Annotated in this window: 49 protein-coding genes, 1 tRNA gene and 1 rRNA gene (1 of these 51 cut by a window edge); 28 read left to right on the top strand and 23 right to left on the bottom strand. The window is 73.3% G+C overall.

What is annotated here, in order from left to right; all coding sequences use genetic code 11:
- Positions 1-1,289, top strand: partial view of an AMP-binding protein gene (locus tag ABTY61_RS26010; protein ID WP_350507485.1) — the 3' portion only. 253 nt of this gene lie to the left of the window's left edge; the window shows 1,289 of its 1,542 coding nt (coding positions 254-1,542); the start codon falls outside the window, past its left edge; the stop codon is at positions 1,287-1,289.
- Positions 1,290-1,544: 255 nt separating this feature from the next.
- Here the strand turns inward: ABTY61_RS26010 and ABTY61_RS26005 are convergent, their stop codons facing one another.
- From ABTY61_RS26005 to ABTY61_RS25985, 5 genes are all read right to left on the bottom strand, one after another.
- Entirely contained in the window at positions 1,545-2,420 is an 876-nt protein-coding gene (locus ABTY61_RS26005; protein WP_350507484.1) for an LppU/SCO3897 family protein, read from the bottom strand.
- 6 nt (positions 2,421-2,426) lie between these two features.
- Complete coding sequence (locus ABTY61_RS26000) at positions 2,427-2,846, bottom strand: hypothetical protein (protein WP_350507483.1); 420 nt, start codon at positions 2,844-2,846, stop codon at positions 2,427-2,429.
- 97 nt (positions 2,847-2,943) lie between these two features.
- Complete coding sequence (locus ABTY61_RS25995) at positions 2,944-3,756, bottom strand: alpha/beta fold hydrolase (RefSeq protein WP_350507482.1); 813 nt, start codon at positions 3,754-3,756, stop codon at positions 2,944-2,946.
- Positions 3,757-3,916: 160 nt separating this feature from the next.
- Positions 3,917-4,402 carry an SRPBCC family protein gene (locus ABTY61_RS25990; RefSeq protein ID WP_350507481.1) on the bottom strand — a complete coding sequence of 162 codons (486 nt, stop codon included), beginning with the start codon at positions 4,400-4,402 and terminating at the stop codon, positions 3,917-3,919.
- A gap of 144 nt (positions 4,403-4,546) precedes the next feature.
- Positions 4,547-5,200 carry a TetR/AcrR family transcriptional regulator gene (locus ABTY61_RS25985; RefSeq protein WP_350507480.1) on the bottom strand — a complete coding sequence of 218 codons (654 nt, stop codon included), beginning with the start codon at positions 5,198-5,200 and terminating at the stop codon, positions 4,547-4,549.
- Positions 5,201-5,259: 59 nt separating this feature from the next.
- On the opposite strand from ABTY61_RS25985, the gene ABTY61_RS25980 reads away from it, so the two are divergent.
- Positions 5,260-6,729, top strand: coding sequence for an aldehyde dehydrogenase family protein (locus ABTY61_RS25980; RefSeq protein WP_350507479.1), 1,470 nt, complete (start codon positions 5,260-5,262; stop codon positions 6,727-6,729).
- A gap of 312 nt (positions 6,730-7,041) precedes the next feature.
- Positions 7,042-7,317 (top strand): hypothetical protein, encoded by a 276-nt coding sequence (locus tag ABTY61_RS25975; protein WP_350507478.1) that lies wholly within the window; start codon positions 7,042-7,044, stop codon positions 7,315-7,317.
- On the opposite strand, the gene ABTY61_RS25970 is transcribed toward ABTY61_RS25975, so the two are convergent.
- Together ABTY61_RS25970 and ABTY61_RS25965 are read right to left on the bottom strand one after the other, a co-directional pair.
- Entirely contained in the window at positions 7,314-7,835 is a 522-nt protein-coding gene (locus ABTY61_RS25970; protein WP_350507477.1) for a hypothetical protein, read from the bottom strand. The genes ABTY61_RS25975 and ABTY61_RS25970 overlap by 4 nt on opposite strands.
- Positions 7,836-7,845: 10 nt before the next feature.
- Positions 7,846-8,697 carry an SDR family oxidoreductase gene (locus tag ABTY61_RS25965; RefSeq protein ID WP_350507476.1) on the bottom strand — a complete coding sequence of 284 codons (852 nt, stop codon included), beginning with the start codon at positions 8,695-8,697 and terminating at the stop codon, positions 7,846-7,848.
- Between the two features lie 104 nt (positions 8,698-8,801).
- On the opposite strand from ABTY61_RS25965, the gene ABTY61_RS25960 reads away from it, so the two are divergent.
- Positions 8,802-9,725 carry a sigma-70 family RNA polymerase sigma factor gene (locus ABTY61_RS25960; protein WP_350507475.1) on the top strand — a complete coding sequence of 308 codons (924 nt, stop codon included), beginning with the start codon at positions 8,802-8,804 and terminating at the stop codon, positions 9,723-9,725.
- Positions 9,726-9,833: 108 nt separating this feature from the next.
- Here the strand turns inward: ABTY61_RS25960 and ABTY61_RS25955 are convergent, their stop codons facing one another.
- Entirely contained in the window at positions 9,834-10,409 is a 576-nt protein-coding gene (locus ABTY61_RS25955; RefSeq protein WP_350507474.1) for a nucleosidase, read from the bottom strand.
- Between the two features lie 531 nt (positions 10,410-10,940).
- Here ABTY61_RS25955 and ABTY61_RS25950 point away from each other — a divergent pair.
- From ABTY61_RS25950 to ABTY61_RS25905, 10 genes are all read left to right on the top strand, one after another.
- Positions 10,941-12,254 carry a GlnX family signal transduction membrane protein gene (locus tag ABTY61_RS25950; protein WP_350507473.1) on the top strand — a complete coding sequence of 438 codons (1,314 nt, stop codon included), beginning with the start codon at positions 10,941-10,943 and terminating at the stop codon, positions 12,252-12,254.
- Between the two features lie 14 nt (positions 12,255-12,268).
- Complete coding sequence (locus tag ABTY61_RS25945; RefSeq protein ID WP_350507472.1) at positions 12,269-13,243, top strand: glutamate ABC transporter substrate-binding protein; 975 nt, start codon at positions 12,269-12,271, stop codon at positions 13,241-13,243.
- Positions 13,244-13,537: 294 nt separating this feature from the next.
- Positions 13,538-14,917 (top strand): hypothetical protein, encoded by a 1,380-nt coding sequence (locus ABTY61_RS25940; protein WP_350507471.1) that lies wholly within the window; start codon positions 13,538-13,540, stop codon positions 14,915-14,917.
- A 5-nt stretch (positions 14,918-14,922) separates the two neighbouring features.
- On the top strand, positions 14,923-17,448 hold the full coding sequence (locus tag ABTY61_RS25935) for a serine/threonine-protein kinase (RefSeq protein ID WP_350507470.1): 2,526 nt from the start codon (positions 14,923-14,925) through the stop codon (positions 17,446-17,448).
- 3 nt (positions 17,449-17,451) lie between these two features.
- Complete coding sequence (locus tag ABTY61_RS25930; RefSeq protein WP_350507469.1) at positions 17,452-18,825, top strand: protein phosphatase 2C domain-containing protein; 1,374 nt, start codon at positions 17,452-17,454, stop codon at positions 18,823-18,825.
- Positions 18,826-18,921: 96 nt separating this feature from the next.
- Positions 18,922-20,277: a vWA domain-containing protein gene (locus ABTY61_RS25925; RefSeq protein ID WP_350507468.1), complete on the top strand. Its 1,356-nt coding sequence runs from the start codon at positions 18,922-18,924 to the stop codon at positions 20,275-20,277.
- Positions 20,278-20,361: 84 nt separating this feature from the next.
- Entirely contained in the window at positions 20,362-21,543 is a 1,182-nt protein-coding gene (locus tag ABTY61_RS25920) for an FHA domain-containing protein (RefSeq protein WP_350507467.1), read from the top strand.
- A 156-nt stretch (positions 21,544-21,699) separates the two neighbouring features.
- Complete coding sequence (locus ABTY61_RS25915) at positions 21,700-22,617, top strand: ABC transporter ATP-binding protein (protein WP_350507466.1); 918 nt, start codon at positions 21,700-21,702, stop codon at positions 22,615-22,617.
- Positions 22,614-23,756, top strand: coding sequence for an ABC transporter permease (locus ABTY61_RS25910; protein ID WP_350507465.1), 1,143 nt, complete (start codon positions 22,614-22,616; stop codon positions 23,754-23,756). Before ABTY61_RS25915 ends, ABTY61_RS25910 begins: the two co-directional genes overlap by 4 nt.
- A 181-nt stretch (positions 23,757-23,937) precedes the next feature.
- A complete protein-coding gene (locus ABTY61_RS25905; RefSeq protein WP_350507464.1) occupies positions 23,938-24,339 on the top strand; it encodes a globin in 402 nt (133 codons plus the stop codon).
- Positions 24,340-24,381: 42 nt separating this feature from the next.
- Here ABTY61_RS25905 and ABTY61_RS25900 read toward each other — a convergent pair whose 3' ends face one another.
- From ABTY61_RS25900 to ABTY61_RS25880, 5 genes are all read right to left on the bottom strand, one after another.
- The gene (locus ABTY61_RS25900) at positions 24,382-25,074 is read right to left on the bottom strand and encodes a DUF8010 domain-containing protein (protein WP_350507463.1); all 693 of its coding nucleotides are present in this window, start codon (positions 25,072-25,074) and stop codon (positions 24,382-24,384) included.
- A 41-nt stretch (positions 25,075-25,115) separates the two neighbouring features.
- On the bottom strand, positions 25,116-25,559 hold the full coding sequence (locus ABTY61_RS25895) for an acyl-CoA thioesterase (RefSeq protein ID WP_350507462.1): 444 nt from the start codon (positions 25,557-25,559) through the stop codon (positions 25,116-25,118).
- 110 nt (positions 25,560-25,669) lie between these two features.
- On the bottom strand, positions 25,670-27,334 hold the full coding sequence (ettA, locus tag ABTY61_RS25890) for an energy-dependent translational throttle protein EttA (protein WP_031077191.1): 1,665 nt from the start codon (positions 27,332-27,334) through the stop codon (positions 25,670-25,672).
- 228 nt (positions 27,335-27,562) lie between these two features.
- Positions 27,563-28,990, bottom strand: a complete 1,428-nt coding sequence (locus tag ABTY61_RS25885) for a Cys-Gln thioester bond-forming surface protein (RefSeq protein ID WP_350507461.1) — start codon at positions 28,988-28,990, stop codon at positions 27,563-27,565.
- A 353-nt stretch (positions 28,991-29,343) separates the two neighbouring features.
- Positions 29,344-29,928 (bottom strand): single-stranded DNA-binding protein, encoded by a 585-nt coding sequence (locus ABTY61_RS25880; protein WP_350507460.1) that lies wholly within the window; start codon positions 29,926-29,928, stop codon positions 29,344-29,346.
- Between the two features lie 644 nt (positions 29,929-30,572).
- On the opposite strand from ABTY61_RS25880, the gene ABTY61_RS25875 reads away from it, so the two are divergent.
- Positions 30,573-30,648: transfer RNA gene (locus ABTY61_RS25875), tRNA-Arg, on the top strand.
- A 271-nt stretch (positions 30,649-30,919) separates the two neighbouring features.
- Here ABTY61_RS25875 and ABTY61_RS25870 read toward each other — a convergent pair.
- Entirely contained in the window at positions 30,920-31,531 is a 612-nt protein-coding gene (locus ABTY61_RS25870; protein WP_350507459.1) for a TetR/AcrR family transcriptional regulator, read from the bottom strand.
- Positions 31,532-31,608: 77 nt separating this feature from the next.
- Here ABTY61_RS25870 and ABTY61_RS25865 point away from each other — a divergent pair, with 77 nt between their 5' ends.
- Positions 31,609-32,160 (top strand): GNAT family N-acetyltransferase, encoded by a 552-nt coding sequence (locus ABTY61_RS25865; RefSeq protein WP_350507458.1) that lies wholly within the window; start codon positions 31,609-31,611, stop codon positions 32,158-32,160.
- A gap of 156 nt (positions 32,161-32,316) precedes the next feature.
- On the opposite strand, the gene ABTY61_RS25860 is transcribed toward ABTY61_RS25865, so the two are convergent.
- A complete protein-coding gene (locus ABTY61_RS25860) occupies positions 32,317-33,807 on the bottom strand; it encodes an MFS transporter (protein ID WP_350507457.1) in 1,491 nt (496 codons plus the stop codon).
- A 283-nt stretch (positions 33,808-34,090) separates the two neighbouring features.
- Here ABTY61_RS25860 and ABTY61_RS25855 point away from each other — a divergent pair, with 283 nt between their 5' ends.
- The 3 genes from ABTY61_RS25855 to ABTY61_RS25845 all read left to right on the top strand — a co-directional run bounded on the left by ABTY61_RS25855 (position 34,091) and on the right by ABTY61_RS25845 (position 36,348).
- Positions 34,091-34,780: a TetR family transcriptional regulator gene (locus ABTY61_RS25855; protein WP_350507456.1), complete on the top strand. Its 690-nt coding sequence runs from the start codon at positions 34,091-34,093 to the stop codon at positions 34,778-34,780.
- Between the two features lie 34 nt (positions 34,781-34,814).
- A complete protein-coding gene (locus ABTY61_RS25850; protein ID WP_350507455.1) occupies positions 34,815-35,624 on the top strand; it encodes an enoyl-CoA hydratase/isomerase family protein in 810 nt (269 codons plus the stop codon).
- Between the two features lie 121 nt (positions 35,625-35,745).
- Positions 35,746-36,348: a phosphatase PAP2 family protein gene (locus ABTY61_RS25845; RefSeq protein WP_350507454.1), complete on the top strand. Its 603-nt coding sequence runs from the start codon at positions 35,746-35,748 to the stop codon at positions 36,346-36,348.
- 16 nt (positions 36,349-36,364) lie between these two features.
- Here the strand turns inward: ABTY61_RS25845 and ABTY61_RS25840 are convergent, their stop codons facing one another.
- A complete protein-coding gene (locus ABTY61_RS25840) occupies positions 36,365-37,591 on the bottom strand; it encodes an acyl-CoA dehydrogenase family protein (protein ID WP_350507453.1) in 1,227 nt (408 codons plus the stop codon).
- 153 nt (positions 37,592-37,744) lie between these two features.
- Here ABTY61_RS25840 and ABTY61_RS25835 point away from each other — a divergent pair, with 153 nt between their 5' ends.
- Both ABTY61_RS25835 and ABTY61_RS25830 read left to right on the top strand, forming a co-directional pair.
- Positions 37,745-38,380, top strand: coding sequence for a TetR/AcrR family transcriptional regulator (locus tag ABTY61_RS25835; protein WP_350507452.1), 636 nt, complete (start codon positions 37,745-37,747; stop codon positions 38,378-38,380).
- A gap of 130 nt (positions 38,381-38,510) precedes the next feature.
- Positions 38,511-40,031, top strand: coding sequence for a glycoside hydrolase family 5 protein (locus tag ABTY61_RS25830; protein WP_350507451.1), 1,521 nt, complete (start codon positions 38,511-38,513; stop codon positions 40,029-40,031).
- Here ABTY61_RS25830 and ABTY61_RS25825 read toward each other — a convergent pair whose 3' ends face one another.
- The gene (locus tag ABTY61_RS25825) at positions 40,032-42,056 is read right to left on the bottom strand and encodes a M3 family metallopeptidase (protein ID WP_350507450.1); all 2,025 of its coding nucleotides are present in this window, start codon (positions 42,054-42,056) and stop codon (positions 40,032-40,034) included.
- Positions 42,057-42,262: 206 nt separating this feature from the next.
- Here ABTY61_RS25825 and ABTY61_RS25820 point away from each other — a divergent pair, with 206 nt between their 5' ends.
- Positions 42,263-43,975 (top strand): bifunctional 3'-5' exonuclease/DNA polymerase, encoded by a 1,713-nt coding sequence (locus tag ABTY61_RS25820; RefSeq protein ID WP_350507449.1) that lies wholly within the window; start codon positions 42,263-42,265, stop codon positions 43,973-43,975.
- Positions 43,976-43,981: 6 nt separating this feature from the next.
- Here ABTY61_RS25820 and dhaM read toward each other — a convergent pair whose 3' ends face one another.
- Entirely contained in the window at positions 43,982-44,374 is a 393-nt protein-coding gene (dhaM, locus tag ABTY61_RS25815) for a dihydroxyacetone kinase phosphoryl donor subunit DhaM (RefSeq protein ID WP_350507448.1), read from the bottom strand.
- A gap of 147 nt (positions 44,375-44,521) precedes the next feature.
- Between dhaM and dhaK the strand changes: the two genes are divergently transcribed.
- Positions 44,522-45,517 (top strand): dihydroxyacetone kinase subunit DhaK, encoded by a 996-nt coding sequence (dhaK, locus tag ABTY61_RS25810; protein ID WP_350507447.1) that lies wholly within the window; start codon positions 44,522-44,524, stop codon positions 45,515-45,517.
- A gap of 11 nt (positions 45,518-45,528) precedes the next feature.
- Positions 45,529-46,155, top strand: coding sequence for a dihydroxyacetone kinase subunit DhaL (gene dhaL / locus ABTY61_RS25805; RefSeq protein WP_350507446.1), 627 nt, complete (start codon positions 45,529-45,531; stop codon positions 46,153-46,155).
- Positions 46,156-46,498: 343 nt separating this feature from the next.
- Here dhaL and ABTY61_RS25800 read toward each other — a convergent pair whose 3' ends face one another.
- Positions 46,499-47,668, bottom strand: coding sequence for a PP2C family protein-serine/threonine phosphatase (locus ABTY61_RS25800; protein WP_350507445.1), 1,170 nt, complete (start codon positions 47,666-47,668; stop codon positions 46,499-46,501).
- Positions 47,669-48,028: 360 nt separating this feature from the next.
- On the opposite strand from ABTY61_RS25800, the gene ABTY61_RS25795 reads away from it, so the two are divergent.
- Positions 48,029-48,247 carry a heavy-metal-associated domain-containing protein gene (locus ABTY61_RS25795; RefSeq protein ID WP_350507444.1) on the top strand — a complete coding sequence of 73 codons (219 nt, stop codon included), beginning with the start codon at positions 48,029-48,031 and terminating at the stop codon, positions 48,245-48,247.
- 78 nt (positions 48,248-48,325) lie between these two features.
- Positions 48,326-50,605 (top strand): heavy metal translocating P-type ATPase, encoded by a 2,280-nt coding sequence (locus ABTY61_RS25790; RefSeq protein ID WP_350507443.1) that lies wholly within the window; start codon positions 48,326-48,328, stop codon positions 50,603-50,605.
- A 72-nt stretch (positions 50,606-50,677) separates the two neighbouring features.
- On the opposite strand, the gene ABTY61_RS25785 is transcribed toward ABTY61_RS25790, so the two are convergent.
- The 3 genes from ABTY61_RS25785 to recD2 all read right to left on the bottom strand — a co-directional run bounded on the left by ABTY61_RS25785 (position 50,678) and on the right by recD2 (position 55,690).
- A complete protein-coding gene (locus ABTY61_RS25785) occupies positions 50,678-51,397 on the bottom strand; it encodes an SDR family NAD(P)-dependent oxidoreductase (RefSeq protein ID WP_350507442.1) in 720 nt (239 codons plus the stop codon).
- 543 nt (positions 51,398-51,940) lie between these two features.
- A complete protein-coding gene (locus tag ABTY61_RS25780; protein WP_350507441.1) occupies positions 51,941-53,230 on the bottom strand; it encodes a citrate synthase in 1,290 nt (429 codons plus the stop codon).
- Between the two features lie 225 nt (positions 53,231-53,455).
- Entirely contained in the window at positions 53,456-55,690 is a 2,235-nt protein-coding gene (recD2, locus tag ABTY61_RS25775) for an SF1B family DNA helicase RecD2 (RefSeq protein WP_350507440.1), read from the bottom strand.
- A 181-nt stretch (positions 55,691-55,871) separates the two neighbouring features.
- Between recD2 and ABTY61_RS25770 the strand changes: the two genes are divergently transcribed.
- Positions 55,872-56,663, top strand: coding sequence for a VOC family protein (locus ABTY61_RS25770; RefSeq protein WP_350507439.1), 792 nt, complete (start codon positions 55,872-55,874; stop codon positions 56,661-56,663).
- A 144-nt stretch (positions 56,664-56,807) separates the two neighbouring features.
- Positions 56,808-57,269, top strand: a complete 462-nt coding sequence (locus ABTY61_RS25765) for a GNAT family N-acetyltransferase (protein ID WP_350507438.1) — start codon at positions 56,808-56,810, stop codon at positions 57,267-57,269.
- A gap of 65 nt (positions 57,270-57,334) precedes the next feature.
- Here the strand turns inward: ABTY61_RS25765 and rrf are convergent.
- A 5S ribosomal RNA gene (gene rrf, locus ABTY61_RS25760) occupies positions 57,335-57,418 on the bottom strand; the annotation flags it as partial.

The raw sequence follows: 57,418 nt of genomic DNA, 5'->3' as shown, positions 1-57,418 counted from the left end.
TGGTCAACCTGTACGACGGGATGAGCGCCCCGGTGCTGGCCGAGATCACGGCCAGCGTGGACACCACCGTGCTGCTCGTGGACGCCGAACGGTTCGCGGGCGCCGTCGAGTTGCTGCCGCTGATCGACGTCCCGGCCGTCCTCACCCTGGGCCCCGACGGCGCGACCGGCATCGGCGAGGACGTGATCGCCGCCTCCGCCGCCCGCCCCGCCGAGGAACCCGACGTCCGGATCGGCCCCGACGACGACATCGGCATCCGCCACACCGGCGGCACCACCGGCATCCCCAAGGGCATCCTCAGCCTGCACGGCCCCTACCGCGACATGTTCGACGTCTCCTTCGCGGGCAGCCCCGACGAGGAACCGCCCCGACTGCTCGCCGCCACCTCGCTCGCCCACCTGGCCGGCGTGCTCTCCGACGTGACGCTCCACCGCGGCGGCACCGTCGTCCTCCAGCGCGGCTTCGAGCCCGGCGAGGTGCTCGCCGCCATCGAGCGCGAACGCATCACCGACATCTGGACGCTGCCCCCGCTGATCCACCAGCTGCTCGACCACCCGGCCCTCGGTCACACCGACCTGTCCAGCCTGCGCCGGCTCGACTACGGCGGCTGCGCCGCCTCCCCGACCCGGATCCGCGAGGCCGTCAAGGCGTTCGGGCCCGTCCTGGTCAGCCTCTACGGCATGTCGGAGGCCCAGAAGATCGCCTACCTCACCCCCGCGGAGCACGCGCGGTTCGGTGACGACGGCCCGCTCCCGGTCGGCCGGCCCTTCCCCGACGTGGAGGTGGAGATCCGCGCCGCCGACGGCACCGTGCTGCCCGCCGGCGAGCAGGGCGAGGTGCACGTCCGCTCGGCCACGCTGATGGCCGGCTACTGGAAGCAGCCCGAGCTCACCGCCCAGGTGCTGCGCGACGGCTGGCTCGACACCGGCGACATCGGCTACTTCGACGCCGACGGCTACCTCTACCTCGCCGACCGCCTCAAGGACCTCATCATCGTGGTCGGCGGCCACGTCTACCCCACCGAGGTCGAGGACCTCCTGCTCACCCACCCGGCCATCGCCCAGTGCGCCGTCTACGGCGTCCGCGACGACCAGCAGGCCGAACACGTCCACGCCGCCGTCGTCCCCGCCCCCGGCCACCAGCCCCGACTGGAGGACGTCCGCGCCTTCGTCACCGCCAACAAGGGCCGCATCTACGCCCCCGAGGCCCTCCACCTGGTCGACGCCATCCCGCTGACCTCCGTCGGCAAACCCGACAAGAAGCGCCTGCGCGAGGCCCTCGCGCACTGACCCCGCCCGGGGCGTTCCCCGGCCCGGAACGCCCCGGACCGGCAGGCCCGGCTCCCCCGCACGACGGGCCGCTCACCGAACCCCCACCGAACCCCGCCCGGATCCCCACCCGTTTTCACCCCAAGGCGGGGTTTGGCTCAATGAACCACCACCCCGCTGCCGAGAAGCCAACGGGGGGTGGCGGCGCTGAGGGCTGCCACCCCTCTCCAACCCCCGCGGGGCCCGGGAGAACTCGCCCAGCGCACGTCATACGGTCTACACGACCAATGCGCACACCTTGGCGCTACCGTCCAGGACCGGCCACTCGGCGGTGTACCGGCCCTTGTACGACGGGCAGGTGTCCCGGACGGTGATGACGGCCGTGACGGCCATGATCACGTTGGCGCTCTTCGGCACCCGCCCGGAGCCGCAGTCCCACACCACGCTCAGCCAGCCGTTGTAGCTGCGGTAGTCGCTGGTGGCGGCGACGAAGCACTGGCCGTAGCGGAACTGCCGCTCCAGGCAGAGCACCGTCACCGAGTTGTCGCGGTTGGTGTGGCCGTACGAGTCGCGGCCCATGCCCGTCGGACAGCTCGCCGCGGCGGTGGCGACCGCGGCGACCCGGTTGAAGGCACTGCCGCCCCGGCAGTCCACCGCGACCGGCGAGGTACGACTCCACTGGCCGAGCCCGGTGTTGTAGACATCGAGGCAGTCGCCGCTGCGGATGGCGGCGAAGGCCACGTCCACCGGGTCGGGCGGGGGCGGCGGCGGGGTGTACCTCGGCGTGGGCGAGGGGGTCGGCGTCACCGGCGGCACCGGCGGATCGGGCACCCGACTGCGGGTCGTCGGCGCGGGCGGCTCGGGCAGCGGGTCGACGTGCTTCGGCGGGTTCCAGGGCGCCACCGGGGACACCGAGGCCGACGGGCTCGAATCCACCAGGCCCGCCGTCACGTGCTGCAACGGCTTCCAGAGCGCCAACACCAGCAGCCCCAGCACCAGCGCCGCCCCGACCAACGGGAAGGTGATGTGGAAGTGCTGGTCCCGGCCCGCCTGGTTGACCCGCCCGTGACCGCTCGCCGTGGCGTTGATGTTGACGTTGTGCGGCCCGTTCCCCGGCCGGTTCGGGCCCGACGCCGGCCCCTGGGGGCTCACCCGCCGTCACCGCTCGGTGATGTGGATGTCCCCGACGGCCTGGTTGATCCGGGCCCGACCGGAGGCCTTGGCATTCATGGTGACCGACTGCTGGGGCGCGACGGGCGCCGACGCACCGGTCAACTCCTCGACCAGTGCGCGCAGTTGCACGGCGGCACCGGGATCGGCGGCGAGCAGCCGGCGCAGCCGGGCCCCCCACAGGTCGACCACCTCCTGCTCGGCCCGCTCGTCCCCCGCGCGGCGCGCCTCGGCCACGTCCTCGCGCGCCTCGCCCAGCTCGGCGAGCACCGTCTCGGCCCGCTCGGGGTGCCGGCGCCGCCACAACTCCCCGACCGCGGAGCGGATCCGCTCCCAGGCGCTGGTGGTCAACTGCTGGACGACGGCCGCCGCCGCGACGCCCGCGAGTGAGGTCAGTTCCGGGTCCATTGGTCTCCCCCGACGAATATGGACGCTCTGCCTGTCAGGCAGCGTTATACCCCGCCCGGGCGCCGGGCACCACGCGGACCGACCCATTCCGCACCCGTCAGAGCTTCACGAGGAACTCCCGCACGGTGGCGGCGAGTTCACCGGCAGCACTGATCGGCAGCAGGTGGTCGCCGACCAGCTCGACGGCGGCCGCCCCGGGGCGACGGGAGACGGCCTCGGCCGCCTGCCCGGCCGGTATCACGCCCTCGGTGCCGCGCACCAGCAAGGCGGGGCAGCCGGTGGCCGTCCAGTCGGCCCAGTGGTCGCCGTGGACCAGCTCCTCGGAGTCGTACATGTCCTTGGGGTGGAAGGGCAGCCGCCAGCTGCCGTCCGGGTTCTCCCGCAGCCGGTCGGCGAAGTACGGCGCGGCCGGGCCGAGTTCGGCCACCAGCCCGTCCCGGCTCGGGGCGTCGTACGGCAGGCCGAGCAGGAAGGCCAGCGGGTGCGGGCCCTCCAGGCCGAGCACCAGCGGGCCCTCGACGTTGACGATCGCCTCGACCCGCTCGGGGTGGCGGGCCGCGAACTGGTAGGCGTTGATCGCCCCGAGCGAGTGGCCGAGCAGCACCGCCCGCTCCAGGCCCAGATGGTCGAGCAGCGCCTCGATGTCGGCGAGATAGCCCTCCCGCGAGTAGTCCGCGGCCCGCTCCGACTCACCCTGGCCGCGCTGGTCGGGCGCGATCACCCGCCAGTCGGGGCCGAGTTCGGCCGCGAGCCCGGTCCACACCGCGCCCTCCGAGAGGTGGCCGTGCAGGGCGAGCAGCGGGCGGCCCGTACCCCCGAAGTCCAGGTAGGACAGGCGGCGGCCGTCGATGACCAGCTCACCGCGAACGACATCGACGCGGGCGGCCTCGGCGTGGACGGCGTCGTTCATTTTCGGTTCCCCCTTGTGAAGCGGTTGATGAGATCACCATACTCATGACTCATACGTACGTGCAAGACATTCGTCCAATACATTCGTACGAGACGACCGTCCAAGAAGCCCGCCGGGGAGCCACCCGCCCGACCGCGCGCCGCACGACCGGCACCGACCGTCAGGCCGCGCCGAAGTGCCGCTTGGTGTCCGCGACCAGCGTCCGCAGGAAGCGCGCGTTCGGCAGGTCCGTCAGCGCCGCCGGGCGGGCCAGCAGCGGGTTGGGCTCGTAGGCGAAGGTCCAGGTGAAGCGGGTCCCGGTCGGGGTGGGCTCGACCAGGTAGTCCTCGCCGAAGCGCCGGAACAGCGGCAGGCTCGCCCCGGTGACGCAGAACGAGTGCCGGGTGCCCTCCTCCCAGCGCACGAACTCCTCCCGCAGGCGCAGCAGCCGCATCGCCGTGATCTCACGGGTGGTGCCGACGCCGTGCGGCGGCCGCGAGGTGTAGCGGCCGCCGGCCAGGCCACGGCACCAGGACAGCGGCGCGTCACCGGCGAGCCCGCGCCACACCGCCGCCGGCGCCACCGGCAGGTCCAGCACGTACGCCCGGCGGTGCGGGGCGGTGTCGAAGAAGGACGGGTCGAAGCGGTCGAGCGTGAACCAGGGCATCGGGGGCTCCACTTCTCAAAGGGGCGGGTCGCTCGCTCGGTACGTTCTTCTCGCGGGGTCGCCCGGTTCTTCTCGCGGGGTCGCCGAATGCGTCCAGGCGGGCGGTGCGTTCAGGCGGGCGGTGCGTTCAGGCAGGCGGTGCGTTCAGGCGGACGGCCCGACCGCCCCGCCCACCGCCCGCAGGGCGAAGGGCAGCAGCCGGTCGGCGGTCTCCCGGGCGGTGGCCTCGTCGACGTCCTCGGGCGGCTGCGGCGTGAGCAGGAAGTGGGTCATCACCGGGCCCACCACCACCTCGCCGAGCAGCTCCGCGCCGTCGACCGGCGGGATCTCGCCCCGCTCCACGGCCCGCCGGACGACCTCCGCGACCCGCCCGTACACCGGCCGGAGGAAGGCCGTCACCAGCGCCCCGGCCAGGGCGGTGTTGTGGGCGGCCTCACCGATCAGGGCGCGGATCAGCCGGCCGGGCTCGCCGGTCATGCCGGCCGCCTTGTCGCGCAGGACGACCCGCAGGTCCCCCTCCAGCCCGCCGGTGTCCGGCTGCTCGTACGAGCTCTCGCCGTGCAGCGCGGCGGCGGCGATCACCAGGTCCTCCTTGGACGACCAGCGGCGGTAGAGGGTCGCCGTCGACACTCCGGCCCGGGCGGCCACGGCGGCGGTGGTCAGCCCGCCGTAGCCGCTCTCCGCGAGGACGGCCAGCGTGGCGTCCAGCAGGGCGCGATCCCGGGCGGCGTCGCGGGGGCGGCCCCGGCGCGGCGGGGCGGCGTCGGCCGGGTGGGCGGGGGTGGCGCTGGGGGTCATGCCCGAAGTCTATCGAGAACCGGAAACGAAATCGTTTCGTTTCGTTTATGCTCGGCCGCATGAGCCTCTCCGCCGAAGCCACGCCCACAGCCGCGCCCGCCTCCGCCGAAGCCATCACCGCCTCCGGCCCCGCCTCCTCCGCCGGAAGCGCCGGAGCCGAGGGCCCCGCCGCGACCGTCGCCCGCCTGCACGCCGCCTTCGCCACCGGCCGCACCAAGCCCCTGGCCTGGCGCAAGGCCCAACTCCGCGCCCTGCGCCGCCTGTTGGTCGACCAGGAGGCCGTCTTCGCCGCCGCCCTCCAGGCCGACCTCGGCAAGAGCGCCGCCGAGGCGTACACCACCGAGATCGGCTTCACGGTCAACGAGATCGACCACACCCTGCGCCACCTCGACCGCTGGCTGCGCCCGCGCCGCATCCCCGTCCCGCTCGCCCTGCAGCCCGCCCGGGCCCGTACCGTCCGTGAGCCGCTGGGCACCGTGCTGATCATCAGCCCGTGGAACTACCCGCTGCAGCTCACCCTGGCCCCGCTGGTCGGCGCGCTCGCCGCGGGCAACTGCGCGGTGGTCAAGCCCAGCGAACTCACCCCCGCCACCTCCGCCGCCATCGCCCACTGGCTGCCCCGCACCCTCGACCGGCAGGCCGTCGCCGTCGTCGAGGGCGGCGTGCCGGAGACCACCGCCCTGCTGGAGCAGCGCTTCGACCACGTCTTCTACACCGGCAACAGCACCGTCGCCCGCGTCGTCATGACCGCCGCGGCCCGCCATCTCACCCCCGTCACCCTGGAGTTGGGCGGCAAGAGCCCCGTCGTCGTCGAACCCGGCACCGACCTCGCCACCGCCGCCCGCCGGATCGCCTGGGGCAAGTTCATGAACGCCGGCCAGACCTGCGTCGCCCCCGACTACGTCCTCGCCATCGGCGACACCGCGGCCACCCTGGAAGCCGAACTGACCGCCGCGATCCGCGAGATGTACGGCACCGACCCGGCGCTGAGCCCCGACTACGGCCGCATCGTCGACGAACGCCACTTCGACCGGCTGACCGCCCTGCTCGCCGACGGCCGCCTCGTCACCGGCGGCGACCACCACCGCGCCGACCGCTACCTCGCCCCCACCGTCCTCGCCGACGTCGACCCGGACGCCCCGGTGATGCGCGAGGAGATCTTCGGCCCCGTCCTGCCGATCATCCGCGTCCCCGACCTGGACGCCGCCATCGCCTTCATCACCGCCCGCGACAAGCCCCTCGCCCTCTACGCCTTCACCGCCTCCGACACCACCAAGCGCCGCCTCACCACCGAGACCTCCTCCGGCGCCCTCGCCTTCGGCGTCCCCAACGCCCACATCGCCGTCCCCGGCCTGCCCTTCGGCGGCGTCGGCGAGAGCGGCCTCGGCCGGTACCACGGCACCCACTCCATCGACACCTTCAGCCACACCAAGTCCGTCCTCGACAAGCCCCTCCTCGCCGACCCCCTCCGCCCCGCCTACCCGCCCTTCACCCCCCTCAAGTCCCGCCTCCTCCGCCGCCTCCTCTGACCACACCACCCCGGAAACACCTCAAGGACGACCGCGGATCGACTCAGCCCGTCTGAGTACCCGTACGGATGCGGAGCGCCCAGGCCGCCCATAGCGTTCTGCAAGCCAGAGCGCACGCATCCGACTTGGGGGAGAACCACGACATGGGCGTCATCACGATCCGACCGGCCGACCGGCACCCTTCCGCGGGCAACTCGGGCGACGACCGCGACACCGGCTGGTCCAAGCAGCGCGGCCGCCGCCCCTGACCGCACCACCTCCGCACCGGCTACCCTGCTGATCGATCGTCAGTTCAGCAGGGGGGCGGAGAGCATGGGCAACCGGATCAGCGGCAACGTCACCATCGCCGGCCAGGTCATCCAGTCGACCGGCATCGTCCGGGTCGGCGGCGACCCGGCCGGCGCCGCCCGCGGCACGGCCGAACTGGCCCGGGCGGTCGCGGAGGACCTCGACGGGCCGGGTGAGCCGGTGCGGCTCAGCCGCGGCGAGTACCGCGCCGTGCTGCGCCTGCTCGCCCACCTCCACGACACCGACGCCCCGGAGGGTTCGGTGGCCCTCGAACTGGCCGACCTCCTCCGTGGCCGCTAGGCCCGGAACAGGGGCTGGTAGGCGTTGCCCTCCTCGGCGTTGAGCAGGACGTAGGCCGGGCCGAGGCCGAAGACGGCCTCGCGCAGGCGGGCCAAAGCCTCGGCCGGGGTGGGGACTTCGAGTCCGATCGCGGCGGCGGCCGCGTCCCGGTCGGCGAGCAGGTCGGGCTCGTCGGCCAGGCAGGCCTCGGCCGCCTCCGCGCTCTCCTCCTCGGTCAGCCGCACGAAGTCGTGCCACCACGGCAGCGCCAGCAGCAGCCGGACCAGCTCCTCCAGGTCGGCGGCCAGCAGTGCCGCGCCGCCCTCCGAGTCGGCGTAGAGGACGGGCCGTTCGTCGCCGCCCTCGCCGCAGAGGAAGAACGTGCCGCCGCCACCGCACTTGCCGACCTCCTCCAGCGCCTCGCCGGAGGCCAGTACGACCTCCTCCACGTGCGAGTACGCGTCGAGGGAGAAGTCCCCCGGCCAGTGCAGGTAGTCGACGATGGCGGGGGTCGCGCGCAGGCGATCGAGGAACGACATGCCGGACACCCTACGAGCCGGCCCCGACAGCCCCGCCCGCCCCGGCGGCTCCGACACCCCCGACACCCCCGGCAGCCCCGCCCGCCAGCCGCTCCGCCAGGAACTCCTCCCAGGTGCGCCGCCCGTGCGCGGCCCCCTCGGGGGCGAGGTTCGCCCCCGCCCGGTAGGCGCGCCCGATCCGGCCCGGCACCCGTACGGGCAACTGCTTGCGGCTGCGGCCCCGCGCGGCCAGGTACCCCCGGGCCAGTTCGGCCAGCTCGTACACCGCGGGCCCGGCCAGGTCCGGCAGCCTCCCGGCCGGCCCGTCGAGCGCCGCCCCGACCAGCCGGTCGGCGACCTCGCCCACGTCCACGGGCTGCCAGCGGACCCCGCCGGGGGCCGGAAGGAGGGGCAGCTTGGCCATCTTCGAGACCACACCGAACGCCAGGTCGTGGAACTGGGCGGCGCGCAGCACCGTGTACGGCAGGCCCGAGCGGACCACCACCTGCTCGGCCTCCCGCTTGGCCCGGAAGTAGCCGAGCGGCACCTTGTCCGCGCCGATCACCGAGATGTACACCAGGTGCCGCACCCCGGCCCGCACGGCGGCCGCGACCAGCCGCCGGGTGGCCTCGTCGTCACCCTTGGGGCCGCCCGCGAGGTGCAGCACGGTGTCCACGCCGACGAGCGCCTCGGCCAGCCGGGCGTCCGTCTCGGCCCGGTCCCCGAGCAGGTCGCCGCGCACGTACGTCACCCCGTCGGCATCCGCCGCCCGCTCGCACCGGCTGAGCACCCGCACCGGCCGCCCGGCCGCGCGCAGCGGCGGTACGACCCGCCGGCCCAGGGTGCCGGTGCCGCCGGTGACCAGTATCCGATCATTCGTCACGATCGTCTCCGTTTCGTCCCGGGCCGGGAGTTGATCTCCCCGCCGCCCCCGTTGTTGGGTGGCTCCTGCTGCCCTGACCCGAGGCGACGAAGGAATGTGACACGGTGGACGGAACAGACGAGAGAGCCGCCCGGACCAAGCTCTTCGAGGAGCACCGACCGCACCTGCGCGCGGTCGCCTACCGGATGCTCGGCTCGATCAGCGAGGCCGATGACGCGCTCCAGGAGGCCTGGCTGCGGTACGACCGCACCGACACCGCCGAGGTGGCCAACCTCGGCGGCTGGCTGACCACGGTGGTGTCCCGGGTCTGCCTGAACCTGCTGCGCGACCGCGCCGCCCGGCGGGAGGAGCCGTTGCAGCCGACCGGGCCCGGCGGGGAGAGCGGCCCCGAGCGACTGCCGGACCCGCTGCTGCGCCGGGAGGGGGTGGTCGACCCGGAGCAGGAGGTGATGCTCGCGGACTCGGTCGGCCTGGCGCTGATGGTGGTGATGGAGTCGCTGTCACCCGCAGAGCGGATCGCCTTCGTGCTGCACGACATGTTCGCGGTGCCGTTCGAGGAGATCGCCCCGCTGATCGAGAAGACCTCGGCCGCGACCCGCCAACTGGCCAGCCGGGCCCGCCGCAAGGTGCAGGAGCGGCCCGCGCCCGACCGGGACCTGAGCCGCCAGCGGCTGGCCGTGGACGCCTTCTTCGCCGCCTCCCGCACCGGCGACCTGGAGGCACTGGTCGCCGTACTGGACCCGGACGTGGTGCTGCGCTCGGACGGCGGGGCCGCACTGGCCCGTCACACCCTGGTGCTCACCGGCGCCGCGACGGTGGCCGGGCAGGCCGCGATGTGGGGCAAGCTGTCGCCGTTCGCCCGCCCCGCGCTGGTCAACGGCACCGCGGGCGCGGTGGTCATCGCCGACAACGGCCGGGCGATGTCGATCATGGCGTTCACCGTGGTGGACGGCGCGATCACCGAGATCGACGTGATCGCCGACCCGGAGCGGCTGGCGGCCTTCGACCTCTCGGCCTTCCGCGACTGACCCGCACGGCCCCGACCGCACGGCCCTGACCGCACCGACCTGACCGCACCCGCCGTGGGGCGGCCGGAACCCCCCGGCCGCCCCACGCACGGGTTCAGCGACGGGCCGTCACCAGCCCTGCTCGCGCACCCAGTCCGCGAGGTGCCGGGCGCAGCCGTCGACCGACTCCCGCCAGCTGTGGGCCGCGCCGTCCCCGGCCTCGTCGCTGACGTACTTGACCAGCCGCACCGGCAGCCCGGCCCGGTGGGCGACGGTGGCGACGGCGTAGCCCTCCATGTCGACCAGGTCGGCGTGCTCGGCCAGCCGCTCCTTGGCGGCCGGGGAGTCGACGAACAGGTCGCCGGTGGCCAGTACCGGGCCGTCGCCCTTGCCGACCACCAGCGGGGCGCCGTAGGTGCGGCCGGTGAGGTGCTCCAGGGCCGCGGTGTTCAGGTCGTGCTGGATCACCTGGACGACGTGGTGCATGCCCTCCCAGCCGGGGCGCAGCGCGCCGGCCGTGCCGAGGTTGATCACCTCGGAGGGCCGCTCGCCCTGCGCCAGCACGGTGGCCAGGGCGGCGGCGGCGTTGACCTTCCCCATGCCGGTGAGCAGCACCGGCAGCCGGTCGTCGAGGTGGGCGGCCTCCTCGCGGACCGCGACGACGAGCAGCGGGCGGTCGGGCGAGATCGTTCCAAGCAGTCGCATAGGGCCCATGGTACGGAGCGCGGGGGTGCCGGGCCCGGTGACGGCGCGGCCGGTGACCGCGCGGTGCGGAACCGCGGGGGCTCCGGCGGGCGTCGCAGCGGTCGCCACCTCTCCGTCCGGCCGGTGCGACCGGTGCGACCGGTGCGACCGGTGCGACCGGTACAAGCCGTACGAGAGCGTGCGGAAACCGTGCACGACATGCTCAAGATCGGCGCAAGTCAGGTGTGGCCGGGGAGAGTCACGGCCATACTGCTGCCATCGGTCGGGCCCGGGGAGACGGGCCGGCCCCAGGGGAGGATGAGGCGGGTGGCGACACCAGTAGGCAACGGCGCACCGGGCGCCGCGGTCCCGGCACGGCCGAGCACGCCACCGGCCGCGCCGGGGGCGGCGGCGTTCGGCGCTCCAACGGCGGCCCCGGCGACCCCAGGAGCTCCCGGCGCTCCGGGGGCTCCGCCCCACGGCGGGCCCGTTCCCGGACCGGGCGCCGCACCGCCCGCGAAGCGGTCCCGCGCGGGTGCGCCGGAGCGCGGCGTGCGCGCCCGGCTGGCGCAGGCCACCCGCACGCCCCCCGGGCGGCTGCGGATGGCCGGGGTGGTGCTCGCGGTGCTCACGGTGGCCTTCGGCGGGCTCACCGCCTGGCAGTTGGAGACCAGGGCGCAGGCCGCCGACCGGGTGGTCTCGTACAGCCAGCCGCTCAGCCGGGACGCCGCCGAGATCCACCGCTCGCTGGCCGACGCCGCCACCACCGCGGCCTCCGGCTTCCTGCTGGCCGGCACCGAGCCCAAGGACGTCCGGGCCCGCTACGAGCAGGACCTCGCCCAGGCCGCCAAGCTGATCTCCCAGGCCGCCGCCCGGACCACCTCGACCTCCCCCGCCCAGGACTCACTCTCCCGACTGAACCAGCAACTCCCGGTGTACGCCGGTCTGGTGGAATCCGCGCGGGCCGACAACCGGCAGGGCATCCCGCTCGGCGGCGCCTACCTGCGGTACGCCTCCGAGCAGATGCAGACCGTGCTGCTGCCGGCCGCCGCCGAGCTGAACACCATCGAGAACCACGAGCTGGTGGTCGACTACGCCGCGGCGCAGTCGACGCCCTGGGGCGCGTACGTCCTGGCGGTGCTCACCCTGGCCGCGCTCGGCTGGGTGCAGCTGACCCTGTTCCGCCGCACCAACCGGGTGTTCAACATCGGCCTGCTGGGCGCCACCGCCGCCGTGCTGGCCGGCACGCTCTGGCTCGCCGTGGCCGGGCTGACCACCGGCGCGGCGCTGAAGAAGAGCGACCTCGAAGGGGCGTTCCCGCTGCAGGCCCTCAACAGGGCCCGGGTGGACGTGCTGACCGCCCGCCTGGCGGAGAACCTGAACCTGGTCGCGCGCGGCTCCACCGCCACCTACGCCAACCAGTACGCGGACGTCACCAAGCGCCTGGCCGGGACGGCCGGCAGGAGCACCCCGATGCGCGACCGGGCCGGCACGCTCTCCAACGCGGTGATCCTCGCCCCCGCCGCCGCGAGCCAGCCGCTGGCCACGGCCGCGGACCAGTACGACGTCTGGCAGGAGCGGTACCAGTACGCGCGCAAGGCCGAGGTCGACAACGCCGACTACCAGGGCGCCCTGAACGCGACGGTGTCCGCCACCGACAGCACCAGCACCGCCGACGCCGCCTTCAACGCCACCGACCGGGCGCTCGCCCAGGCCGCCGACGCCGAACAGGCCCGGTTCACGGCCTCCGCGGACGGCACCGCCGGGGACCTCCGGCTGGCAGCCGGCGCCGCCGCGGTGCTCGGCCTGGTGGCCGCGGCCGCCGCGCTGCGCGGCCTGGGCCGACGACTCGCCGAGTACCGGTAGAGGGGAACGGAACGATGCGCACCACGACCGTACCGACCAGGAGCGCCGCGGCCCTGGCCGTGCTGGCCGCCTGCGCGGCCGTGCTCGGCGGGGGCGGGCCCTCCGGCGCCGCACCGGCCGCCGCGACCGCCGCACCGGCGTCCGCGCCGCAGGCCGTCCAGCAGTCCCAGGAGCAGTCCGACACCTGCGACATCTACAGCAGCGTGCCGCCGAGTTCGGCGGACGGCCCGGCGGTGAAGGCCATCAAGGCCAAGCGCAGCCTGGTGATCGGCGTCGACCAGAACAGCTACCGCTGGGGCGCCCGCAACCCGAACACCGGCCAGATCGAGGGCTTCGACATCGACCTGGCCCGGGCGCTCGGCACCGCCATCATGGGCGACCCGGACAAGGTGGTGCTCAAGCCGGTGGCCACCGCCGACCGGGTCGACGCGGTGCAGAAGGGCCGGGTCGACCTGATCGTCCGCACGATGACGGTCAACTGCAAGCGGATGGAGCAAGTCGCCTTCTCCAAGCCGTACTTCAGCATCTCCCAGCGAGTGCTGGTGCCGAAGACCTCCCCGGCGAAGAACCTGGACGAGGCGATCGGCGGCAACAACGTCTGCGTCGCCAAGGGGTCGACGGCCTTCGACGTCATGGACCCCGGCGGCAAGGGCGCCAAGAAGGACTCCAAGGCCCGGCTGACGGTCGTGGAGAACCAGTTGGACTGCCTGGTCCTGATGCAGCTCGGCAAGGTCGACGCCACCATGACCGACGACGGCCTGGCGGCCGGTCAGGCGGCCCAGGACCAGACCGTGCGGATCGTGGACGGCGACGTGCAGCCGGAGGTGATCGGCATCGCCATGCTCAAGAACAGCACGGACCTGACCGCGCGGGTCAACCAGGTGCTGGCCGACTACCACGCGAACGGCGACTGGGGGCGCAGCTACGACCGCTGGCTGAAGCCGTACATGCTCAACGACGCCGAGCACTACTGGCCCGTGCCGCACTGAGGACCGCAGGGGGACCGCACCGAGGACCGCACGGGCGGCCGGGCGGCCGGGCGGAAGAGCGGAAGAGCGGCCGGGCAGCCGGGCGGAAGAGCGGAAGCCGCCGCATCGCGCACGGAGCGCCACGGGCGCGGGGCGTTGACGCCGTCTTGACGCCCCGCGCCCGCACCGCCCGAACGGCCACCGGCTAGGGTTCGGGACGATCACCACGGGGAGACCGGTGGTGGACACGGGGGTTGTCGTGGGATCGCACGTCGTACGCGACGGCATCGCACGCGAGGAAGGAAGGACACCGCGGTGGCGGCATCGGCTGGCCCGGTACTGAGCCGGGAGGAGGTGGACCGCGCGCTCGCGCGCCTCGGCGCGGAGCGGGACGCGGTCGAGTCGGCGCTGCTCGCACTTCAGGACCACCCGGGCCTGCGGCTGCTGGACGGCGCCGAGCTGTCCGGCCGCACCCTGGAGCGCTGGTCCGTCGCCGGCAAAGGCCTGCCCCTGCTCTGGGCGCTGTTCGACCGCTACTCCGAGGCGCTCGCCTCGGCGCGCGCCGTCCGGGCCCGCAAGGCCAAGCCCGGCGGCCCCGAACTCGCCGAGCTGAGCGAGCTGCTGACCGGCGACGCGGTGACCGTCCCGGGCGGCGCCGTGCCGGACGGGCCGCAACTGCTGGGCGCGCCCGCCAAGCTGGTCGAGCGGATCAGCCTGGACGCGCTGATGGCCCGGATGAACTCCTGGTACGCCACCGTGCTGGAGGTGGTCAGCGCCGCCGACGCGGTCTGGTCCGCACTGCCGGCCCGGATCGACCTGCTGCTGGCCGAACTGCAGCGGGTGCGGACCCTGGCCGCCTCGCTCGGCGTGCGCACCGGCAGCCACCCGCTGGCCGACGACCTGGTCGGGCTGGAGCAGGACCTCACCGAGCTGCGCACCGAGGTCCGCGAGGACCCGCTGGCCCTGTGGCGCCCGGCCCGGGTGCCCGCCCAGCGCGGCACCGTCCCGGACGGCGAGGCCTTCGCCTCCCCCGCCGGGGTGGTGGACACCGAGCGCTTCGACCGGGCCGGGCGGGCGCTGGACGGCGTCCGGCTGGAGCTGGAGAACCTGCTGCGGCTGCGCGACGAGGCCGAGGAGCGCCTCCAGGGCGTCGGCGAGCTGCTCCAGCGGGCCGACGCCACCCTGGCCGAGGCCCGCCGGGCCCGCGGCGAGGTGTTGGCGAAGATAGCCTCCAGCGACGTGCCCGCGGTGCCCGGCCCGACCTCGGCGCTGCGCGAACGGATCGTCACCGCCCTGGACCTGCGCCAGGCCGGGCAGTGGGGCCGGCTGGCCCCGCTGCTGGACACGCTGGAGGACGCGGCCGCCAAGGAGCTGGCCCGGGCCCGGCACTCGCTCGGCGAGGTCACCCAGCCGCTGGCCGTCCGGGCCGAGCTGCGCGGCCGGCTGGACGCCTACAAGGCGATGGCGGCCCGGATGCGGGTCGCCGAGGACCCGGAAGTGATCGAACGGTACGAGAAGGCGCGCTGGCTGCTGTGGAGCGCGCCCTGCGACCTGCGGGCGGCGGCCGCCGCGGTGGCCCGCTTCCAGCAGTCGCTGCGCCCGGCCCAGGCCGAGGCCTCCGAGGCCTCCGAGGGCGCACAGTCACACGGGTCGGCCGGCCAGACGCCGGTCGACGGACAGGTACAGGGGGGCTGAGGTTGATGGGCGAGACGTGCGTACGGCCGGAGTGCTCCGGCAACGGCACCATCGATGCGGACGGCTACTGCGACGAGTGCGGGCTGACCCCGGTGGGGACCACGACGGTCCCCTCCGCCGTCTCCCCGACGCCCGCCGGGGCCGCGCCGCCGACCGCCGCCGGGCCCGGCTCGCCGTGCCCGCGGGACTGCTCGGGCACCATCGACCCGGACGGCTACTGCGACGAGTGCGGCCTGACGGCGCCCGACGGCGCCACCGGCGTCACCCAGCCGTACGTCCCGTCCGCGCGGGTCACCCCGGACTCCGCCCGCAGCGGCTCGGTCCGCTCGCTGTCGGCCCGCACCGGCTCCGCCCGGTCGATGTCCGGCCGCTCCCGCTCGCACCGCTCGACCCGTACCGGCAGCAGCCGCTCGGTCTCGGTGCGCTCCACCCGCGGCAGCGTCAGCGCGGGCACCCGCAACCGGCTGGGCGCCGGGCTGGTCACCGTGCCGACGGTGGAGTCGGCCGACCCGTCACAGGCGGTGCTGGCCAACCCCGAGGTGCCCGAGCGCAAGCGGTACTGCTCCAAGTGCGAGACCCCGGTGGGCCGGGAGAAGAACGGCCGCCCGGGCCGCCCGGACGGCTTCTGCACCAAGTGCGGCACGCCGTACTCCTTCACCCCGAAGCTGCGCCGCGGCGACCTGGTCGGCGGCCAGTACGAGGTGGTCGGCTGCCTGGCGCACGGCGGGCTCGGCTGGATCTACCTGGCGGTGGACCGGCGGGTCAGCGACAAGTGGGTGGTGCTCAAGGGCCTGCTGGACACCGGGGACGAGGACGCGCTGGCCGCGGCCGTCGCCGAGCGGCGCTTCCTGGCCGAGGTGGACCACCCGAACATCGTCCGGATCATCAACTTCGCCGAGCACCCGGACCTGCGCACCGGCTCCACCGACGGCTACATCGTGATGGAGTTCGTCGGCGGCAAGTCGCTCAAGGACATCGCCAACGACCGCCGCACCGCGGACGGCCGACGCGAGCCGCTGCCGGTCGAGCAGGCGATCGCGTACGCCCTGGAGGCGCTGCCGGCGCTGGGCTACCTGCACAGCCGGGGTCTGATCTACTGCGACTTCAAGATCGACAACGTGATCCAGAGCGGCGACACGCTCAAGATCATCGACATGGGCGCGGTCCGCCGCTTCGACGACGACAGCGCGATCTACGGCACCATCGGCTACCAGGCCCCGGAGATCGCCACCGACGGCCCCTCCCCCGCCTCCGACCTCTACACCGTGGCCCGCACCCTCGCGGTGCTCACCTTCGACTTCCAGGGCTACAGCACCACCTACCGCGACTCGCTGCCCGGGCCCGAGGACGTCGAGGTCTTCGCCAAGTACGAGTCGTACTACCGCTTCCTGGTCCGCGCCACCGACCCGGACCCGGCCCGCCGGTTCTCCTCCGCCGAGGAGATGGCCGACCAGCTCACCGGTGTGCTGCGGGAGATCCTGGCCCTCCAGGACGAACGGCCCCGCCCCGCGCCCTCCACCCTCTTCGGCCCCGAACTGCGTGTCGTGGACAACGAGTTGGTGCTGCCCACCGTCCAGCCCGGACAGCTCCGGCTGGCCGGCCTCGACCCGGCCGCCGCCGCCCTCGCCCTGCCCGTCCCCCGGGTCGACCCGGCCGACCCCAACGCCGGCTTCCTCGCCACCCTGCTCGCCGCCGACCCCGAGGAGGCGCTCGCCGCCCTCGTCGGCGCCCCCGCCGTCTCGGTCGAGAGCCGGCTGCGCGAACTGCGCGCCCTGCTCGAACTCGACCGCCACGACAGGGCCGTGCAGGCGCTCGCCGCGCTGGAGCAGGACCACCCGGACGACTGGCGGGTGGTCTGGTACCGCGGCCTGGTCGCCCTGGTCGGCGCGGCCGGCAGCGGGTCCGAGAGCGACCTGCGCGCCGCCGCCGAGGCCTTCGACGCGGTCTACGACGCCTTCCCCGGCGAACCCGCGCCCAAGCTCGCCCTGGCCATCTGCGCCGAACTGCTCGGCGACGGCGGCGACGCGGCCGAGTTCTACCGGCTCGTCTGGACCACCGACCACGGCTACCTCAGCGCCGCCTTCGGCCTGGCCCGGGTCCGCCTGGACGAGGGCGACCGGCCCGGCGCGGTGCGGGTGCTGGAGTCCGTCCCGGCCACCTCCAGCCAGTACACCGCCGCCCGGATCGCCGCCGTCCGCGCCCGGCTGCGCGAACGGGCCGCCACCGACCCGCTGGCCGTCGACCTCGCGGCCGGCTCCGACCAGCTGACCGCGCTGCGGCTGGACGACCGCCGCCGCGAGGAACTCTCGGTCGAGGTGCTCGGCGCGGCCCTCGACTGGGTCGGCGCCGGTTCGGCGGGCGGCCAGCAGGGCGCCGGCCTGGTCGTCCTGGGACGTCCCGCCGCGGAGCGGGAACTGCGCTTCGCCCTGGAACAGTCCTACCGGGTACTCGCCCGGTTGGCCGACCGGGCCGAGACCAGGATCGAGATGGTGGAACGGGCCAACCGGGCCCGCCCCAGGACGTGGGTGTAGCCGATGCCGCAGCAGACCGAGTGCCCGAGCTGTTCCGAGCCGATGGACCTTGACGACGCCTTCTGCGGGCGTTGCGGGGCCGGCCGGGACGGTCGGGCGGCCCCGGGCGCGATGCCCTCCGGCTGGGCCGCCGCCCGCGGTGGGGCCGTCCCGCCGCAGCGCGGGCCGGTCTGCGTGAACTGCGGGCAGGCGCAGGTCACCGAGGACGGCTACTGCGAGGGCTGCGGGAGCGCCCAGCCGCGCCCGCGCGACCACATGGAGAAGGCGCTCGCGGGCGTCGCCGGGGTCAGCGACCGCGGCGTGCGCCACCACCGCAACGAGGACTCCTTCACCGTCGCCGCCACCTCGCTGCCCGGCGGGGAGCCGGTCGTGGTCGCCGTGGTGTGCGACGGCGTCTCCTCCTCCGACCGCCCGGACGAGGCCTCGGAGACCGCCGTCGACGCCGCCTCCGAGTCCCTGCTGACCTCCCTGGAGGCCGGCCGGGACCCGGACGGGGCGATGCGCGCGGCGATCGCCGACGCCGCCAAGGCCGTCGCCGACCTCGCCACCGACGGCGCCGGCCCGACCCGACCCGACCTCAACGCCCCCGCCTGCACCTACGTCAGCGCGATAGCGGCGGGCGGCCGGGTCACCATCGGCTGGGTGGGCGACACCCGGGCGTACTGGATCCCGGACGACCGGGCCGGCGCCGAACCCTTCCGGCTCACCCAGGACGACTCCTGGGCGGCCCGGATGGTCGAGGCCGGGCTGATGGGCGAGGCCGAGGCCTACGCCGACCCGCGCGCCCACGCGATCACCGGCTGGCTCGGCGCCGACGCCGAGGAGGTCGTGCCGCACACCCTCGCCTTCACCCCGCACGTCCCCGGAGTGCTGCTGATCTGCACCGACGGGCTGTGGAACTACGCCGAGGCGGCCACCGACCTGGCGTACTTCGTCCGGCCGGACGCCCGCACCGAACCGCTGCTGGCGGCCCAGACCCTGGTGAAGTTCGCGGTCGCGGCCGGCGGGCACGACAACATCACCGTCGCGGTGCTGCCGATCGAGCCGTCCGCCGCCGCGCTGGCGGAGATCGAGGAGACGCCCACCGCGCTGGACCTCAAGGTCATCAGGCCGGCCCCCGTCACCAACGCCCCCGCCACCGGCGCCCCCGGCAGCGGCCGGGCCGACAACGCCTACGACGACTACGAGGACTACGAGCCGACCCTGCCGGACCTCCCGGTGATCGGCTCCGCCGCCGCCCCGCTGCCCCCGGTACCGGGCCCGGCCGTCCCGGCGGCTCCGCCCGCGCCGCCGCTGGCCCCGCCGCCGGCCGCACCGCCCGCGCCGCCCGTCACCCCGCCCGTCCCGCCGCAGCCGCCGCACCCGCCGACGGCCTGACCGGATCCGCGCGACCCGCCCGACGGCCCCCGTCCGCCGGACCGCCCCACCGACCTGATCGCATCCACCCCTCACCCCGACGGGAGCCACCGCCCCATGGCAACACTGGCGAAGCCGAACCTGCCCAGGTTCGACGTGGAGATCTTCCAGAACGAGTACCTGGCCGACGGCGCCCGCGAGGTCAACGCCATCGTCACCGTCACCTCCACCGGCGGCGGCACCTCCGGCGGCCGCCCGCTCGGGCTCACCGACGCCGGCCCGCAGGGCGGCGACGCCAACGCGGCCGTGGTGATCCTGGTCGACTGCTCGGGCTCGATGGACTACCCCAAGACCAAGATCAACGGCGCCCGCGAGGCCACCGCCGCCGCCGTCGACGCCCTGCGCGACGGCACCGCCTTCGCCGTCGTCGCCGGCACCCACGAGGCCCGCGACATCTACCCCGGCGACGGCACCCTGGCGACCGCCTCGGCGACCACCCGGGAGCAGGCCAAGGAGTCGCTGCGCCGCCTCACCGCAGCCGGCGGCACCGCGATGGGCACCTGGCTGGCCAAGGCCGACAAGCTCTTCCTCAGCCGCCGCGACATCGCCATCCGGCACGCCATCCTGCTCACCGACGGCAACAACGAGCACGAGTCCGCCGAAGACCTGGCCCGCACCATCGAGCGGGTCACCGGCCACTTCACCGCCGACTGCCGCGGCGTCGGCACCGACTGGCGGATCGACGAGCTGCGCAAGATCTCCTCCGCACTGCTCGGCACCACCGACATCGTCGCCGAACCCTCCGGCCTCGCCGAGGACTTCCGCTCGATGATGACCGGCGCCATGGGCAAGCAGGTAGCCGACGTCGCGCTGCGGATCTGGACCCCGGCCAACGCCACCGTGAAGTTCGTCAAGCAGGTCGCCCCCGCCGTCGAGGACCTCACCGACCGCCGCGCCGAGGCCGGTCCCCGCGCCGGCGACTACCCCACCGGCTCCTGGGGCGACGAGAGCCGCGACTACCACGTCTGCGTCGAGGTCCCGGCCGCCTCGGTCGGCAACGAGATGCTCGCCGCCCGGATCAGCCTGGTGCTGCCCCCGCAGGTCGGCGGCGGCACCCCCGAGGTGCTCAGCCAGGGCCTGGTCAAGGCCGTCTGGACGGACGACCTCGCCTCCTCCACCCGGATCAGCCCGCAGGTCGCCCACTACACCGGGCAGGCCGAGCTGGCCTCCTCCATCCAGGAGGGCCTGGAGGCCCACCGCTCCGGGGACGTCGACACCGCCACCGCCAAGCTCGGCGCCGCCGTCCGGATCGCCCACGCGACCGGCAACGAGGGCACCTTCAAGCTGCTGCAGAAGGTGGTGGACGTGGTCGACCCGAAGGAGGGTACGGTTCGGTTCCGTAAGAACGTGAGCGAGGCCGACTCGATGACCCTTGAGACCCGGTCGACCAAGACGGTACGTGTGAAGAAGTGACCGCGAAGTGACCGCTGAAGACGTGATCGGGCCGGCCGCCCGGCGCGACACCGCACCGCACCGGCCCGAAACGAGGGGGACCTGATGCCGATCTGCCCGAGGGGCCACGAGTCGCAGGCCGAGGACTGGTGCGACTTCTGCGGCTTCCCGATGACCCCGCCGACCCCGGCGCCCGGCGCCCACGGGGGCTACCCGGGCGCGCCCGGCGGCGGCCCGCTGCCCGGCTCGCCCGCCGGACACCCGCAGCACGGCGGCGCGGCCTTCGGCGCGCCGCCGCCGCCCCCGCCCGCGCCGCCGGGGGCGTACCCCCCGCCGGGCGGGTACCCGCCGCCCGGGGCCTACCCGCCCCCGGCACCCCAGGGGCTCACCGAGGGCCTGGCCGTCTGCCCGATCTGCCGCAGCCCGCAGACCGGGCGGTTCTGCGAGGAGTGCGGCTACGACTACGAGCTGTCCACGCCCTCCGGCCGCCAGGTACCGGCCGGCGGCGCACCCGCGCCCGCCCCGGGCCCGGCCCAGCCCCCGCCGCTGAACATCCCGGCGGCCTACGGCGGCACCGCCCCGGCCCCGCAGGCCCCGCCGCAGCACCACCAGCCCCAGCAGCCGCAGCCCCAGCACCACCAGCCGCAGGCCCCGGAGTACCAGCAGCAGCCGGAGTACCCCCACACCTACGGCTACCCGCCGCCGGAGGGCGCCTTCCCCGAGGCCCCGGTCCGCGAGGACTCCGGCCCGGTGTACGCCCAGCCGGCCGGCCCCGGCCCGAACAACCGCGGCGGCGACTTCGGCACGTCCTTCCACCTGGCCCCGCCCCAGTCCCAGCCGGGCGCCCAGCCGGAGGCCGTCCCGGCCGAGCCGGTCCGGGCCAACTGGATCGCGGTGGTCTCGGCCGACCGCGACTACTTCACCGACATGATGGCCCGCAGCGGCCCCGAGGCGGCCGGGCTGTTCTTCCCGCCGTACTGCCCCGAGCGCCGCATCCCGCTGACCGGCCGCGGCCAGCTGCGGATCGGCCGGCGCAGCCAGCACCGGGGCACCGTCCCGGAGATCGACCTGTCGGTGCCGCCGGAGGACCCGGGCGCCTCGCACCAGCACGCGCTGCTCGCCGAACAGGCGGACGGCAGCTGGGTGCTGGTCGACCAGGGCTCGACCAACGGAACCACCGTGAACGGGGGCGAGGAACCGATCTCCCCGAACACCGCCGTCCCGCTGGGCGACGGCGACCGAATCCACATCGGCGCCTGGACCACGATCACGGTGCACCGCGCCTGACCTGTGCTTTGAGCGTCCGTCAGGGGCAACTCCGGCCGGGCCGGGCGAAATTACGGATTTCGCCCGGCCCGGCTTTCTCGCGATTTCCTCAGGGATTCCACAAATCCCCGTCCCCGGTGTGCACAAGACGCCTCGAAAGCCCTATTCTCTGGCCTCATGACTGCTGCTATATCCGCTGACGGCATCCGCCAGCGGTACGGGGACGTGCAGGCCGTCGACGGGGTGTCGTTCACTGTCGAGGCCGGCGAATTCTACGGGATCCTGGGCCCCAACGGAGCCGGGAAAACCACCACCATGGAGATCCTGGAAGGGGTCCGGAAGCCCGACGAGGGCCGGGTCGAACTGCTGGGGATGGCCCCCTGGCCGCGCAACCCGAAGCTGCTGCCGCGCATCGGCGTGCAGTTCCAGGCCTCCGCCTTCTTCCGGAAGCTGACGGCCCGGGAGACCATCCGCACCTTCGCCTCGTTCTACGGGGTCGGCCCCAAGCGGGCCGACGCGATGCTGGAGCGGGTCGGACTCTCCGACAAGGCCTCGACCCTCACCGACCAGATGTCCGGCGGCCAGGCCCAGCGCCTGTCGATCGCCTGCGCCCTGGTCCACGACCCGGAGCTCGTCTTCCTGGACGAGCCCACCACCGGCCTCGACCCACAGGCCCGCCGCAACCTCTGGGACCTGCTGCGGGACATCAACGCCGAGGGCCGCACCGTCGTCCTGACCACCCACTACCTGGACGAGGCCGAGGTCCTCTGCGACCGGGTCTCGATCATGGACCACGGCAAGATCCTGCACACCGGCGCCCCGGCGGCGCTGATCCGCGAGATCGACGACACCGTCCGGATCAGCGTGGCGTCCGGCCAGCTGCCGGTCGAGCGGGCCCGCGAGCTGCTGGCCGCGGCCGGCGCCGACATCGCCAACCTGGAGGACGACACCGTCTCGCTCTCCGTCTCCACCCGCCTTCCCGCCCCGGTGCTCAGCGTCCTCGCCGAGCAGAACGCGCTGCGCGGCCTCGAAGTGCGCGGCGCCACCCTGGAGGACGTCTTCCTCCAGCTGACCGGACGGGAGTTCCGCGCATGACCAGCACCTCCACCGAGCCGAAGGTCCCCGCCCAGCGCGGCGGTTCGACCGGCTCCGCCGACGGGCGGGAGCGGGTCAGCGCGTTCTGGGGCCTGTCCCGGGCGATGCTGCTCGGGATGAAGCGCGACCGCACCGCGACCTTCTTCATCCTGTTGTTCCCGCTGGTGTTCCTGGTGTTCTTCGGCTCCGTCACCAAGGGCTCCTCCAGTCCGCACGCCAAGGTCGCCCAGGTCGGCGCGGTCAAGCTGTTCGACTCGATCCAGGGCGACGCTCGGGTCGGCCTGGACAAGGTCCTCACCATCACCAGGACCGACGACGAGGCCGGCACCCTGGAGAAGGTCCGCAAGGGCGACTTCGACGCGATGATCAAGCAGGGCCCGGACGGCACGGTGGAGCTCCGCTACACCGCCGCCGACCAGGTCAAGGCCGGCGCGCTCCAGGGCATCCTCAACTCGGTCGTCCAGGAGGCCAACCAGCAGGCCACCCACCAGCCGGCCGCCTACGTACTGGACTCACAGCAGGTCGAGGACCAGTCGCTCAAGCCGATCCAGTTCCTCACCCCCGGCCTGCTCGGCTGGGCCGTCGCCACCGGCGCGGTCTTCGGCGCGGCACTGACCCTGGTCAACTGGCGCAAGACCAAGGTGCTGCGGCGCCTGCGGCTGGCCCCGATCAGCGCCGGGGCGGTGGTCAGCTCCCGGATCGCGGTCTCGCTGCTGACCGCCTTCCTGCAGACCACCGTGTTCCTGGTCGTCGCGACGAGCTTCTTCGGGCTCAAGCTCACCGGCAACTGGTGGCTCATCCTCCCGCTGGTGGCCTGTGCGACGCTCGCCTTCATGTCGATCGGCCTGCTGGCCGGTTCGATCGCCAAGACCGAGGAGGCGGCGAACGGCATCTCGCAGCTCATCGTGCTGCCGATGTCCTTCCTGTCCGGCTCGTTCTTCCCGCTGGACGGCGCCCCGGGCTGGCTGAAGACGGTCTCCCAGGCCATGCCGCTCAAGCACCTGGTGTCGGCCGCCCAGTCGGTGCTGACCCGCGGCGGCGGCGTCATGGACGCACTGCCGGCCATGGGCGGACTGCTGCTGTTCGCGGCCGTGTTCACCGGCCTCGCCTGGAAGCTGTTCAAGTGGGAAGACGCCTGACCGAGGCCCTTCCCACGGGAACCGGCGCAGGGAGCGGATCGGTGTTGCCCACCGGTCCGCTCCCCCCGGGAAACGCGAGACCGTCCTCAGGACACCACAGCGCAGCGCACGCTCCGGTGGCACCGGTCGTACGCCTTTGGTCCCGGTGTACCGTTCAGCCGGCGTCTGCGACCATGGTCGGGTGACAGAGATCGGACGAGGCACGTTCAGCGAGGAGACCTTCTTCGAGCAGGTCGGCGGTGAGCCGACCTTCCGGCTCCTGACCCGTCGCTTCTACGAGGGCATCGCCGAGGACGAGTTGCTGCGGCCGATGTACCCCGAGGACCTCGGCCCGGCCGAGGAGCGGATGGCACTGTTCCTGATGCAGTACTGGGGCGGCCCGCGCACCTACAGCGACCGGCGCGGCCACCCGCGACTGCGGATGCGGCACGCACCGTTCAAGGTCGACAAGGCCGCCCACGACGCCTGGCTCACCCACATGCGGGCCGCCGTGGCGAGTCTGGAACTGCCCGCCGAGCACGAGCGGCAGCTGCTGGACTACCTGGTCTACGCCGCCGCCTCGATGATCAACACCCCGGGCTGAGCCCCGGGCCCCGGGGCCCCTGAACCACCTGGACCACCTGGACTACCGCAGCGGGCTGAGGCCCAGCCCCGCGCCCGGTGCGGCCGCCGTCCGCACCACCACCGAGCCCACCGGGGAGCTCAGCCGAAGCCAGCCGCCCGCCCGGTGCACCGAGAGCGGCGCCTCGGGGCGCAGGAAGCCGATCCGGTAGGAGGCGTGCACCGCGCGCAGCGGCAGCTCCGGCAGCGCCGGGACCGGGCGGGACCAGACCTCGTCCGCCAGCCGGTCCAGCACCGCGCGGGTCCGGTGGTGCGCCGGGACGGCCTCGCTGCGCTCGCGGAACTCCCCCACCGCCGCCATCAGTTCGCGGCACACCTCGGCCGCCGGCGGGGTTCCGACCGGCCGCCAGCCGACCCGCGGCGGCAGCAGCCCGGCCCAGGCCGGACCGGTCACCGGCGCGGGCAGCGCGACCGCGCCCGCCTCGGCGTCCACGCCGTCCAGCAACTGACCCGCGGAGACGGTCAGGTCGACCGGCTCGCCCAGGCCGCTCAGCCGAGCCGTGCGGATCGCCAGCACGCCCGAGTCGCCCAGCGGCAGCCGCCCGAAGACCGCCAGCACGCCGTCCGCCGCGGCCGGGTCGACCGCCTGCAGCCGCACGGCCGCCGCCTTGTCGAAGCGCAGCAGGCGCAGCAGGAAGGCGGCGAGGTCGGCGGCCTCACCGGTGTCGGTCAGGGCGAGGCGGGCGGTGACGGTCAACGCGGCTCAGCTCGAATCGGTTTCGGGGGATCCTGGGACTTTCAGACTGCCGCGCCGACCGGGGCCTCGTCCATGAACCGGGAGAGGAACTCCCGCTCCACCGGCGAGATCCGGCGCGGCCGGCCCTCGGCCAGGTCGTAGGGCACGACCACGGTGGAGGCCCGGACGTACACCGTCTCGGAGCCGTCCTCGTGGACGTCCTTGATGTCGTAGGAGACGGTCAGCGAGGCGCTGCCGATCTTCGTCACCCGGGTCTCGATGGTGACCGGCTCCGGCCGGTGCACCAGCGGGCGCTTGTAGTCGATCTCGTGGCGGGCCACCACCGAACCGCCCGCGAACTCCCCGGCGCCGGCCTCGGCGGCCTGGGTGAACATGAAGTCGATCCGGGCCTCCTCCAGGTAGCGCAGGAAGACCACGTTGTTGACGTGCCCGAAGGCGTCCATGTCGGACCAGCGCAGCGGGCAGGCGTAGATGTGGCGAGCCACGGGTGTTCTCCTCGGTGTCCGGTCGCCCGCCGCCGTACGCCGGTGACGGGCCGCGGCCCGGCAGGCCGCCCCCAGGGGGAAGTCTGCCGGGCCGGTGTGACAGCTGGGTGTCAGCCTCGGGTCAGCTTCTTGTACGTGGCCCGGTGCGGACGGGCGGCGTCGGCGCCCAGCCGCTCGATCTTGTTCTTCTCGTACGACTCGAAGTTGCCCTCGAACCAGAACCACTTGCTCTCGCCCTCGTAGGCGAGGATGTGGGTGGCCACCCGGTCCAGGAACCAGCGGTCGTGGGAGATGACCACGGCGCAGCCGGGGAACTCCAGCAGGGCGTTCTCCAGCGAGGAGAGCGTCTCGACGTCGAGGTCGTTGGTGGGCTCGTCGAGGAGCAGCAGGTTGCCGCCCTGCTTGAGGGTGAGCGCCAGGTTCAGGCGGTTGCGCTCACCGCCGGAGAGCACGCCGGCCGGCTTCTGCTGGTCCGGGCCCTTGAAGCCGAAGGCCGACACGTAGGCGCGGGACGGCATCTCGACCTGGCCGACGTTGATCCAGTCCAGACCGTCGGAGACGACCTCCCAGAGGGTCTTCTTCGGGTCGATGTTGGCGCGGCTCTGGTCGACGTAGCTGATCTTGACGGTCTCGCCGACCTTGACCTTGCCGGAGTCCGGGGTCTCCAGGTCCTGGAGCATCTTGAACAGGGTGGTCTTGCCGGCGCCGTTGGGGCCGATGATGCCGACGATGCCGTTGCGCGGCAGGGTGAAGCTGAGGTCGTCGATCAGGACCTTCTCGCCGAAGGCCTTGTTGAGGTTCTCGACCTCGATGACGACGCTGCCCAGGCGCGGGCCCGGCGGGATCTGGATCTCCTCGAAGTCCAGCTTCCGCATCTTGTCGGCCTCGGCCGCCATCTCCTCGTAACGGGCGAGGCGGGCCTTGGACTTGGCCTGGCGGCCCTTGGCGTTGGAGCGGACCCACTCCAGCTCTTCCTTGAGGCGCTTGGCGCGCTTGGCGTCCTTCTGCCCCTCGACCTTGAGACGGGACTGCTTGGTCTCCAGGTAGGTGGAGTAGTTGCCCTCGTACGGGTAGGCGCGGCCGCGGTCGAGCTCCAGGATCCACTCGGCGACGTGGTCGAGGAAGTACCGGTCGTGGGTGACGGCCACGACGGTGCCCTTGTACTTGGCCAGGTGCTGCTCCAGCCAGTTCACCGACTCGGCGTCGAGGTGGTTGGTGGGCTCGTCGAGCAGCAGCAGGTCGGGGGCCTCCAACAGCAGCTTGCAGAGCGCGACGCGGCGCTTCTCGCCACCGGAGAGCTTGGTGACCGCCCAGTCGCCGGGCGGGCAGCCCAGGGCGTCCATGGCCTGCTCCAGCTGGGCGTCCAGGTCCCAGGCCTCGGCGTGGTCCAGCTCCTCCTGGAGCTTGCCCATCTCCTCGAGGAGGGCGTCCGAGTAGTCGGTCGCCATCAGCTCGGCGATCTCGTTGAAGCGGTCGAGCTTCCCCTTGATCTCCTTGACGCCGTCCTGGACGTTCTCCAGGACCGTCTTGGACTCGTCGAGCGGCGGCTCCTGGAGCAGCATGCCGACGGTGAAGCCCGGCGAGAGGAAGGCGTCGCCGTTGGAGGGGTGCTCCAGGCCGGCCATCATCTTCAGCACGGTGGACTTACCGGCACCGTTGGGGCCCACGACGCCGATCTTCGCCCCGGGGAGGAAGCTGAGCGTCACGTCGTCAAGGATGACCTTGTCTCCGTGCGCCTTGCGCACCTTGCGCATCGTGTAGATGTATTCCGCCACGTGAGATCGCTCCGGCGTCGTCGGGAGTATTCGGCTTGCAGCCTTCCATTGTGCCGCACCCGGCCGGAAGCCCCGAACCGCCCGGGTGACCCCCACCGGGGTATCCCGGACGGCCGCGCCGGGAAGCACGACGGCCCGGCCCCCCGCAGCTGGTGCGGGGAACCGGGCCGGTTCCGCTGGTTCAGGGTCTCGGGAGGTCAGCACCTCCCGGCCCGGTGCTCAGACGGTTCAGGCGGTGGTGCGACCGTGACGGCCACGGCGGCGCAGGACGAAGACCGCGGCGCCACCGGCCACGACCAGGCCACCGGCGACGGCGGCGAGGATCGGGGTGGAGTCACTGGCACCGGTCTGGGCCAGGCCACCGGTGCCCGGGGCGGCGCTGGTGGTGGACGGAACCGGGTGGGCGGCACCGGTGCTCGGGGTGCCCGAGGGGGTGGCGGTGCCGGTGCCGGTGGCGGCCGGGGTGGTCGGGGCGCCGGTCGGGGTCACGCCGGTCTTGCAGTCGAGCACGCCGGAGAACTTCTTGGAGTAGCCGTTCGGGCCGCTCACGGTGATGTCGTACTTGGTCTTCTCGGCAACCTTGACCAGCACGGTCTCGGTCTTGCCGGGCTGCACGGTGACCTTCTGGCCGGGCTGCACGGTCACCTCGGCCGGCTGGTCACCGGTGTTGGTGACGGAGACGCGCACGCCGCCGTTGGCGCACTCCTCCTTGGCGGAGCTGTCGACGATCGCGCCCTGGCCCTGCTTCCAGGCGGCCTGGCCCGCGGCCGCGGCGCTGAGCTTCTTGGAGCCGGCCAGGATCATGGTCTGGCTGTGGTTGCCCCGGTCGTCCAGGCCGCTCATGAAGACCCGGCCGCTGAGGACGGTGGTGTCGGCGGTGGCCTTGAGCACGGCCTTGCCGTCCGGGGTGCCGCCGGGGATGTCCAGGAACAGCTGGGTGTCCTTGGCGACCGGGCCGGCCAGCGTGCCGTTGACCTGCTTGCCGTCCTTGTCCAGCACCTTGATCTTGTCGGCGGCGTCGCCGGAGACGGCGAGCTTGACCTCGTTGGCGCTGGTGTTCAGCACGAACGGGCCGAGCTTGGCACCGGACTTGCCGGAGACGGAGTCCGGGGTGAGGGTCAGCGAGGGCTTCGGCTCGGCCGCGACGCCCTTGTTGGCGTCGCCCGTGAGGTAGTCGCGCAGCTTCGTGGCGTGCTCGTTGCGCGGGGTCGCGGTCTTGTTGTCCGAGAACTTCCAGATCGCGGACTGGGTGCCCGCCGCGGCGTCCTTCTCCGAGAGCTCGTCGTCGCCGATCGCCTTGCGCAGGGCGTCGATCGGCACCTGCGGGTACGAGTTCTCCAGGATCCAGCGGATCTTGGGGGCGTTCGCGTTGCCGTTGAGGGAGCTCGCGGACCAGTCGGCCTCGTGGTACTTGGCCTTGCTGTCCAGGTACACCGGGTTGTCGAAGTCGATGCAGTAGGTCTGCAGCAGCTCACCGGAGGTCGTCTTGAGGGTGAACAGGCCCGCGTCGACGCTCTCCTTGCCCTGGACGTCGACCCGCTCGCCGAACATGTCCGGCTGGACGATCGCGGTCACACCCGAAGCCGGGGTGTCGGCCGCGACCGCCGCACCGGCCGCGAACAGGCCTCCGCCCAGCGCTACGCTGGTCGTGAGCATGACAGTGGTTATGCGGGACAGACTCCGCCCCTGCCGCTTGAACATCTGGAATCCCTCCGGAGCGGGCCGCACCGAGTGGGCAGCCCGCCGACTTGCCGTGCCGCGCGTGCCCCCTGTGGCACTGCTGCGGGTTGAACCAAACGAATCCTATTGAGCCCCGGAGGCCCCGAAACCCCCATGCGAAATCAGGACGATACCGTATCTGGATCGTTATCAATCCTCCCAGGTTCCACACAAGCTGACGCTTCGACAGAATCCCCGCGTGACTTTCCGTTATCCGGACGAGATTGCGCGTGCAGGCGCAACGACGTTCTCGATCAACATATTTGTCGACAGGGAAGGTCGCCGACCGGTCAACTCGACATCACCTCACCGCCACCTCCACGCTCCCCCTCGGACACCGACCCCTGCTGCTCCGTCACCGCCCCGCCCCCGGGCGACGGCCCGCGCGAGCCGGGCGCCGCGGCCACCGCCGAGGCCCGGCGCGACTCCAGCGCGTTGACGATCCAGCCGGGCACCGGCTCGCCCGCGGGCTCCGCGCCGGGCGGCCCCGCCACGGCCGAGGGCTGCCCGCGCACGCCCGTCGCCCAACGGAACGCCGAGGTACCGCGGCTGAGATCGTGTCCGATCGACCGGGCGTCGATCTCGGCCCGACTGCGCTTCACCTCCCCCTGCGTCCACTCCCGCACCCGCAGCCGGCCCGTCACCAACACCGGCTCGCCCTTGGCCAGCGAGCCGATCAGATTCACCGCGAGCGCCCGCCAGGCCGTCACCCTCAGCCACTGCGTCTCGCCGTCCGCCCAGCAGGACCGCTCGCGGTCGTACCGCCGCTCCGTGCAGCCGAGGAGGAAGTGCGCCATCGGCACCCCGCCGGCGGTTTCCCCGTAGCTCACCTCGGTCACGACATTGCCGAGCACCGTCACCTGAACCTCGTTCACAGCGCACTCTCCGTTCTCGCCGATGCACCGTACGGAATCGAGCGGTGCGGGTTCAGAGTGCGTCCCGGAAGAAATCCCGACCACCGGGTTCCGAAATCCTGTGGACAACTAGTAGGCCGATCGGCAGGGTGAAAAACGGCTGTCACTCACAGGGGTGAATTTCGGCCTTCGCAGCCCGCGAGAGGGCCTTCTCTTCGCGCTCATGACAACAAACCGGCAGATCGCGGCCGCCCCCGCAGCGCGCCGGAACACCCGGCCGGGCCGTCCGCGCACGTCATCCGACCGGAGCCGAGGCGAATAGGACCCCCCACCCGCACCGACGGCGGGACATTCTCCGTGTCGAATCCATAACGGGTGGGGAGGCAGCCCCGTAACGACTGCACAACGTCCGGCCCGGAACTGTCCCAGACCGCTGCACACACGGTCTCCACCTGCGATTATCGGACCGCTCCACCGAACCGACACACCAACGACGGTGTCGTCACGCCGGCCGAGGAACTGGACACCCTTATCCTGTCCCCGACAGGGCGAGGGCCCGCCAACCCCCACCCCCACCCCCAGGTACGGGGCCGGACAACGAGCGCCCCCAGCGCCCGCCGCCCGATCCCGGCCACGGTCACGCCCGCGAGGGCGCCGTCCGTCCCGCCCCCATAGCTCAGCGGATAGAGCACCCGCCTTCTAAGCGGTAGGTCGCAGGTTCGAATCCTGCTGGGGGCACCACCCCGCGAATTCCCGCAGGCCATCGCGGCCGTGAACACTTTCCGTGGCCGCCCCGGACCTCCGGGTAATCCAACACCCACCGCGCATAACCCGTGACAATGCGTGTCATGACCGCCGCGAAAGCCGCACGGGCGAAAACCCGGAATTCCGGGCGAATCCCCCACCCCCGAGCGAAACAACCGCCCGAACAGCCCGACCGGCGAAATCCGGCAAAAGCCGGACACCCGCGCCCGGGGGCCTCCGCCCTCAGGAGCCGGCCCCAGGACAGGCCCTAAGCCGTCAGCCCCGCCAGATAGGCGTCGAGCAGAGCGGTCTGCCGCTCAGCCGGGAACTCCGCCGGGGCGAACAGCGACTGCACCACCAGCCCCAGCACGAAGGCCTGCGCACCCGCCGCGAGCCCGGCGGGATCGGCGCCGGCCGGGAGTTCGCCGAGCCGCTGGGCGTCCGCCACGAGCGCCGTGAGCGCCACCCGCGACCGGGCGTAGCGCCCCGCGTGCGCGGCCGCCAGCTCCGGGTCCGCCAGGGCGACGTCCCAGGAGCTGACCCAGATCCGGTTGCCGGACTCGGTCGCCTCGTCCAGCGGCAGCACGTCGAGCAGCGCGGCCCGCAGCCGGGCCAGCCCCTCGGGCGGCGGCGGGGTGCCGTCGGCCGGGGCCAGCCGCCGGGGCCGGGCGGCGGAGCGGCGGTCGAGCTCCTCCAGGGCGTGGCTCAGCAGCGCCCGCTTGTTCGGGAAGTAATGCGTCAGCAGGCCGGTGGAGGCACCCAGTTCGGCCGCCACCGCACGCAGGGTCAGCCCCTCGAAGCCCCGGGTGGAGAGCACCCGCCACACCCCCTCGGAGACTTCCGAGCGGCGCGCGTCATGGTCTCCACGGGCTGGCGTCATGGGGGCTATCGTACATACCAAACGTTTGTTATGAATGATCCGGACAGCTCGAAGCCCCACCCTCGAAAGGCCCGCCCGTGTTTTCCGTCCCGCTCGCCGAGAACGCCGAACTGCGCCCGCTGGAGCCCTGGCAGGCCCCCGAGTTCCTGGCCCACATCGACCGCGCCCGCGCCCACACCGACCCGTGGATCCCGTGGGCCACCTTCTCCACCGACCTGGACTCGGCCCGCGCCACCCTGCAGCGCTACGCCGACCGCCAGGCCGCCGACTCGGGCCGGATCTACGGCATCTGGCGCGACGGCACCCTGGTCGGCGGCGTGATGTTCGTGCAGTTCGACACCAAGAACGGCAACTGCGAGATCGGCGCCTGGACCGAGCCGGCCGGCGAGGGCGGCGGGCTGATCACCGCCGCCGTCCGACTGCTGCTCGACTACGCCTTCACCACCCGGGGCCTGCACCGCGCCGAGTGGTGGTGCTCGGCCGTCAACGCCCGCAGCCGGGCCGTGGCCGAGCGGGTCGGGATGCGGCGGGAGGGCGTGCTGCGGGAGTGGTTCCTGCACAACGGGGTCCGCCAGGACAAGGAGATCTGGGCCGTCCTGGCCTCGGAGCACGCCGCCGCGAAGGCCTGACGGCCCGCCGCACCCCTCGCCGGGGCCGGGCGCGAAAAGCCGGAGCGGGGCCCGGTGGAGACCCCCGTGGTCCACCGCGCCCCGCTCCGGCTCCGCCCCCCGAGACCTCGGGCCTCGGGCCTCAGGTCTCAGGTCTCAGGTCTCGGGCCTCAAACCTCAGGCGGCCGGCACCGGCGCCTCCGCCGACCCCACCGACCCCTCCGACCCCACCGCCTCCGCCGAGCGCAGCCGCAGCGCCAGCAGCAGCACCAGGACCATCACCCCGCCCGCCGCCAGGAAGACCACGTCCACGGCGTCCGTGAAGCTCCGCAGCGCGTGCTCCCGGGCCGCGCCGGTCAGCGCCCGCACCGCGGAGAGCGACCGCCCGGGCTCACCGGACTCGAACACCCGGGTCAGCACCGTCCCGAAGAGCGCCGCGCCGAGCGCGTTGCCGAGGGTCTGGAAGAACCGGATGCCGGTGGTGGCGACGCCGAGCTGCTCGCCCGGGGCGGTGTCCTGCACCAGCGTGATCAGCTGCCCGATCAGCTGCCCGAACCCGGCTCCCAGCAGGGCGAGTTCGGCGCCCACCGCCCACAGCGGGGTGTCCGGGCCGCTGAGTGCGAGCAGGGCCAGGGCGAGCACCGAGACGCCCGAGCCGGCGATCAGGAAGGTGCGCGGCCGGTGGCCGCGGGCGATCAGCCGGGTGGCGAGCAGGCCGACCCCGGTCATCCCGGCGGCCATCGGCATCAGGTAGAGGCTGGCCGTGGTCGGGGCGACCCCGCGGGCGATCTGCAGGTAGATCATCACGTAGACGATCGCGCCCATCATGCCCATCCCGACCAGGCCCTGGATCGCGAAGCCGATCCGCACCACCGGGATCCGGAACAGCGAGAGCGGCAGCACCGGCTCGGCGGCGGTGGCCTGGCGCCACAGGAAGAGCCCGAGCGCGGCCGGCGTGGCGACGGCCAGCCCGAGGATCACCGGCGAGGTCCAGGCGTAGTCCTTGCCGCCCCACTCGGTGACCAGCAGCAGCCCGGTGGCGAAGGCGGCGGCCAGGGTGGCGCCGAGGAAGTCCAGGCCGCGCCGGCCGAGGCGGCGCGGCAGCTTGATCACCAGGGCGACGCCGACCAGGACGAGCAGGCCGAGCGGCAGGTTGACGTAGAAGATCCAGCGCCAGCCGAGGTGGTCGGTGAACAGGGCGCCGACCAGCGGGCCGATCGCCATGCCGAGGCCCGCGACGATCCCGCCGACCGCGCCGCCCTTGCCCTTGCCGCGCTCCTCCGGGTCCTGGAGCTGGGCCATCACCACCATGGTCACGCTCATCAGCCCGCCGCCACCGATGCCCTGGACGGCCCGGAAGGCGATCAGCTCGCCCATCGACTGCGCGGCACCGCAGAGCGCCGAGCCGCACAGGAAGACGCCGACCGCGCCGAGCAGCACCCGCTTGGCGCCGTAGACGTCGCAGAGCTTCCCGTAGAGCGGGAGCAGCGCGGTGGCGGCCAGCGAGAAGGCGCTGACCAGCCAGGGCAGCCGGTCGACGCCGTGGACCGGGTCGAGGTCGCGGACGATCGGGACGGTGGCCGCCGAGACGATGTTGGAGTCGAGGACGGCCAGCACGATCGTCACCAGGCAGAGCAGCGTGCCGAGTTGCCGTTGGGCGACCGTCATCAGGGTGGATCCGGCCCGGTCGGGCGCGTTCCGGGCGGCAGCGGCGGGTGGTCCGCCAACGGGTGTCCGGGCAGCAGGTGCCTGGGCGGCGGATGTCTGGGCAGCGGGTGCCATCGGGAAGTCCCCCCGGAATCAGTGGAGTCGGCCCCGACCGGTGCGGTCCGGCGGGCTCGTCACCACCATGGCAGGCATTTTGGACTGGGTCAATTCTTCATCCAGACCAATCTTTCATCCCGTTCAATCTTTCTGCCTGGTCAACCTTTGATCCTGGTACAGTCTTCACATGGCGATCCACCACGGCTTGGACCTCGGCCCCGACCGCGACCTCGACGCGCTCCCGCTGCGCGAGCGCAAGAAGATCCAGACCGGCAGCCGGATCTTCCGCGCGGCCATCGGCCTGTTCGCCGAACGGGGCTTCGACCAGGTCTCGGTGGCCGAGATCGCGGCCGCCGCCGAGGTCTCCAAGATGACCGTCTTCAACTACTTCCCGACCAAGGAGGACCTGGTCCTCGGCCCGATGGAGCAGCACCTCGACGAGCCGGCCCGGGTGGTGCGCGAACGTGCCCCGGGCAGCTCGGCGGTGGCGGCGCTGCGCGAGCACTTCCTCGCCGCGCTGGAGCGCCGGGACCCGGCCACCGGCCTGAACGACGACCCGGTGGTGCTGGACGTCATCCGGCTGATCCACGCCACCCCGGCGCTGGCCCTGCGCGCCACCTCCGCCTTCGACCGACGCGCCCAGAACCTGCTCGCCGACGAGCTGCGCACCCAGGACCCGGACCACGACGGGCTGACCGCCAAGGTCGCCGCCGGCCAGCTGCTCGCCGTCCGGCTGACCCTGATCGGCGGCAACCACCTCCGGATGCTGGCCGGCGAGCGTGCCGGGGACGCCCTGCCGGACGCCCTCGACGAGGCCCGCCGCGCCTTCGCCGTGGTCGAGCACGGCCTCGGGGCGTACTGCGCCGGAGCGGCCTGAGAGAGTGGGGGCACCACGCCCGACGGAGGTGCCCATGGACCAGCCGCTGCTCACGCGGGACCGCTCCACCCTGCCCGCCCAGGCCGAGGGCCTGAACGCCCACGTCGGCGAGGACGGCGTCGCGGTCCTGGAGTTCGCCCGCCCGCACCGCCGCAACGCGGTGACCCTGGCGATCTGGCAGGCGCTGCCGAAGGTCCTGGACCAGCTCGCCGAGCAGCAGGGCGTGCGCGCCCTGCTGCTGACCGGCGCCGGCAACACCTTCAGCGCGGGCGCGGACATCGCCGAACTCGCCGAGGTGTACGGCGATCCGCAGCGCGCGGACGCCTACCACGCGGTCAACGTGGCCGCCGAGGAGGCGCTCGCGGCCTTCCCCCACCCGACCCTCGCCGTGGTGCACGGCGCCTGTGTGGGCGGCGGCTGCCAGCTGGCCGTCGCCTGCGACCTGCGCTTCGTCGCCGAGGACGCCCGGCTGGGGATCACCCCGGCCAAGCTCGGCGTGGTCTACCCGGCGGTGCCGACCCTGCGGCTGGCCCGGCTGGTCGGCCCGGCCCGGGCCAAGTACCTGCTGTTCTCCGGCGAGTTGGTGCGCGGCCGGGACGCGCTGCCGCTGGGCCTCGCCGAGCGGGTCCTGCCGGACGCCGAACTGGACGCCGCCGCACTGGAGTTCGCCCGACTGCTGACCAGCCGCTCGACCCAGACCATCGGCGCGGTCAAGGCCGCGCTGGCCGTCCCGGCGGAACGGGCGGCCGAGGCACTGGCGCCCTGGGAGCGGCGCTCACGGGAGGCGTCGGACGTGCACGAGGGGCTGGCCGCGTTCCTGGAGGGCCGCCCGGCGCGGTTCTGACCCCGCGCGGTTCTGACCCCGCACGGCTCTGACCCCGCACGAGCGACCCGCGGCTCACGTACGATCATCCGACCAGCGCTGAGCCGCTGACCGCCCTTCCCCACCCGGAGCACGCACCCCGATGACCACCGAGGCCACGACCGCCCCCACCAGCCGGACGACCTGGGCCCGCCGGGTCACCGACGGCGTCGAGCCGAAGAACGTGATCATCGCGGTCTGCCTGCTGATCGGCGCCCTGCGCTACGGCTGGCCCGGCCTCGGCTGGGCCGCCTTCGCCGCGCTGTTCGCGGCCGTCATCCCGACCCTGTTCATCCAGCGCGGCATCCGCAAGGGCACCCTGGAGGACCGCCACGTCGGCCACCGGCAGCGCCGGCTGACCGTCATCCCGTTCATCATGGGCTCGGTCGCGGTCAGCTTCGCGGTGATGATCCTGGCGCACGCCCCGCGCGACCTCACCGCGATGGTGGCGGCGATGTTCGCCTCGCTGGTGCCGATCCTGGTGATCACCGTCTGGTGGAAGGTCTCCGTGCACACCGCCGTGGCGGCCGGCGCGGTGGCCTGCCTCGGCATCGCGCTCGGCCCGCTCTGGCTGCTGCTCTACCCGCTGGTCGCGGTGATCGGCTGGTCCCGGGTGGTGCTGCGGGACCACACCACCGCGCAGACGATCGTCGGCGCGGTGGTCGGCTCGCTCACCGCCGGGCTCACCTTCTGGCTCACCCGGTAGGGCCCGCCGGCAGGGCTCAGCGGATGGGCATCCCGGAGATCGCCCGGGCGATGACCAGCCGCTGGATCTCGCTGGTCCCCTCGAAGATCGTGTAGATCGCGCTGTCCCGGTGCATCCGCTCCACCGGGTACTCCCGGGTGAAGCCGTTGCCGCCGAGGATCTGCATCGCCTGCGCGGTGACGAACTTGGCCGTCTCCCCCGCGTACAGCTTGGACATCGAGCCCTCGGCCGCGGTGAACGGCTGGTTGTTGGCGGCCATCCAGGACGCCCGCCAGACCAGCAGCCGGGCCGCGTCGATCCGGGTCTTCATGTCGGCGAGCTGGAAGGCCACGCCCTGGTTGTCGATGATCGGGCGGCCGAACTGCTCCCGGGTCCGCGCGTAGTCCAGCGCCACCTCGTACGCAGCCCGGGCGATGCCGATCGCCTGTGCCCCCACGGCCGGGCGGGAGGCCTCGAAGGTGGCCATCGCCGCGTTGCCCCGGCCGCCCGAGCGCTTGACGCCCTCGCGGGCCCGGGCCAGCCGCTCGTCCAGCTTCTCCTTGCCGCCGAGCAGGCAGCTGCCGGGCACCCGGACGCCGTCCAGCACCACCTCGGCGGTGTGCGAGGCGCGGATGCCGTGCTTCTTGAACTTCTGGCCCTGGCTCAGCCCGGGGGTCCCCTGCGGGACGACGAAGGAGGCGTGCCCGCGGGTGCCCAGCTCCGGGTCGACGCTGGCCACCACCACGTGCACGGCGGCGATCCCGCCGTTGGTGGCCCAGGTCTTGGTGCCGTTGAGCACCCACTCGTCCTTGGCCTCGTCGTAGACGGCCCGGGTGCGCAGCGCGCCCACGTCGGAGCCGGCGTCCGGCTCGGAGGAGCAGAAGGCGGCCACCTTGACGTCGTCCGGGGTGCCGAACATCTGCGGGGTCCAGGTGCCGATCTGCTCGTCGGTGCCGTTGGCGAGCACCGCGACGGCGGCCAGCGTGGTGCCGACGATGGACAGCCCGATGCCCGCGTCGCCCCAGAACAGCTCCTCCATGGCGATCGGGATGCCGACGCCGGAGGGGTCGAAGTACTGCTGGGCGTAGAAGTCCAGCGAGTAGATGCCCAGCTTGGCGGCCTCCTGGATGACCGGCCAGGGGGTCTCCTCGCGCTCGTCCCACTCGGCGGCGGCGGGGCGGATCACGTCGGCGGCGAAGCCGTGCAGCCAGTCGCGTACGGCGAGCTGGTCCGCGCCCGGGTCCAGCGAGAACGTGCTGCTCATGGTGGAGCCTCCGCAGAAGGGATGACGACGCAGGGATCACGGCCGCCGGATGCGACCCACCGGGGTGTTACCCCGGGTAACATCGTCGGAGTCTGCTACTGATTGGTAACCGGTGTCAACGCCCAGGCCGCCCAGAATCCCGAGGAGCAGCGCATGTCCCGAGAGCCCCGCCGCGAGCAGCTGCTCAACGCCGCCGACCGGGTCATCCAGCGCGAGGGGCCGACCGCCAGCATGAACGCCATCGCCGCCGAGGCCGGCATCACCAAGCCGATCCTCTACCGCCACTTCGGCGACCGGAACGGCCTGATCAAGGCCCTGACCGAACGCCACACCAGCGGCCTGCTGGCCGCCGTCCGGGCCGCCCTGACCGAACCGCTGGAACGTCGCGACCGGGTCGAGCACGTCCTGGACACCTACCTCGCCGGGATCGAGGCCCGCCCCCAGGTCTACCGGCTGCTCACCCACCCCGAACCCGGCGACCCCAGCGGCGCCGGCAACGCCCTCGCCCCCGCACTCCGGCGGATCGCCGAGGAGATCACCCGCGCCGTGCAGAGCCAGGTCGACCTCGGCGCCGACCGCGACCTGCTCGCCGAGGCCTGGGGCCGGGGCATCACCGGGATGGTGCTGGCCGCCGGGGACTGGTGGCTGGAGACCAGGCCCTGCTCCCGCACCCGCATGGTGCAGGCCCTGGCCGACCTGCTCTGGGGCCGCCTGGCCGCCGCCGCGGACCTGCCGACCGCCGTCCCGCCCGTCGCCCCGGCCGACCCGACCGGCCCGGACGCCGGCTGAACTCCCGGCCCGCACACGACCCTTGCGCGCACGACCCCTTGTCCACACGACCCTTGCGCGCACGACCCTTGTGCCGCCCCCGGACCCGCGGGCATCATCGGGGCCCCACCCCCGCCGTGCGAGGTCCCCGATGCGCCTGCGCCGCACCGCCGTTGCCCTGCTGCTCGCCGCCACCGCCGCCCTGACCGCCGCCCCGGGCCCGGCCGCCGCCGCCCCGGTACGGCCCCGGGCCCACTTCCCCACCGGGACGGCCACCGGCCCGGACGGCCGCACCGCCCTCACCGACGACCGGGGCCGTCGGCTCCAGCTGCGCGGCTTCAACCTCGACAAGTACGCCGAGGCCACCCCGGCCGACCTCGCCGCCGTCGCCGCCCAGGGCTTCAACCTGGTCCGGCTGCCGGTCTCCTGGACCAGGCTGGAGCCCGAACGCGGCCGCCTCGACCAGGCCGAGCTGCACCGGATCCGACAACTCCTCGACCAGGCCGACCGCTCCGGCCTGCTCGTCCTGATCGACCTCCACCAGGACGTCTACGGGCCGGAGTTCGGCGGCGGAACCAACGGCATCCCGCGCTGGGCCACCCGCGACGACGGACTGCCGTTCACCCCCGACCCGAAGGACTGGTTCGCCGGCTACTTCCAACCCGCCGTCCAGGCCGCCTTCCGCCACCTCTACGACGACCCCGACCTGCGCGCCTGGCAGGCCGACTTCTACACCCGGCTGGCCCGCGAACTGTACGGCCACCCCTCGCTGTTGGGCTACGACCTGTTCAACGAGCCGTTCGGCCCGGTGGACGGCGACCCGACCGACCCGGCCGTGCTCGCCGCCGCCTCCGCCGCCCTGGAGCAGGGCCGGCTCGCCGACATGTACCGCCGCCTGATCGCCGCCGTGCGCCGGTCCGACGACCGCGCCTGGCTGTTCGTCGAACCGACCGTCCTGGTCGGCCAGGGCGTGCCCACCCGGCTCCCCGGCTTCACCGACCCCCGCCCCGGCGCCCCCCGGCTCGGCTACGCCCCGCACTTCTACGACACCGCGGTGGAGAACGGCGCCGACTGGAACCCCGCCGACGGCTTCGTCGAGCAGTACGCCGCAGCGATCACCGGCTACCCGTCCGCCCACCACCTGCCCGTCCTGGTCGGCGAGTGGGGCCCGCCCGACTCCCGCACCCCGGGCAACACCCGACTGGTCCGGCGCCAGGTCGCCGCGATGGACGGCTTCGCCGAGGGCTGGACCATGTGGTACTGGTGCCGGGGCACCGGCGGCTACTGCGCCCTCGACCCCGCCGGGCACCCGGCCCCCGGCGACGAACCCGCGTTCGGCCCGTACCCGGCGGCCGTCGCCGGCTCAGACGTCCGCACAGACGTCCGCACAGACGTCCGCACCGGCGGGAGCACCGGCGGGAGCACCGGCGGGAGCACCGGCGGGAGCACCGGCGGGAGCACCGTCCGCTGGGCCGCCGACGGCACCGGCCGCACCAGCGAACTCGTCCTGCCGCCCGCCGCGTTCCCGCACGGCGCCCGGGTCGCCGTCTCCCCCGCCGGTGCCCGGGTCGAGGTCGGGCAGCCCGCGGACGGACGGGCGGGAACCGTACGGATCCGGCTCCCGCACGCCCGACCGGGCACCCCGGTGACGGTGACGCTCACCGCTCGGTGATCAGCCGAGACCGCGGCGCGCCAACAGCGGCGCGGTCTCCGGCGCCCGGCCGACCACCGCGCGGAAGGACTCCAGCGGGTCCCGACCGAACCCGCGCGCCAGCAGCTCGCGCCGGAACAGCTCGCCGCTGTCCCGCACCGACCGGCCGTTGGTCTCGAACCAGCGCACGGTGTCCGCGTCCAGCACCTCCGACCAGATGTACGCGTAGTACCCGGCGCTGTAGCCGCTGGAGAAGATGTGCTGGAAGTACGACGTGCGGTAGCGCGGCGGGATCGCCGGCACCGCGATGCCGGCCTCCGCCAGTGCTCGCGCCTCGAACTCCTCGGCGTCCTCGACCCGGTGGCCCTGCGGCAGGGTGTGCCAGGCCCAGTCCAGCAGCGTCGCCGCCAGGTACTCCACCGTCCGGAAGCCCTGTCCGAAGCCCTCGGCCGCGGTCATCCGCTCGACCAGCTCGGCCGGCAGCGGCTCCCCGGTGGCGTGGTGGCGGGCGTAGTTGGCCAGCACCTCCGGCCGGACCATCCACATCTCGTTGACCTGCGAGGGGAACTCCACGAAGTCCCGCGGCACCGCGGTGCCCGCGAACAGCGGGTAGCGCACGTCCGAGAACAGGCCGTGCAGCGCGTGCCCGAACTCGTGGAACATGGTGCGCACCTCGTCCCAGCTCAACAGGGCCGGCTCGCCCGGAGCCGGGCGCGGGACGTTGAGGGTGTTCAGCACCACCGGCCGCCGCCCGGTCAGCCCGGACTGGCCCACCAGCTCGTCCATCCACGCGCCGCCGCGCTTGGAGGCCCGGGCGTGGAAGTCCCCGATGAACAGGCCCAGCGCGGTGCCGTCCTCCTCGAACACCTCGAAGACCCGGGCGTCCGGGTGGTGCGCCGTCAGGTCCGGGCGCTCGGTGAACTCCAGCCCGTAGGCGAGCTTCGCGGCGAAGAACACGCCGTCCCGCAGCACCCGCTCCAGCTCGAAGTACGGGCGCAGCGCCGCCGCGTCCACCTGGTAGGAGGACTGCCGGACCTTCTCCGAGTAGTACGCCCAGTCGTGCGCGGCGAGCTCCTCGATGCCGTCCGCGGCCGCCACCTTCACCAGCTCGGCGGCCTCCCGGCGGGCGTTCGCCACGGCCGGCTCCACCAGCCGGGCCAGCAGCCCGGACACCGCCTCCACGGTGCCGGCCGTCTCGTCCGCGACGACGTACGCGGCGTGGCTCGGGAAGCCCAGCAGCGCGGCCCGCTCGGCGCGCAGCGCGGTCATCCGGATCGCCAGCGGGCCGTTGTCCTCGTCGGCCCGGGCCAGCGAGGCGGCCAGCAGCCGCTCGCGCACCGAGCGGTCGGCCAGCTGGGCCAGCTCGGGCTGGTTGGAGGGGCTCTTGAGGCTAAGTACGTACCGGCCCTCGTGGCCGAGCACCCGGGCGTTCTCCGCCGCGGCGGCGATCGCCCCCTCGGACAGCCCGGCGAGCTCCTCGGCGGTGTCCACGACCAGCGCGGCGGAGCGGGTGGCGGCGTTCACGTTCTGCTGGAACGTGGTGCCCAGCGCGGCGAGTTCGGCGTTCACCTCGCGCAGCCGAGCCTGCTCGGCGACGCCCAGCCGGGCCCCGGAGCGGACGAACGCGGTGTACCAGCGCTCCAGCAGGCGCAGCGACTCCGGGTCCAGTCCGAGGGCGGCCCGGTCCCCGTACAGCCCCTCGATCCGGGCGAACAGCCGCTGGTCCAGGTGGATCGCGTCGTGGTGGGCCGCGAGCAGCGGGCTGACCTTCGCCTCCACCTCGTCCAGCAGGTCGGTGGTGTCGGAGGAGGACTGGTTGCGGAACACCGCGTCCACCCGGCGCAGCAGCCCGCCGGAGCGCTCCAGGGCCACCAGGGTGTTCTCGAAGGTCGGCAGGGCGCGGTCGTCGGTGATCGCCGCGATCTCGGCCAGCTGCTCGGCCATCCCGCGCTCGTACGCGGGCAGGTAGTGCTCCTCCCGGATCTCGGCGTAGGGAGGCAGTTCGTAGACCAGGGGGCTGGCCGCGAAGAACGGGTTCTCGGTCATTTCGCCGACCCTACGCGGTGTCACCCCGCGTGCCCATACACCCCTGGTCATCGTTGTCAGACCCACCCGTTAACGTCGACGGCACGGGCCCCGGTCCGCACACCAGCGCCCCACCCGCACACCCGACCCGACCCACACCCCCGAACGCCCCGCCGCAGCACCGCCGCAGCACCGCCGCAGCACCGCCAGGAGAGGAGACGCCCGCCGTGGCCCCCAGAACCGCCCTCGCGCCCGACCCGCACGGCTCCGGCGGCCGCCTCCAGCCGCTCGACGACGCCGGCCGGCCGCTCGGCCCGCCGGAGCCCGTCCGCGACCTCGCCGCGGCCGTCGCCGCCCTGGAGTCCACCGCCCACCCGCGCTGGGTCTGGGCCGCCGCCGACTCCGGGTACGCCCCGCTGCTGCCCCGGCTGCCCGACCGGCTCGCCCGCTGCCACGACCTCCGGCTGGTCGAGGCGCTGCTGCTGGGCCACGAGGGCCGCTTCGGCGCGCCCCGCTCGCTCGGCGCCGCCTGGTCCCGGCTGCACGGCCTGCCCGTCCCGGACGACCTGCCCGAACCGGGCCTGTCCGACGCGGACGACGGACAGGACACCCTGTTCGCCCCGGACCGGCTGCAACTGCCTCCCGGCGCCGACCCGCTGACCGCCGTGGTCGCCGTGCACGCCGAACAGCAGCGGCGGATCGCCGCGATCGCCGACCCGGCCGCCCGGCAGCGCTTCCGGCTGCTGGTCGCCGCCGAGTCGGCCGGCGCCCTGGTGGCCACCGAGATCGCCCGCGACGGCCTGCCCTGGCGCTCCGACGTCCACGACCGGCTGCTCACCGACCTGCTCGGCCCCCGCCCCACCGTCCCCGGCACCCAGCCCCGGGTGCTCGCCGACCTCGCCGCCGAACTCCAACAGGCCCTCGGCGCCAAGCCGTTCAACCCCGACTCGCACACCCAGGTGCTGCGCGCCTTCGCCGAGGCCGGCATCCAGCTCGGCTCCACCCGCTCCTGGGAGCTCAAGGAGATCGACCACCCGGCCGCCCGACTGCTGGTCCGCTACAAGGAGCTGGCCCGGATCCACGTCGCCCACGGCTGGGCCTGGCAGGACGCCTGGGCCCGCGGCGGCCGCTTCCGGCCCGAGTACGTGGTCGGCGGCGTGGTCTCCGGCCGCTGGGCCAGCCGCGGCGGCGGCGCCCTGCAGATCCCGCGCATCCTGCGCCGCGCCGTGGTCGCCGACCCGGGCTGGCTACTGGTGGTCGCCGACGCCGCCCAGCTGGAGCCGCGGGTGCTCGCCGCGCTCTCCCAGGACTCCGAGCTGGCCCGCACCGCCGCCGGCGGCGACCTCTACGAGGCACTCGCCGCCCAGGCCTTCCAGGGCGACCGCGACAAGGCCAAGCTCGGCCTGCTCGGCGCCATGTACGGGCAGACCAGCGGCGACATCGGCCCACTGCTGAACACCCTGCGCCGCCGCTACCCGGCCGCCATGGGCTACGTCGAGGCCGCCGCCCGCACCGGCGAGGACGGCGGCGTGGTCGCCTCCCGGCTCGGCCGGGTCTGCCCGCCGGCCTCCGACGCCTTCCTCGACCTCACCGAGGCCGACGCCGGCGGCGAGACGGGCGGCCGCACCGCCCGCGCCCGCGGCCGGTTCACCCGCAACTTCGTCATCCAGGCCAGCGCCGCCGACTGGGCGCTCGCCCTGCTGGCGGCACTGCGCCGACGACTGGGAGAACTGCCGGTGCCCGTCCCGGCGGACCGCCCCCACCTGGTGTTCTTCCAGCACGACGAGGTGATCGTGCACACCCCGGCCAACCTGGCCGAGCAGGTGGCCACCGCCGTCGCCGAGGCCGCCGACGAGGCCCGGCGCCTGGTCTTCGGCGACACCCCGGTGCGCTTCCCGCTCAGCACCGCAGTAGTGGACTGCTACGCCGACGCCAAATGACCCCCGCTACAACTTGCGGAAGGACCGCGCCTCCTCCGCCGCCGCGACCACCTCGGCCAGCACCGCCCCGGTCGAGGCCGTGACGGCGGCCGCCACCGCGCCCTCCACGAACGGCGCGTCCACCAGCCTCACCCCCGGCCTCGGCTCGTCCTCCAGCACGGTCACCGCGGTCAGCACCGAGCTGCCGAGGTCCGGCAGCACGACCACGCCCGCCCCGGTGTCCGCCTCCGCGACCGCCCCGGCGATCAGCTCGTAGCTGGTGCCGAGCCCGCCGTCCTCCGTCCCCGCCGCGACCACCACCCGCACGCCGTCCGGGGCAAGCTCCCCCAGCAACTCACGCAGCCCGTCGGCCAACTTGGCACTGTGCGAAACCAGAACGATTCCCACCCGTCCACTCATGCGCCCGACCCTAGACCCCGCCCCACTGCTCCGGAAGGGTGAGCGGAACCGCGCGTGTCGCACCCCGTGCCCCCACCCCCCGTCTGGCGTAGCGTCGGCCCCAGGCTGTTGCGTCCCCACCGCGGTCACCAGAGGGAGCGAAGAACGTTGAAGAAACTGATCAACACCCCGGAGAGCGTCCTGGAGGACGCCCTGGCCGGAGTCGCCGCCGCCCACCCCGAGCTGACGGTGGACGTCCCCAACCGGGTGATCACCCGGGCCGCCCCTCCGACCGGCCCCAAGGTCGCGCTGATCTCCGGCGGCGGTTCCGGCCACGAGCCGCTGCACGGCGGCTTCGTCGGCCCCGGCATGCTCGACGCCGCCTGCCCCGGCGAGGTGTTCACCTCCCCAGTCCCGGATCAGATGCTGGCCGCCGCGAAGGCCGTGGAGAACGGCGCCGGCGTCGTCTTCATCGTCAAGAACTACACCGGCGATGTGATGAACTTCGAGCTCGCCGCCGAACTCGCCGCGGAGGAGGGCCTGGAGGTCCGCACCGTCCTGGTCAACGACGACGTCGCGGTCGAGGACTCCACCTGGACCGCGGGCCGCCGCGGCACCGGCGCGACCGTCCTGGTCGAGAAGACCGCAGGCGCCCTCGCCGAACGCGGCGCCCCGCTCGACGAGGTCGCCGCCCTCGGCGAGCGCGTCAACGCCGCCTCCCGCTCCTTCGCGATCGCGCTCACCGCCGCCACCGTCCCCGCCGCCGGCAAACCCGGCTTCGACCTGCCCGAGGACGAGATCGAGGTCGGCGTCGGCATCCACGGCGAGCCCGGCCGGCGCCGCGAGAAGCTCCGCCCCGCCCGCGAACTGGCCGCCGAGGTGGTCGAGACCATCCTCACCGACCACCACCTGACCCCGGGCGACGAAGTGATCGCCCTGCTCAACGGCCTCGGCGGCACCCCGCTGCTGGAGCTGTACGTGGTCTACGGCGAGGTCGCCGCCCGGCTCGCCGAGCACGGCATCACGGTGGCCCGCAGCCTGGTCGGCAACTACGTCACCAGCCTCGACATGGCGGGCTTCTCCCTCACCCTCACCAAGGCCGACGCCCAGCTGCTGGACCTCTGGGACGCCCCGGTCGACACCCCCGCCCTCAAGCGGGCCTGAAGGGAACCGGCATGGACTTCGACACTCCCCTCGCCGAAGCCTGGGTCCGCACGATCGCCACCGCCGTAGAACAGCATCGGGCCCACCTCACCGACCTGGACTCCGCAATCGGCGACGGCGACCACGGCAGCAACCTCCAACGCGGCTTCGCCGCCGTCCTCACCGCCCTGGACGACCTCCGGCCCGACAACCCCGGCGCCGTCCTCACCAAGACCGGCACCACCCTGATCTCCAAGGTCGGCGGCGCCTCCGGCCCCCTCTACGGCAAGGCCTTCCGCGCGATCGGCGCCGCCCTCCCCGGCCCCGCCACCCCGACCACCCTCGCCGAGGCCCTCGCCGCCGGCCTGGACGCGATCCGCGCCCTCGGCAAGGCCGACCCCGGCGACAAAACCATCGTCGACGCCTGGACCCCGGCCGTCGCCGCCTTCCGCACCGCAGCCACCACCGGAGCCCCCCTCCCCGAGGCCGCCGCAGCCGCCGCCGAAGCCGCCGAACAGGGCGCCCGCGACACCATCCCCCTCCAGGCCCGCAAGGGCCGCGCCTCCTACCTGGGCCCCCGCAGCACCGGCCACCAAGACCCCGGCGCCACCTCCACCGCCCTCATCTTCCGCGCCCTCGCCACCACCACCGCCACCTGACACCCCACACCACCCCACCCCAACCCACCCCACCCCAACCCACCCCACCCCAACCCACCCCACCCCAACCACCCCAACCGCCCCCTCCCCCTCACCCCTCACCCCTCACCCGCCCCAAGCGAGAGGGACGCGCTGCGGGAGGGGGCGGTGGAGGGGGTGGGTGCGGAGAGGGGCGTGACGGGTGGTTTTCAGACCGCCAACGGTCCCAGCCCCCCTCGATGAGGGTCGGCGGTCGGAAAATCATCCAGCCCCCGGAGCGCCCACCCCCGGAACCGCCCCCGGCGTCACCCACCCTCCCGAAAGCCCACCCCCACACCCAAGCCCCCCGCGCAGCGGAACCCCCTCAGCCCGTCCACGCAATCAACAACAGCAACGCGTCATCCCTCAACTCCCCACCCGTATGCGCCAGCAGATCCGCATACACCCGCCCCACCGCCGCCTCCAACTCCCCCGCCGAGCGCCCCGCTCCCCGTACCAACGGCCCCACCCGCTCCGCCAGCGGATAGAACTCCCCGCTCCTGCGGTGCCGCGCCTCGATCACCCCGTCCGTGCACAGCACCAGGACGTCCTCCGCCCCGAACGGCTGCCCCCAGGTGGTCGGTTCGCCCGGCGCCAGCCGCCCGAGGCCCAGCGGCACCCAAGGGTCGGGCGCGTCCAGCACGTGCGCCCGTCCCTCGCCGTCCACCCTGATCGGCGCGACGTGCCCGTACTGGAGCAGCTCCATCTCCCCGGGCCGGCGGAACTCCGCGAACAGCGCCGTGGTGAACTCCCCGTCGGGCACGTGCCGCTCGACGCTGGCCTCGATCCGCGACGCGACGCCCCGCAGCCCGGCCTCGTCGTACGCGGCCTCGCGGAAGGCGCCGAGCACCACCGCCGCGGTCTGGACGGCGGCCAGCCCCTTGCCCCGGACGTCCCCGACCGCGACCCGGGTGCCGTGCGGCGTCTCCAGCACCGAGTAGAGGTCCCCGCCGATCCGTGAGGCGTCCGCCGCGGACACGTAGCGCACCGCGAGCCGCAGCGGCCCGACGACCGGTCCGGGAAGGCGCAGCAGGGCCCGCTGGGCGGCCTCGGCGACGGAGCTGACCGCCGCGAAGGCGGCCGCGCGCCGCATCCGGACCCCGGCGACCCAGGCCGAGAACAGCGTCAGGACGAGGTAGCTGACCATCGCACCGTAGAGGAAGCGGGCGTCGTTGATGTTGTCGACCTGGTCGTAGTGGCTGAGCCCGAAGACGGCGATCAGCCCGACCGCGCAGACGGCGAGCAGTTCGCCGGGTTTGAGGGTGAGCGCGGCGACGGCCGGCACGACGGTCATCAGGGGTGCGAGGTACCGGTCCTTGCCGGAGAGGAGGTCCGCGAGTGAGACCAGCAGGACGGCGAGCAGCGCCGGGGTGGCCCGCCGCCAGAGCGGCACGTCCTGCAGGTCGGCGGCCATCAGGGCGCCGCGTCGCCGGGCCGGCGGCAGCCCGGCGGCAGTGGGGGCCGAGGGCGACTGGGCACGGCGGATCGGGAACACATACCGAACATAAGGGACGATCACGCCCCCGAACCACCCGCCCACCGAACCACCCGCCCCCGAACCACCCGCCCCCGAACCGCCCGCCGACCTCACCCACATCACTCCCCTCACCCCATCAGCCCCGATTGCCTGATTTGTCATAAAGTTCAACCAAAGCGGCTACTCGGAGGAGGCCCTGCCCGGCGTCCGGCTGCCGACCGATCGGGCCCCACCCGAGAACCGGCCCGGACGCGGCGGTCGCCTACGATGCGATCCGCGTCACCCCACCCCTCCGGGAAATACCCCGGAGGGGTATGGTGTTCGAAGAGCGGGGGAAGCAGCAGAGCCGGCACCCGCACCGACCTCCAGGAGGCCCCGATGTCCAGCACCATCACCTACACCGTGTCCGGCATGAGCTGCGGCCACTGCGAGAAGGCGATCAGCGAGGAGCTGTCCGCGCTGGCCGGTGTCACCGAGGTCGCCGCCGACTCCCAGGCGGGTACCGTGACGGTCTCCTCCACCGCCCCGCTGGCGGAGGACCAGATCCGCGCCGCGATCGACGAGGCCGGCTACGAGCTGGTCGGCCCCGCCGCCTGAGCCGCCCCGGTACGGCGGGGGCCCGACAAAGCCCCCGCCGTGAGCCCCCGCCGTGAGCCCCGACCAAGGAGCCTCCGCATGACCACCTCCGCCCCCGGTGTCGAGGCACGGGACCGGGTCGAGCTGTCGATCGGCGGGATGACCTGCGCCTCCTGCGCCGCCCGGATCGAGAAGAAGCTCAACCGGATGGACGGCGTCGAGGCCACGGTCAACTTCGCCACCGAGAAGGCCCGGGTCGACTACGGCCCCGGCGTCACGGTCGAGGAGCTGATCGAAACCGTCCAGCGGACCGGCTACACCGCCGAGCTCCCGCCGCTCCCGGCCCCCGCCGCACCCGAACCCTCCCCCGAGAACGCCGACCGCCCCAGCCCGAACGAGGGCCCCGACCGGGCCACCACCCCCGGCCGCGACCGCCTGTTGATCAGCGCCGTGCTCAGCGCCCCGGTGGTGCTGCTCTCGATGCTCCCGGCCCTCCAGTTCACCAACTGGCAGTGGCTGGCCTTCGCCCTCACCGGCCCGGTCGTCGTGTACGGCGGCCTGCCCTTCCACCGCGCCGCCTGGACCAACCTCAAGCACGGCGCCGCGACCATGGACACCCTGGTCTCGCTCGGCACCCTGGCCGCCTTCGGCTGGTCCTGCTGGGCCCTGTTCTGGGGCCACGCCGGCCTGCCCGGCATGCACCACGCGTTCTCCTTCGCGATCGGCGACACCGACCCCTCCACCACGCTCTACCTGGAGACCGCCGCCGCCGTCACCGTGCTGATCCTGCTCGGCCGCCACCTGGAGGCCCGCGCCAAGCGCCGGGCCGGCGCGGCCCTGCACGCCCTGCTCGACCTCGGCGCCAAGGACGTGGGCGTCCTCCGGGACGGTCGCGAGGTCCGCCTGCCGGTGGACCGGCTGGCCGTCGGGATGCGCTTCGTGGTGCGCCCCGGCGAGAAGGTCGCCACCGACGGCACAGTGGTCGAGGGCAGCTCCGCGCTGGACGCCTCGATGCTCACCGGCGAGTCCGTCCCGGTCGAGGTCACCGTCGGGGACACCGTCACCGGCGCCACCGTCAACGCGGGCGGGCGGCTGGTGGTCGAGGCCACCCGGGTCGGCGCGGACACCCGGCTGGCCCGGATGGCCAAGCTGGTCGAGGACGCCCAGAACGGCAAGGCCTCCGCCCAGCGGCTGGCCGACCGGATCTCCGCGGTCTTCGTCCCGACGGTCATCCTGATCGCCCTGGCCACCCTGGTCGGCCGGCTGCTGGCCACCGACAGCCCCACCGCGGCGTTCACCGCCGCCGTGGCCGTGCTGATCATCGCCTGCCCGTGCGCCCTCGGCCTGGCCACCCCGACCGCGCTCATGGTCGGCACCGGCCGCGGCGCCCAGCTCGGCATCCTGATCAAGGGCCCCGAACTACTGGAGACCACCCGCCGGGTGGACACCGTCGTCCTGGACAAGACCGGCACCGTCACCACCGGCCGGATGACCCTGCTCGCCGTGCACACCGTCGAGGGCGTCACCGAGGCCGAGGTGCTGCGCCTGGCCGGCGCCCTGGAGCACGCCTCCGAGCACCCGATCGCCCGGGCGGTCGCCACCGCGGCCGCCGACCGCCTCGGCGGGCTGCCATCGGTCCAGGGCTTCCGCAGCCTGCCCGGCCGGGGAGTGCGGGGCGTCGTGGACGGCCGCACGGTCACCGCCGGCCGCGCGGTCACCGCCGGCCGCGCCGAGGAGCTGCCGCCCGTCCTGGCCCGTGCCTCGGCGGCCGCCGAGGCGGCCGGCCGCACCGCGATCACGGTCGGCTGGGACGGCGCGGCCCGGGCCGTCCTGGAGGTGGCGGACGCGCTCCGGCCGACCAGCGCCGAGGCCGTCGCCGAGCTGCGGGCCCTGGGCCTGACCCCGGTGCTGCTGACCGGCGACAACCGCACGGTGGCCGGGGCGGTGGCCGCCGAGCTCGGCATCGCGCCGCGGGACGTCATCGCCGAGGTGCTCCCCGAGGACAAGGTGGCGACGGTCCGGCGGCTTCAGGCCGAGGGCCGGGTCGTCGCGATGGTCGGCGACGGCGTCAACGACGCCGCCGCGCTCGCCCAGGCCGACCTCGGCCTGGCGATGGGCACCGGTACCGACGCCGCGATCGAGGCCGGCGACCTCACCCTGGTCCGCGGCGACCTGCGCGCCGCGGCCGACGCCATCCGGCTCTCCCGCCGGACCCTCGCCACCATCCGGGGCAACCTCTGCTGGGCCTTCGGCTACAACGTGGCGGCGATCCCGCTGGCCGCCGCCGGACTGCTGAACCCGATGATCGCCGGGGCCGCGATGGCCTTCTCCTCGGTCTTCGTGGTCAGCAACAGCCTCCGGCTGCGCCGCTTCCGCTGACTCGCCGCCCGGGCCCGGGCGGCGAGGCCCGAGGGGCCCGGACCGCGTTCGGTCCGGGCCCCTCGTCACAACTCAACGCCCCAGCAGTTCCCCGCCGTTGCAGTGCAGGATCTCGCCGGTGATGAACCCGGCTTCGGGCGAAGCGAGGAAGGTGACCGCCGCCGCCACCTCACCGGTCTCGCCGATCCGGCCGAGCAGCGTACGGCCCGCCCGGCGGGCCACCTCGGCCTCGTCCAGCCGCGGCCCGAAGAACTCGGTGCCGGCCACCGTGCCCGGCGCGACGATGTTGGCGGTGATCCCCGAAGTGCCCAACTGCGCGGCCAGGAAGTGGTTCCAGGCGTGCAGCGAGGCCTTCGCCGCACCGTAGGAGCCGGCCCCGCGCAGGGCGGCGATGGAGCTGATGGTGACGACCCGGCCGGAGCCCGGGGTGAGCCGGTCCCGGATCGACTCGGTGAGCATCACGACGGTCAGCACGTTGCGCTCGAAGTCGCCGCGCCAGCGGGCCAGCAGGGCGTGCGGCCCGGCGCCGCCCACGGTCTCCCGGCTGCCGGCGTTGTTCACCAGCACGTCGACCCGCTCGGGCAGTTCCGCCAGCGCGGCCTCCACCGCGTCCGGGTCGGCGAGGTCGCACACCAGCGGGGTGACGTTCGGCCCGAGGTCGGCCGCGGCCTTCTCCAGGACCGCCCGACGGCGACCGACGATCACCACGTGCTCGCCCGCTTCGGCGAACCGCCGCGCGACTTCGTACCCGATTCCCGTGCCACCGCCGGTGACGACGACGTTCCTGGCCATCTGCGTACTCCCTCCCCAGTTCCGCCGTCGCACGACGAGGGGGCGCGACGGTCCGTACCGGAATGCCACGATTCCTATCACGCTCGGTTGCCGTGACTGCGGGGAGGGTGACGTCGTGTGCGAGAGAAGGTGTGATATGGGCGCGGTACGAAGCGCCTACGGAGCGTGGCGAGAGGCAGCTCACACCCCCCGGGCGTAACTTCTCGCACCCTGATACGTCTTAGGTTGGTAGTGCGGCAGTTTTTCCGCTGGGCGGGGCACGGTCAACGGCACCGTGCCCCGCGCTTCCAGCGGCTGCCGCCGACGGGGCTCCGGCGGGCCCCGGGAACGGTCGTCGAACTCTCGACGGCCTTCGCGCACGGCGCCGGGGTTGTGGCGGGCCAGGGACGCTTTGAGCGGCCGTCCCCGGTTGCGGCCGGCCCCGGAGTCGTGCGCCGTACGGTTCCGTCCCCGCGCCGCGGGCCCTTCCGGGTCCGCGGCGCGGGGGCGCGAAGGGGCCCGGCCGCTCAGCAGCGGCCGGGCCCCTTTCGGTGCGGTGCGACGTCAGCGCTGCTCGAGCTCGACGTAGTCGCGGATCGCGGTGCCGGTGTAGATCTGGCGCGGGCGGCCGATCCGGCTGGTCGGGTCGTTGATCATCTCGTGCCAGTGGGCGATCCAGCCCGGCAGCCGGCCGAGGGCGAACAGCACGGTGAACATGCTGGTCGGGAAGCCCATGGCGCGGTAGATCAGGCCGGTGTAGAAGTCCACGTTCGGGTACAGCTTGCGCGAGATGAAGAAGTCGTCCTTGAGGGCGTGCTCCTCCAGCTTGAGCGCGATCTCCAGCAGCTCGTCGCTCTTGCCGAGCTGGCCGAGGACCTCGTGCGCCAGCAGCTTGACCTGCGCGGCGCGCGGGTCGAAGGCCTTGTAGACGCGGTGGCCGAAGCCCATCAGCTTGACGCCGGCTTCCTTGTTCTTCACCTTCGTGATGAACGCGTCGACGTCGCCGCCGTCCTTCTGGATGCTCTCCAGCATCTCCAGGACGGCCTGGTTGGCACCGCCGTGCAGCGGGCCCCACAGCGCCGAGATGCCCGCCGAGATCGAGGCGAACAGGTTGGCGTGGCTGGAGCCGACCAGGCGCACGGTGGAGGTCGAGCAGTTCTGCTCGTGGTCCGCGTGCAGGATGAGCAGCTTGTCCAGCGCGTTGACGATGACCGGGTTGAGCTCGTAGTCCTCGGCGGGGACGGCGAAGGTCATCCGCAGGAGGTTCTCGACGTAGCTGAGGTCGTTGCGCGGGTAGACGAAGGGCTGGCCCATCGCCTTCTTGTACGCGTACGCGGCGATCGTCGGCAGCTTGGCCAGCAGACGGACGGTCGACAGGTGGCGCTGGGCCGCGTCGAAGGGGTTGTGGCTCTCCGGGTAGAAGGTGGAGAGCGCGCCGACCACCGAGGACAGCATGGCCATCGGGTGGGCGTCCCGCGGGAAGCCCTGGAAGAAGCGCTTGACGTCCTCGTGCAGCAGCGTGTGCTGGGTGATCTCGCGGTTGAACTGCGCCAGCTGGTCCGCGTTGGGCAGCTCGCCGTTGATCAGGAGGTACGCGGTCTCGATGAAGCCGCCCTGCGAGGCGAGCTGCTCGATCGGGTAGCCGCGGTACCGCAGGATGCCGTTGTCGCCGTCCACGAAGGTGATCGCGGACTTGTACGCGGCGGTGTTACCGAAGCCGTTGTCCAGGGTGACCAGGCCGGTCTGCGGGAGCAGCTTCGAGATGTCGAAGCCGGAGTTGCCCGCAGTGCTCTCGACGACGGGGTACTCGTACTCGCCGTCCTGGTACCGCAGTACTACCGAGTTGTCGCTCACGTCTTCCTCACCGACGAAATGAATCCTCTTCCAAGGTGCCCTGACTGTCTCCACGATCCCCCATCCGGAGGACAGTCGCGCACCCGGGGTGGCCCGGAAGGGCCCGCCCCTACAAAACCTGCTGCCCCTGCCGGTACGAACCGGACAAGATCGGCACCACCCTAGGCTCTGCCGTAAATCTCTTCACGTCAAGAGAACATTAGAGGCAACCATCCTGTTGGATAATCATCCAGAAGCAAGTCGATGATCGAGCGCGGCGTGCCGCCGACCTGCACTGACGGCCCTCACGGCCTGCGCGATCGCCTTCCGTGACCCGACCAGCACGACGAGTTTCCTCGCCCTGGTCACAGCCGTGTAGAGCAGGTTCCGCTGGAGCATCGTCCAAGCGGACATAGTGACCGGAATCACCACCACCGGGTATTCACTTCCCTGCGATCGGTGGATCGTCACCGCATAGGCGTGGGCCAGCTCGTCCAGCTCGTCGAAGTCGTACGGCACCTCCTCGTCCTCGTCGGTGAGCACCGTCAACCGCTGGTCGTCCACGCTGAGGGCGGTCACCACTCCCACTGTGCCGTTGAAGACCCCGTTCCGCCCCTTGTCGTAGTTGTTGCGGATCTGGGTGACCTTGTCCCCCACCCGGAACGTCCGCCCGCCGAAGCGCCGCTCCGCCAGCCCCTCCCGGGCCGGCGTCACCGCCCCCTGCAACAGGGTGTTCAGGTTCCCCGCCCCGGCCGGGCCCCGGTGCATCGGCGCCAGCACCTGGACGTCCCGGCGCGGGTCGTAGCCGAACTTCTGCGGGATCCGGCGCGCCACCACGTCCACCGTCAGACCGGCCGCCCGCTCCGTGTCCTCCTCCACGAACAGGAAGAAGTCCGCCAGACCCTCCGTCAACGGCGGCTTCCCCTCGTTGATCCGGTGCGCGTTGGTCACCACGCCGGACTGCTGCGCCTGCCGGAAGATCCGGGTCAGCCGCACCGACGGGATCGGCCCGTCCTGCGCCAGCAGGTCCCGCAGCACCTCCCCGGCACCCACCGAGGGCAGCTGGTCCACGTCCCCCACGAACAGCAGGTGCGCACCCGGCGGCACCGCCTTCACCAGCTTGTTCGCCAGGATCAGGTCCAGCATCGAGGCCTCGTCCACCACCACCAGGTCCGCGTCCAACGGCCGGTCCCGGTCGTACGCGGCATCGCCGCCCGGCTTCAGCTCCAGCAGCCGGTGCACCGTCGAGGCCTCCGCCCCGGTCAGCTCCGCCAGCCGCTTGGCCGCCCGCCCGGTCGGCGCCGCCAGCACCACCTTCGCCCGCTTGGCCAGCGCCATCGTCACGATCGACTTCACCGTGAACGACTTGCCGCAGCCCGGACCACCCGTCAGCACCGCGACCTTCTCGGTCAGTGCCAGCCGCACCGACTGCTCCTGCTCCGGCGCCAGCGCCGCCCCGGTCCGCCGCGCCAGCCACTCCAGCGCCGCCGGCCAGTCCACGTCCGCCGACCACGGCAACCGGTCGGAGTCCGAACGCAGCAGCCGCAGCAACTGGTTGGCCAGCGAGATCTCCGCCCGGTGGAACGGCACCAGGTACACCGCGGTGATCGGCTCGCCCGCCTCCCCCGGCACCGTCTCGCGGACCACCCCCTCCCCCGCGACCAGCTCCGCCAGGCAGTCGATCACCAGTCCCACGTCCACCTGCAGCAGCTTCACGCCGTCCGCGATCAGCCGCTCCTCCGGCAGGTAGCAGTGGCCCTGGTCGGCGCTCTGCGACAGCGCGTACTGCAACCCCGCCTTCACCCGCTCCGGGCTGTCGTGCGGGATGCCCACCGACTGCGCGATCCGGTCCGCCGTCAGGAAGCCGATGCCCCAGACGTCCGAGGCCAGCTTGTACGGCTCGTTGCGGACCACCCCGATCGAGGCGTCGCCGTACTGCTTGTAGATCCGCACCGCCAGCGAGGTCGACACCCCGACCCCTTGCAGGAAGACCATCACCTCCTTGATGGCCTTCTGCTCCTCCCAGGCCGCGGCGATCTTCTTGGTGCGCTTCGGCCCCAGCCCCGGCACCTCGATCAGCCGGCCCGGCTCCTTCTCGATCACCTCCAGGGTGTCCACCCCGAAGCGCTCCACGATCCGCTCGGCGAACCGCGGCCCGATGCCCTTGATCAGCCCCGACCCCAGGTAGCGCTGGATGCCCTGGATCGTGGCGGGCAGCACCGTCGTGTAGTTCTCCACCGTGAACTGCCGCCCGTACTGCGGGTGCGAACCCCACCGCCCGTGCAGCCGCAGCGACTCGCCGACCTGCGCCCCCAGCAGCGCGCCCACCACCGTCAGCAGGTCGTTCCCGCCCCGGCCGGTGTCCACCCGGGCCACCGTGTAGCCGGTCTCCTCATTGGCGTAGGTGATCCGCTCCAGCACGCCCTCGACCTGCGCGAGCTGGCGGGCCGCCTCCTGCCCCGACTGCACCTGCTTGCCCACCGGAGCCCCCTTCGACCGGTACGGGTGGACCATTCCGTTACGCACCGTACCGCCCTGCGCGGACAAGTCCGGACCGCCCGCGGACCCGCCGTGCACCGCCCCCACCGAGGTGCCAGGCTGAAAGGGTCCAGGGGGTCGTCGACCGCGCCCGTACGGGACCCGCCCGAGGAGCAGTGCCACCATGCTCAACACCGACTTCCGCCCCGGTTCCCCGGACTGGCTCGACCTGAGCAGCCCCGACACCCGGGCCTCCGTCGACTTCTACACCGCCCTGTTCGGCTGGACCTTCGACTCGGCCGGCCCCGAAGCCGGCGGCTACGGCTTCTTCCAGCTCGACGGCCGCACCGTCGCCGCCCTCGGCCCGCTCGCCGAGGAGGGCACCCTGCCCGGCTGGACCCTCTACTTCGCCACCGAGGACGCCGACCGCACCACCCAACTCGTCCAACAGGCGGGCGGCCGCGTACGGTTCACCCCCTTCGACGTCTTCACCGCCGGGCGGATGGCCGGCTACACCGACCCGACCGGCGCCGACTTCGCCGTCTGGCAACCGCACGACACCCGCGGCCTGGACCTCGTCAACGACCAGGTCAGCCTCTGCTGGGCCGAGTGCTACAGCGTCGACGCCGAACGGGCCAAGGCCTTCTACCGCACGGTCTTCGGCTGGCAGGAACAGGACGTTCCGCTCGGCGAGGTGCTCTACACCGTGCTCACCCCGGCCGGCGGCGGCACCGACGACGCCCACGGCGGAATCCTCCAGCTCAGCCCCGAACACACCGCCCGCGGCACCGGCTCGCACTGGCTCCCGTACTTCGAGGTCCCCAACGTGGACGCCGCCCTCGCCATCGCCGACCGGCTCGGCGCGAAGGTCCGGATCCCGGCGACGGACGTCCACGGGGTCGGCCGGCTCGCCCAGGTACTGGACCCGCACGGAGCCGTCTTCGCCGTCATCACCAGCACCGGGCCCGGGGGCTGACCCGGCATCGGAGCGGAACGGACCGGCGAAGGACCGCAGGCGGATTGCAGCGGGGCGACAGGAGGGCGGCAGAAGGGCTCTGGAGGCACGCTACGGGCGTAGATAAGGCCCGGCAGCCCTCCTGGCCCTCCCTATCCTCTGATCATGACTGAAAAGGCTGTTCTGACGATCCGACGGGCTGGCGAAGGCGATCTGCCGGCGATCGTGGCCATGCTCGCGGACGACCCGCTGGGCGCCATCCGCGAGCACCCCGACGACCTCACCCCCTACCGCACCGCCTTCACCCGCATCGACCAGGACCCGCACCAGCACCTGGTCGTCGCCGAACGCGCCGGCCGCGTCATCGGCACCCTCCAGCTCACGGTGATCCCGTGCCTCTCCCGGGCGGGCTCCACCCGCGCGATCATCGAGGCCGTCCGCATCCACTCCGACGAACGCGGCAGCGGACTGGGCACCCAGCTGATCGAGTGGGCCGTCGAGCGCGCCCGTCAGCTCGGCGTCGACCTCGTCCAGCTCACCTCGGACGCGACCCGCACGGATGCACACCGGTTCTACGAGCGCCTCGGTTTCACGGCCTCGCACGTCGGATTCAAGCTGAAGCTCTGACTGAAACTCTCAAAGAATGCGAAAAGGCCCACCCGGTAACCCGGGTGGGCCTTCTCTGAATGATTGTTCGGCGGCGTCCTACTCTCCCACAGGGTCCCCCCTGCAGTACCATCGGCGCTGTGAGGCTTAGCTTCCGGGTTCGGAATGTA

Origin of the sequence: Kitasatospora sp. NPDC096128 (genome assembly GCF_040303105.1) — a bacterium.
In the GTDB taxonomy this organism is placed as follows: domain Bacteria; phylum Actinomycetota; class Actinomycetes; order Streptomycetales; family Streptomycetaceae; genus Kitasatospora.
Note: the sequence above shows the minus strand (reverse complement) of the source record. Positions and strands in the feature narration are given on the sequence as shown.

Coding starts and splice junctions, on each gene's coding strand:
- ABTY61_RS25985 (WP_350507480.1), bottom strand. CDS start 5,200: ATGACCCCCAGCGCCACCCCCGCCCACCCGGCCGACGCCGCCCCGCCG.
- ABTY61_RS25990 (WP_350507481.1), bottom strand. CDS start 4,402: ATGCCCTGGTTCACGCTCGACCGCTTCGACCCGTCCTTCTTCGACACC.
- ABTY61_RS25830 (WP_350507451.1), top strand. CDS start 38,511: ATGCGCCTGCGCCGCACCGCCGTTGCCCTGCTGCTCGCCGCCACCGCC.
- ABTY61_RS25850 (WP_350507455.1), top strand. CDS start 34,815: ATGGACCAGCCGCTGCTCACGCGGGACCGCTCCACCCTGCCCGCCCAG.
- ABTY61_RS25935 (WP_350507470.1), top strand. CDS start 14,923: ATGGGCGAGACGTGCGTACGGCCGGAGTGCTCCGGCAACGGCACCATC.
- ABTY61_RS25840 (WP_350507453.1), bottom strand. CDS start 37,591: ATGAGCAGCACGTTCTCGCTGGACCCGGGCGCGGACCAGCTCGCCGTA.
- ABTY61_RS25870 (WP_350507459.1), bottom strand. CDS start 31,531: ATGACGCCAGCCCGTGGAGACCATGACGCGCGCCGCTCGGAAGTCTCC.
- ABTY61_RS26000 (WP_350507483.1), bottom strand. CDS start 2,846: ATGGACCCGGAACTGACCTCACTCGCGGGCGTCGCGGCGGCGGCCGTC.
- ABTY61_RS25915 (WP_350507466.1), top strand. CDS start 21,700: ATGACTGCTGCTATATCCGCTGACGGCATCCGCCAGCGGTACGGGGAC.
- ABTY61_RS25770 (WP_350507439.1), top strand. CDS start 55,872: ATGCTCAACACCGACTTCCGCCCCGGTTCCCCGGACTGGCTCGACCTG.
- ABTY61_RS25975 (WP_350507478.1), top strand. CDS start 7,042: ATGGGCAACCGGATCAGCGGCAACGTCACCATCGCCGGCCAGGTCATC.
- ABTY61_RS25825 (WP_350507450.1), bottom strand. CDS start 42,056: ATGACCGAGAACCCGTTCTTCGCGGCCAGCCCCCTGGTCTACGAACTG.
- ABTY61_RS25980 (WP_350507479.1), top strand. CDS start 5,260: ATGAGCCTCTCCGCCGAAGCCACGCCCACAGCCGCGCCCGCCTCCGCC.
- ABTY61_RS25925 (WP_350507468.1), top strand. CDS start 18,922: ATGGCAACACTGGCGAAGCCGAACCTGCCCAGGTTCGACGTGGAGATC.
- ABTY61_RS25920 (WP_350507467.1), top strand. CDS start 20,362: ATGCCGATCTGCCCGAGGGGCCACGAGTCGCAGGCCGAGGACTGGTGC.
- ABTY61_RS25885 (WP_350507461.1), bottom strand. CDS start 28,990: ATGCTCACGACCAGCGTAGCGCTGGGCGGAGGCCTGTTCGCGGCCGGT.
- dhaM (WP_350507448.1), bottom strand. CDS start 44,374: ATGAGTGGACGGGTGGGAATCGTTCTGGTTTCGCACAGTGCCAAGTTG.
- ABTY61_RS25970 (WP_350507477.1), bottom strand. CDS start 7,835: ATGTCGTTCCTCGATCGCCTGCGCGCGACCCCCGCCATCGTCGACTAC.
- ABTY61_RS25855 (WP_350507456.1), top strand. CDS start 34,091: ATGGCGATCCACCACGGCTTGGACCTCGGCCCCGACCGCGACCTCGAC.
- ABTY61_RS25795 (WP_350507444.1), top strand. CDS start 48,029: ATGTCCAGCACCATCACCTACACCGTGTCCGGCATGAGCTGCGGCCAC.
- ABTY61_RS25845 (WP_350507454.1), top strand. CDS start 35,746: ATGACCACCGAGGCCACGACCGCCCCCACCAGCCGGACGACCTGGGCC.
- ABTY61_RS25860 (WP_350507457.1), bottom strand. CDS start 33,807: ATGACGGTCGCCCAACGGCAACTCGGCACGCTGCTCTGCCTGGTGACG.
- dhaL (WP_350507446.1), top strand. CDS start 45,529: ATGGACTTCGACACTCCCCTCGCCGAAGCCTGGGTCCGCACGATCGCC.
- ABTY61_RS25945 (WP_350507472.1), top strand. CDS start 12,269: ATGCGCACCACGACCGTACCGACCAGGAGCGCCGCGGCCCTGGCCGTG.
- ABTY61_RS25995 (WP_350507482.1), bottom strand. CDS start 3,756: ATGAACGACGCCGTCCACGCCGAGGCCGCCCGCGTCGATGTCGTTCGC.
- ABTY61_RS25930 (WP_350507469.1), top strand. CDS start 17,452: ATGCCGCAGCAGACCGAGTGCCCGAGCTGTTCCGAGCCGATGGACCTT.
- ABTY61_RS25790 (WP_350507443.1), top strand. CDS start 48,326: ATGACCACCTCCGCCCCCGGTGTCGAGGCACGGGACCGGGTCGAGCTG.
- ABTY61_RS25835 (WP_350507452.1), top strand. CDS start 37,745: ATGTCCCGAGAGCCCCGCCGCGAGCAGCTGCTCAACGCCGCCGACCGG.
- ABTY61_RS25910 (WP_350507465.1), top strand. CDS start 22,614: ATGACCAGCACCTCCACCGAGCCGAAGGTCCCCGCCCAGCGCGGCGGT.
- ABTY61_RS25955 (WP_350507474.1), bottom strand. CDS start 10,409: ATGCGACTGCTTGGAACGATCTCGCCCGACCGCCCGCTGCTCGTCGTC.
- ABTY61_RS25785 (WP_350507442.1), bottom strand. CDS start 51,397: ATGGCCAGGAACGTCGTCGTCACCGGCGGTGGCACGGGAATCGGGTAC.
- ABTY61_RS25765 (WP_350507438.1), top strand. CDS start 56,808: ATGACTGAAAAGGCTGTTCTGACGATCCGACGGGCTGGCGAAGGCGAT.